Source organism: Paenarthrobacter nitroguajacolicus (assembly GCF_007786235.1).
In the GTDB taxonomy this organism is placed as follows: Bacteria; Actinomycetota; Actinomycetes; order Actinomycetales; family Micrococcaceae; genus Arthrobacter; species Arthrobacter nitroguajacolicus_A.
This window is the reverse complement of sequence record NZ_VNFK01000003.1, coordinates 285,231-341,771: the sequence shown is the minus strand read 5'-3', so window position 1 is coordinate 341,771 and position 56,541 is coordinate 285,231. Positions and strand designations below refer to the sequence as shown.

The 56,541-nt window shown below is 63.8% G+C and carries 50 protein-coding genes, 1 tRNA gene and 1 pseudogene (2 of these 52 running past the window's edge); 26 read left to right on the top strand and 26 right to left on the bottom strand.

From position 1 onward, the window contains the following. A protein-coding gene (locus tag FQP90_RS05580; RefSeq protein WP_144648691.1) for a DUF2264 domain-containing protein crosses the window boundary here: on the top strand, window positions 1-1,869 show its 3' portion. The gene continues 81 nt to the left of window position 1, outside the view; only the last 1,869 of its 1,950 coding nucleotides appear in the window; its start codon lies off the left edge, out of view; it ends in the stop codon at window positions 1,867-1,869. A 50-nt stretch (window positions 1,870-1,919) separates the two neighbouring features. Continuing rightward, window positions 1,920-3,230, top strand: a complete 1,311-nt coding sequence (locus tag FQP90_RS05575; RefSeq protein WP_244296500.1) for an alpha-L-fucosidase — start codon at window positions 1,920-1,922, stop codon at window positions 3,228-3,230. On the opposite strand, the gene rarD is transcribed toward FQP90_RS05575, so the two are convergent. Continuing rightward, window positions 3,231-4,301 carry an EamA family transporter RarD gene (rarD, locus tag FQP90_RS05570; protein WP_144648689.1) on the bottom strand — a complete coding sequence of 357 codons (1,071 nt, stop codon included), beginning with the start codon at window positions 4,299-4,301 and terminating at the stop codon, window positions 3,231-3,233. It abuts the gene before it with no gap. A 118-nt stretch (window positions 4,302-4,419) separates the two neighbouring features. Here rarD and FQP90_RS05565 point away from each other — a divergent pair, with 118 nt between their 5' ends. From FQP90_RS05565 to FQP90_RS05540, 6 genes are all read left to right on the top strand, one after another. Next, on the top strand, window positions 4,420-5,859 hold the full coding sequence (locus FQP90_RS05565) for an FAD-dependent oxidoreductase (protein WP_144648688.1): 1,440 nt from the start codon (window positions 4,420-4,422) through the stop codon (window positions 5,857-5,859). Window positions 5,860-6,004: 145 nt separating this feature from the next. Then, the gene (locus tag FQP90_RS05560) at window positions 6,005-7,354 is read left to right on the top strand and encodes a helix-turn-helix domain-containing protein (protein WP_144648687.1); all 1,350 of its coding nucleotides are present in this window, start codon (window positions 6,005-6,007) and stop codon (window positions 7,352-7,354) included. A 96-nt stretch (window positions 7,355-7,450) separates the two neighbouring features. Next, window positions 7,451-8,974: an acetaldehyde dehydrogenase ExaC gene (gene exaC / locus FQP90_RS05555; RefSeq protein WP_144648686.1), complete on the top strand. Its 1,524-nt coding sequence runs from the start codon at window positions 7,451-7,453 to the stop codon at window positions 8,972-8,974. 95 nt (window positions 8,975-9,069) lie between these two features. After that, window positions 9,070-10,092 (top strand): alcohol dehydrogenase AdhP, encoded by a 1,023-nt coding sequence (adhP, locus tag FQP90_RS05550; RefSeq protein ID WP_208759945.1) that lies wholly within the window; start codon window positions 9,070-9,072, stop codon window positions 10,090-10,092. Beyond that, on the top strand, window positions 10,092-10,520 hold the full coding sequence (locus FQP90_RS05545) for a DUF779 domain-containing protein (protein ID WP_144648685.1): 429 nt from the start codon (window positions 10,092-10,094) through the stop codon (window positions 10,518-10,520). The genes adhP and FQP90_RS05545 overlap by 1 nt, the downstream gene beginning before the upstream one ends. A 166-nt stretch (window positions 10,521-10,686) precedes the next feature. Further along, complete coding sequence (locus FQP90_RS05540; protein WP_144648684.1) at window positions 10,687-12,240, top strand: APC family permease; 1,554 nt, start codon at window positions 10,687-10,689, stop codon at window positions 12,238-12,240. Window positions 12,241-12,374: 134 nt separating this feature from the next. Here the strand turns inward: FQP90_RS05540 and FQP90_RS05535 are convergent, their stop codons facing one another. From FQP90_RS05535 to FQP90_RS05520, 4 genes are all read right to left on the bottom strand, one after another. Then, a complete protein-coding gene (locus FQP90_RS05535; protein ID WP_144648683.1) occupies window positions 12,375-13,010 on the bottom strand; it encodes a DUF2461 domain-containing protein in 636 nt (211 codons plus the stop codon). 129 nt (window positions 13,011-13,139) lie between these two features. Continuing rightward, window positions 13,140-14,624 (bottom strand): catalase, encoded by a 1,485-nt coding sequence (locus FQP90_RS05530; RefSeq protein WP_144648732.1) that lies wholly within the window; start codon window positions 14,622-14,624, stop codon window positions 13,140-13,142. A gap of 7 nt (window positions 14,625-14,631) precedes the next feature. After that, on the bottom strand, window positions 14,632-15,111 hold the full coding sequence (locus FQP90_RS05525) for a Fur family transcriptional regulator (protein ID WP_144648682.1): 480 nt from the start codon (window positions 15,109-15,111) through the stop codon (window positions 14,632-14,634). A gap of 30 nt (window positions 15,112-15,141) precedes the next feature. Further along, window positions 15,142-15,906 (bottom strand): hypothetical protein, encoded by a 765-nt coding sequence (locus FQP90_RS05520; protein ID WP_144648681.1) that lies wholly within the window; start codon window positions 15,904-15,906, stop codon window positions 15,142-15,144. A gap of 79 nt (window positions 15,907-15,985) precedes the next feature. Between FQP90_RS05520 and FQP90_RS05515 the strand changes: the two genes are divergently transcribed. Both FQP90_RS05515 and htpX read left to right on the top strand, forming a co-directional pair. Next, on the top strand, window positions 15,986-17,257 hold the full coding sequence (locus FQP90_RS05515; protein ID WP_144648680.1) for an MFS transporter: 1,272 nt from the start codon (window positions 15,986-15,988) through the stop codon (window positions 17,255-17,257). A 110-nt stretch (window positions 17,258-17,367) separates the two neighbouring features. Then, window positions 17,368-18,237, top strand: a complete 870-nt coding sequence (htpX, locus tag FQP90_RS05510; protein ID WP_090819055.1) for a zinc metalloprotease HtpX — start codon at window positions 17,368-17,370, stop codon at window positions 18,235-18,237. A gap of 71 nt (window positions 18,238-18,308) precedes the next feature. On the opposite strand, the pseudogene FQP90_RS05505 reads toward htpX, so the two are convergent. Next, window positions 18,309-19,097 (bottom strand): annotated as a pseudogene (locus tag FQP90_RS05505) (Dyp-type peroxidase); the annotation flags it as partial. A gap of 13 nt (window positions 19,098-19,110) precedes the next feature. Next, the gene (locus tag FQP90_RS05500) at window positions 19,111-19,602 is read right to left on the bottom strand and encodes a YajQ family cyclic di-GMP-binding protein (RefSeq protein WP_017200185.1); all 492 of its coding nucleotides are present in this window, start codon (window positions 19,600-19,602) and stop codon (window positions 19,111-19,113) included. 182 nt (window positions 19,603-19,784) lie between these two features. Between FQP90_RS05500 and FQP90_RS05495 the strand changes: the two genes are divergently transcribed. Together FQP90_RS05495 and FQP90_RS05490 are read left to right on the top strand one after the other, a co-directional pair. Next, a complete protein-coding gene (locus tag FQP90_RS05495) occupies window positions 19,785-20,051 on the top strand; it encodes a hypothetical protein (RefSeq protein ID WP_144648679.1) in 267 nt (88 codons plus the stop codon). A gap of 128 nt (window positions 20,052-20,179) precedes the next feature. After that, window positions 20,180-20,261: transfer RNA gene (locus FQP90_RS05490), tRNA-Tyr, on the top strand. 145 nt (window positions 20,262-20,406) lie between these two features. Here the strand turns inward: FQP90_RS05490 and FQP90_RS05485 are convergent. Together FQP90_RS05485 and FQP90_RS05480 are read right to left on the bottom strand one after the other, a co-directional pair. Beyond that, on the bottom strand, window positions 20,407-21,165 hold the full coding sequence (locus FQP90_RS05485) for a potassium channel family protein (RefSeq protein ID WP_144648678.1): 759 nt from the start codon (window positions 21,163-21,165) through the stop codon (window positions 20,407-20,409). Between the two features lie 47 nt (window positions 21,166-21,212). After that, a complete protein-coding gene (locus tag FQP90_RS05480; protein ID WP_144648677.1) occupies window positions 21,213-21,434 on the bottom strand; it encodes a hypothetical protein in 222 nt (73 codons plus the stop codon). A gap of 178 nt (window positions 21,435-21,612) precedes the next feature. On the opposite strand from FQP90_RS05480, the gene FQP90_RS05475 reads away from it, so the two are divergent. After that, on the top strand, window positions 21,613-22,158 hold the full coding sequence (locus FQP90_RS05475) for an acyl-CoA thioesterase (protein WP_144648676.1): 546 nt from the start codon (window positions 21,613-21,615) through the stop codon (window positions 22,156-22,158). Here FQP90_RS05475 and FQP90_RS05470 read toward each other — a convergent pair. The 3 genes from FQP90_RS05470 to FQP90_RS05460 are packed head-to-tail and all read right to left on the bottom strand — an operon-like array spanning window position 22,155 to window position 24,614. Beyond that, window positions 22,155-22,955: an ABC transporter permease subunit gene (locus tag FQP90_RS05470; RefSeq protein WP_144648675.1), complete on the bottom strand. Its 801-nt coding sequence runs from the start codon at window positions 22,953-22,955 to the stop codon at window positions 22,155-22,157. The genes FQP90_RS05475 and FQP90_RS05470 overlap by 4 nt on opposite strands. After that, the gene (locus FQP90_RS05465) at window positions 22,948-23,940 is read right to left on the bottom strand and encodes an ABC transporter ATP-binding protein (protein WP_144648674.1); all 993 of its coding nucleotides are present in this window, start codon (window positions 23,938-23,940) and stop codon (window positions 22,948-22,950) included. The genes FQP90_RS05470 and FQP90_RS05465 overlap by 8 nt, the downstream gene beginning before the upstream one ends. Beyond that, on the bottom strand, window positions 23,937-24,614 hold the full coding sequence (locus FQP90_RS05460) for a TetR/AcrR family transcriptional regulator (protein ID WP_144648673.1): 678 nt from the start codon (window positions 24,612-24,614) through the stop codon (window positions 23,937-23,939). Before FQP90_RS05460 ends, FQP90_RS05465 begins: the two co-directional genes overlap by 4 nt. Window positions 24,615-24,786: 172 nt before the next feature. Here FQP90_RS05460 and FQP90_RS05455 point away from each other — a divergent pair, with 172 nt between their 5' ends. Together FQP90_RS05455 and FQP90_RS05450 are read left to right on the top strand one after the other, a co-directional pair. Then, window positions 24,787-26,658, top strand: coding sequence for a GDSL-type esterase/lipase family protein (locus FQP90_RS05455; protein ID WP_144648672.1), 1,872 nt, complete (start codon window positions 24,787-24,789; stop codon window positions 26,656-26,658). A gap of 81 nt (window positions 26,659-26,739) precedes the next feature. After that, a complete protein-coding gene (locus tag FQP90_RS05450; protein WP_144648671.1) occupies window positions 26,740-27,117 on the top strand; it encodes a thioredoxin family protein in 378 nt (125 codons plus the stop codon). 97 nt (window positions 27,118-27,214) lie between these two features. Here the strand turns inward: FQP90_RS05450 and FQP90_RS05445 are convergent, their stop codons facing one another. Beyond that, the gene (locus FQP90_RS05445) at window positions 27,215-27,493 is read right to left on the bottom strand and encodes a putative quinol monooxygenase (protein ID WP_011775682.1); all 279 of its coding nucleotides are present in this window, start codon (window positions 27,491-27,493) and stop codon (window positions 27,215-27,217) included. Between the two features lie 83 nt (window positions 27,494-27,576). On the opposite strand from FQP90_RS05445, the gene FQP90_RS05440 reads away from it, so the two are divergent. Continuing rightward, on the top strand, window positions 27,577-29,253 hold the full coding sequence (locus FQP90_RS05440) for an AMP-binding protein (protein WP_144648670.1): 1,677 nt from the start codon (window positions 27,577-27,579) through the stop codon (window positions 29,251-29,253). Here the strand turns inward: FQP90_RS05440 and FQP90_RS05435 are convergent, their stop codons facing one another. The 3 genes from FQP90_RS05435 to FQP90_RS05425 all read right to left on the bottom strand — a co-directional run bounded on the left by FQP90_RS05435 (window position 29,254) and on the right by FQP90_RS05425 (window position 32,122). Beyond that, window positions 29,254-30,066 carry an ABC transporter permease gene (locus tag FQP90_RS05435; protein WP_144648669.1) on the bottom strand — a complete coding sequence of 271 codons (813 nt, stop codon included), beginning with the start codon at window positions 30,064-30,066 and terminating at the stop codon, window positions 29,254-29,256. Continuing rightward, a complete protein-coding gene (locus FQP90_RS05430) occupies window positions 30,066-31,034 on the bottom strand; it encodes an ATP-binding cassette domain-containing protein (protein ID WP_439898635.1) in 969 nt (322 codons plus the stop codon). The genes FQP90_RS05435 and FQP90_RS05430 overlap by 1 nt, the downstream gene beginning before the upstream one ends. A gap of 113 nt (window positions 31,035-31,147) precedes the next feature. Then, window positions 31,148-32,122 (bottom strand): DNA-3-methyladenine glycosylase family protein, encoded by a 975-nt coding sequence (locus FQP90_RS05425; RefSeq protein WP_144648667.1) that lies wholly within the window; start codon window positions 32,120-32,122, stop codon window positions 31,148-31,150. A gap of 141 nt (window positions 32,123-32,263) precedes the next feature. On the opposite strand from FQP90_RS05425, the gene FQP90_RS05420 reads away from it, so the two are divergent. From FQP90_RS05420 to FQP90_RS05410, 3 genes are all read left to right on the top strand, one after another. Then, window positions 32,264-32,656: a VOC family protein gene (locus FQP90_RS05420; RefSeq protein ID WP_144648666.1), complete on the top strand. Its 393-nt coding sequence runs from the start codon at window positions 32,264-32,266 to the stop codon at window positions 32,654-32,656. An 80-nt stretch (window positions 32,657-32,736) separates the two neighbouring features. Further along, window positions 32,737-34,122 carry a cystathionine beta-synthase gene (locus FQP90_RS05415; RefSeq protein ID WP_144648665.1) on the top strand — a complete coding sequence of 462 codons (1,386 nt, stop codon included), beginning with the start codon at window positions 32,737-32,739 and terminating at the stop codon, window positions 34,120-34,122. Between the two features lie 47 nt (window positions 34,123-34,169). After that, the gene (locus tag FQP90_RS05410; RefSeq protein ID WP_144648664.1) at window positions 34,170-35,333 is read left to right on the top strand and encodes a cystathionine gamma-synthase; all 1,164 of its coding nucleotides are present in this window, start codon (window positions 34,170-34,172) and stop codon (window positions 35,331-35,333) included. A gap of 86 nt (window positions 35,334-35,419) precedes the next feature. Here FQP90_RS05410 and FQP90_RS05405 read toward each other — a convergent pair whose 3' ends face one another. Together FQP90_RS05405 and FQP90_RS23970 are read right to left on the bottom strand one after the other, a co-directional pair. After that, window positions 35,420-37,558, bottom strand: a complete 2,139-nt coding sequence (locus FQP90_RS05405) for a phosphocholine-specific phospholipase C (protein ID WP_144648663.1) — start codon at window positions 37,556-37,558, stop codon at window positions 35,420-35,422. A 116-nt stretch (window positions 37,559-37,674) separates the two neighbouring features. After that, a complete protein-coding gene (locus tag FQP90_RS23970) occupies window positions 37,675-38,292 on the bottom strand; it encodes a hypothetical protein (protein WP_439898634.1) in 618 nt (205 codons plus the stop codon). A 209-nt stretch (window positions 38,293-38,501) separates the two neighbouring features. On the opposite strand from FQP90_RS23970, the gene FQP90_RS05395 reads away from it, so the two are divergent. Then, entirely contained in the window at window positions 38,502-39,035 is a 534-nt protein-coding gene (locus FQP90_RS05395) for a winged helix-turn-helix transcriptional regulator (protein ID WP_144648662.1), read from the top strand. Then, window positions 39,032-40,414 (top strand): MFS transporter, encoded by a 1,383-nt coding sequence (locus FQP90_RS05390; protein WP_144648661.1) that lies wholly within the window; start codon window positions 39,032-39,034, stop codon window positions 40,412-40,414. The genes FQP90_RS05395 and FQP90_RS05390 overlap by 4 nt, the downstream gene beginning before the upstream one ends. A 72-nt stretch (window positions 40,415-40,486) precedes the next feature. Here the strand turns inward: FQP90_RS05390 and FQP90_RS05385 are convergent, their stop codons facing one another. From FQP90_RS05385 to FQP90_RS05370, 4 genes are read right to left on the bottom strand one after another with little or no spacing between them, the layout of a single operon-like run. Next, entirely contained in the window at window positions 40,487-43,570 is a 3,084-nt protein-coding gene (locus FQP90_RS05385) for a glycoside hydrolase family 2 TIM barrel-domain containing protein (protein WP_144648660.1), read from the bottom strand. Next, window positions 43,570-44,484, bottom strand: a complete 915-nt coding sequence (locus FQP90_RS05380) for a carbohydrate ABC transporter permease (RefSeq protein WP_144648659.1) — start codon at window positions 44,482-44,484, stop codon at window positions 43,570-43,572. Before FQP90_RS05380 ends, FQP90_RS05385 begins: the two co-directional genes overlap by 1 nt. Continuing rightward, complete coding sequence (locus FQP90_RS05375; protein ID WP_144648658.1) at window positions 44,481-45,428, bottom strand: carbohydrate ABC transporter permease; 948 nt, start codon at window positions 45,426-45,428, stop codon at window positions 44,481-44,483. Before FQP90_RS05375 ends, FQP90_RS05380 begins: the two co-directional genes overlap by 4 nt. Then, window positions 45,425-46,759 carry an ABC transporter substrate-binding protein gene (locus FQP90_RS05370; protein ID WP_144648657.1) on the bottom strand — a complete coding sequence of 445 codons (1,335 nt, stop codon included), beginning with the start codon at window positions 46,757-46,759 and terminating at the stop codon, window positions 45,425-45,427. Before FQP90_RS05370 ends, FQP90_RS05375 begins: the two co-directional genes overlap by 4 nt. 143 nt (window positions 46,760-46,902) lie before the next feature. On the opposite strand from FQP90_RS05370, the gene FQP90_RS05365 reads away from it, so the two are divergent. Continuing rightward, window positions 46,903-47,517, top strand: a complete 615-nt coding sequence (locus FQP90_RS05365) for a TetR/AcrR family transcriptional regulator (RefSeq protein ID WP_167510410.1) — start codon at window positions 46,903-46,905, stop codon at window positions 47,515-47,517. A 19-nt stretch (window positions 47,518-47,536) separates the two neighbouring features. Here FQP90_RS05365 and FQP90_RS05360 read toward each other — a convergent pair whose 3' ends face one another. Genes FQP90_RS05360 through FQP90_RS05345 form a run of 4 tightly spaced genes read right to left on the bottom strand, consistent with a single transcriptional unit; the run spans window position 47,537 to window position 52,176 of the window. After that, window positions 47,537-48,712, bottom strand: coding sequence for an acyl-CoA dehydrogenase family protein (locus tag FQP90_RS05360; protein WP_144648656.1), 1,176 nt, complete (start codon window positions 48,710-48,712; stop codon window positions 47,537-47,539). 28 nt (window positions 48,713-48,740) lie between these two features. After that, window positions 48,741-50,267, bottom strand: a complete 1,527-nt coding sequence (locus FQP90_RS05355) for an APC family permease (protein ID WP_144648655.1) — start codon at window positions 50,265-50,267, stop codon at window positions 48,741-48,743. After that, window positions 50,264-51,469: a glutathionylspermidine synthase family protein gene (locus tag FQP90_RS05350; RefSeq protein WP_144648654.1), complete on the bottom strand. Its 1,206-nt coding sequence runs from the start codon at window positions 51,467-51,469 to the stop codon at window positions 50,264-50,266. The genes FQP90_RS05355 and FQP90_RS05350 overlap by 4 nt, the downstream gene beginning before the upstream one ends. A gap of 2 nt (window positions 51,470-51,471) precedes the next feature. Continuing rightward, complete coding sequence (locus FQP90_RS05345; protein WP_144648653.1) at window positions 51,472-52,176, bottom strand: Tat pathway signal protein; 705 nt, start codon at window positions 52,174-52,176, stop codon at window positions 51,472-51,474. Between the two features lie 150 nt (window positions 52,177-52,326). Between FQP90_RS05345 and FQP90_RS05340 the strand changes: the two genes are divergently transcribed. The 4 genes from FQP90_RS05340 to FQP90_RS05325 all read left to right on the top strand — a co-directional run. Beyond that, window positions 52,327-53,844, top strand: coding sequence for a sensor histidine kinase (locus FQP90_RS05340; protein WP_144648652.1), 1,518 nt, complete (start codon window positions 52,327-52,329; stop codon window positions 53,842-53,844). Then, complete coding sequence (locus FQP90_RS05335; RefSeq protein WP_144648651.1) at window positions 53,841-54,515, top strand: response regulator; 675 nt, start codon at window positions 53,841-53,843, stop codon at window positions 54,513-54,515. The genes FQP90_RS05340 and FQP90_RS05335 overlap by 4 nt, the downstream gene beginning before the upstream one ends. A gap of 31 nt (window positions 54,516-54,546) precedes the next feature. Continuing rightward, window positions 54,547-55,200: an MOSC domain-containing protein gene (locus tag FQP90_RS05330; RefSeq protein ID WP_144648650.1), complete on the top strand. Its 654-nt coding sequence runs from the start codon at window positions 54,547-54,549 to the stop codon at window positions 55,198-55,200. Window positions 55,201-55,607: 407 nt separating this feature from the next. Continuing rightward, window positions 55,608-56,541 carry the beginning of a DEAD/DEAH box helicase gene (locus tag FQP90_RS05325; protein WP_144648649.1) on the top strand. It continues 1,223 nt past the right edge of the window, so the window shows 934 of its 2,157 coding nt (coding positions 1-934); it begins with the start codon at window positions 55,608-55,610; the stop codon falls past the right edge of the window.

The following is a 56,541-nucleotide window of genomic DNA, read 5'->3' as shown; positions in this document are numbered from 1 at the left end:
GACCACTGGGAGAACACCGCCGATCACTGGCTGGAACACATCCGAAACTACTCCAGCCCGCTCAAGGCCAGCCCCCGCCTGCCGGGCCCGGTGACGCGTGACGGCGAGCGCCGGGAGGGCATGGAGACCATAGGCCGGAGCCTGCTGATGGCGGCGCCGCGTATTGCCGGTGCCCGTGGCCAGGATCGCTTGGGCTTGGCGGCCTGGTACCGGGAGGCGTTGCTGGCCGGAACCGATCCTGAGGGGGCGGAGCGTTGGCCGTTGGGTGTCGCGTGCAAGTCTCCGTTGCTGGGGGTGACCAACTCGATTGTGGAGGCCGCGAACATTGCTTTCGCGCTCCACATTGCCAAGGAGTGGCTGTGGGAGCCCTTGGATGCGGGGGAGAAGAAGCAAGTTGCCGGCTGGTTGCGGCACCATGCCCGGCTCGAGGTGTGGGGCAATAACTGGCAGCTTTTCCCGGCGATGGCGGAGGGTTTCCTGCGTTCGGTGGGCGAGGACGTGTCAGGCTGCACGGGTGCGCGGAATGTGGCCCGGGTGGAGTCCTGGTACCTGGGCGACGGCTGGTACACGGACGGGCCGGAGCACGCCATCGACTATTACAACGCGTGGGCCATCCACCCCTATCTGTGGGCTTGGTACGCTATGACGGGCCGCGAGGACACCCCTGAGGGTCGCCGTCATCTGGAGCGCTTGCGCGAATTCGTGGGTACGCAGAGCCTGATGTTCGCCAGTGATGGGGCAGTGCTGCATGTCGGGCGATCCTTGGCGTACCGCACCGCGGTCCTGGCCGCTTTGTGGTGTGCCGAGATCTCTGGCGTAAACCCGTTGACGCCGGGTGCCACACGTCGACTGGCGTCCGGGGTCCTGGCCAACTTCACCGCGAAGGGCGTTGGCGTTGATGGGCCGCCGAACTTGGGTTGGTATGACGAACATCTGGGCTCCTGCCAGGCGTACAGCGGGTTCGGTTCACCGTATCTGGCAGGCATCGGCTTCCTGGGTTTGGCGCTGCCGCCGGAGCACAGTGTATGGCAGGACGTTGAAGAGCCGCAGCCTACCGATGGCCCGGCCGCAGTTCGGGCCTTGCCTGATGCGGGCTGGACGGTGTCCAGCGATAGCGGCGTGGTCCGCCTGACGAACCACGGCAGCGACCATTGCGGCCTGCCCGTGGGCGGCGGCACGGACCCTGATGATCCGCACTACGCCAAGTTCTCCTATTCCACCCATACAGCGCCGGGGACAGGAGTTGCGTGGGAGGACAACGTGGATGGTCACCTTGCGTTGCTGGGGTCCGACGGCGTGGCGAGCCGGCGCTGTGCCCTCCGCGCCACCCGCACGGACGGACTCGTCAGTGGTTCCGTCCATGTCCCGCAGTTGTACGGGAAGACCTTGCCCGGCACGGCCGTCACTACAGTTTCGGTGGTGGACGGCATCCACGAACTTCGCTGCCATTTGGTCCGTGGCCCGGTGGAGTATTCCGTCCGGGAGGGTGGCCATGCTGTAGCCGGCGCCACACCGGTGGACGTTGGAACGACCGAGAACACCGCGTGGGCCGGCAACGGTGATGTCTACGCCGCCGTGACGGCGGTGCACGGCTGGGAAGAGCCGCGGACCACGCGGTATACGGATGCCAACGCCATGGGCAAGCACTCAGCAGTCCCGAGCCTTGGTGCGGAGCGCAACAGTGAGGAAACCGTCCACGTTGCCCTCCACACGCTGACCCGGGGACAGGCTCTGGTGCCCGACGCGCTCCAGGCGGCTGCCGCCGTCGTGGTTTCCGGTACGGAAGTTTCCGTGTCGTGGGCCAGCGGCACTTCGCAGACTTTTGACCTGCGGACGTTTGTTCCGTGGGACGGGCAGGTGGGAAAGTAATGGAACTCAAATACGGGGCGTCGCGGGAAAAACCTCGTGAGGATGCTGCGATGCAGCGATTCCGCGGCCATCGCGTGGGGCAGTTCATTCACTGGGGTCTTTACGCCCTGCCGGCTGGTCGCTGGGAAGGCAAAGACGTGGAGTTCGCGGCGGAGTTCCTGCCGCGGGTGGCAAAGGTTCCGCAGCAACGCTGGGAGGCGCTCGCCAACGATTTCACGCTGGCGGATTTCGACGCCGAGCGGTGGGCGGACACAGCCGTGGCGCTGGGTGCCCGCTACATGACCATCACCACCAAGCACCACGATGGTTTCTGCCTGTGGCCGAGCGCCCACACGGACTTCCACATGGGTAACACCCCTTCCGGTCGCGATGTCCTGGGCGAACTGGTGGCGGCGTATGAAGCCCGGGGGATTGACGTCAACTTCTACTACTCGGTGCTGGACTGGAGGCACCCGGACTGGCGCTTCACGCTGGAGAACGACGCCGACAACCTGGCTTTCGCCCGCTACCTCGACTTCGCGATGAAACAGTTGGAAGAACTGGCCGAACGCTATCCGAGCGTGAAGGGCTTCTGGTTCGACGGCACGTGGGACGAATCCGTGAAGGCCAACGGGTGGTGGACCTGGGAGGTCGAACGGATGTTGAAAGAACGTCTTCCCGGCGTGGTGGTCAACAGCCGCTTGCGGGCGGACGACCTTGGAGCCAGGCACGTGGACTCCAACGGCTTGCTGATGGGCGACTACGAAAGCGGTTACGAGCGGAGGCTGCCGGAGCCGTGGGACCGCAGCGTGGCTGCCCGCGACTGGGAAGCGTGCATGACCATTCCGCAGGCCAGCTGGGGATACCACCAAGGCCCGTGGGCGCAGTCGACGCTCAAACATCCTTGGGATGTGGTGGACATGATTGCCCACTGCACGTCCTTGGGCGGCAACTTCCTGCTGAACTTCGGCCCCCGAGGCGACGGCTCCATGGCCCCTGCAGAGGTGGAGATAGCCCGCACCGTGGGGGAATGGCTCGCGGTCAACGGCGAAGCAATCTACGGGTGCGGCTACGCCGAGGGCTGGGACTATCCGGGGTGGGGGTATTTCACCCGGGACAGCAGCACGGGAAAGGTGTTCGCGGTAGTGACACGTGCGCCCGCATCCGGGCGGATCCGTTTGGAACTGCCCACAGGCCTGGAACTCGTGGGCCTGCGGTTGTTGGGCTCAGGTGAGTATCCGTTCAAGGGGCTGGCCGACTCTGTATTCGAGGTGGAATTGGGGGGTGCCTCGAATGCCGGACCACGCGTCTTCGCCGTCGAAACCAGTGCCCTTGCCCATCCTGCTTCCGAAAAGGAACCCAACCCGGACGTGCTGGACTAGCTAAGCTCCGGCAGCTGCCAGCCGCGCTTTCTTTTTCAGCACCGAGTTCTTCCTGGTGGTGCGAAGCATGTCGATGGTCAGCAGGATCAGCGCCAGCCACACCACGCAGAAGCCGATCCAGCGGGCCGTCGTCATGGTCTCGTTGAACACCGTCAGCGCCACAATGAACTGAAGGACCGGGGCGAAGTACTGCAGCAGACCGATGGTGGTCATGGGCAGGCGACGGGCCGAAGCGCCGAAGAAGAGCAGCGGCACGGCAGTGATGACACCGGAAGCCACCAGCAGCCAGAAGTGGCCGGCGCCCAGGGTGGTGAGAGTCTGGGCGCCTGTGACGCCCAGGACCACCATGGTGATGCCGGCAAGGGGAGCCAAGACCACGGTCTCGACGCTCAGGCTGGTGAGCGCGTCAACTTTTGGTCCTACGCGCTTCTTCACGAAGCCATACAGGCCGAAGCTGAAGGCCAGGATCAAAGCGATCCAGGGAAGTTGACCGTAGGAAAAAGTCAGCACGCCCACCGCGACGAAGCCAATGCCCACAGCTGCCCACTGCAGGGGACGCAGCTTCTCCTTCAGGACGAAAACGCCCAGGAGCACGGAGACCAAGGGGTTGATGAAGTAGCCCAAGGACGTCTCAACGGCATGGCCCGTGGTGACGCCAAAGGTGTAGGTCAGCCAGTTGATGGCGATCAGTCCCGCAGCCAAGGCAAGGGGACCGAACACAGAACGATCCTTCACCGCGGTCCAGAACGTCTTCCATGCACGGGTGATGGTGATCAGCAGGGCACAGAAGAGCAAGGACCACACGATCCGGTTGGCCACGATCTCGATGGCACTGGCCGGCATCAGGACGAAGAAGTACAGCGGAAGCAGCCCCCACAGGCCGTAAGCGCCGATGCCGAACAGGATCCCCGCCGTCGACTCGCTCCTCACCGGTTTGGCGGAACCGCCGGTGCCTTGACCGCCGCCCCGGGCTGGCGCCGTCGTGGGCTGGTTTGAAGAAGAGCTTGAGATGATCTGATCCGGAGTCGACACATTGTCGCCAACACCATGCCGGCACGCAATATTCCGCAATCTTTGCGAATTTCTGTGACTCCTGCCATATAAGCGGCCGCGCGTAAGGTCGACATCTAGAATTGAAATCTGCGCGCCCCTACAACGGCGTGGCTTACTGCTTTCGGAAGGGCTCACGGTGTCCAACTCAGCCGCAACCACCCCCAAACGTCCGCTTCGTGTCGCCATTGTGGGCGCAGGCCCGGCCGGCGTTTACGCCGCGGACATCCTGACTAAATCCAATGAGGTCAAGGACGGGGACGTCGAGGTCAGCATCGACCTCTTTGAGGCCTACCCGGCGCCCTACGGTTTGATCCGCTACGGCGTGGCGCCCGATCACCCCCGCATCAAGGGGATCGTCAATGCACTGCACAAGGTGCTGGACCGCGGCGACATCCGCTTCCTGGGCAACGTCACCTACGGCAAGGACCTGACCTTGCATGATTTCCGCGCGTTCTACGACGCCGTGATCTTCTCTACCGGTGCCATCAAGGACGCAGACCTCAAGATCCCGGGTATCGAGCTGGAGGGTTCCTTCGGTGGCGCCGACTTTGTTTCCTGGTACGACGGACACCCCGACGTTCCCCGGGACTGGCCCCTGGAGGCCAAGGAAATCGCAGTGATCGGCAATGGCAACGTGGCCCTGGACGTGGCCCGCATGCTGGTCAAGCACCCCGAGGAACTGCTGGTCACGGAGATCCCGGACAACGTTTACGCCGGACTCAAGAAATCCCCCGTCACCGATGTCCATGTGTTCGGGCGGCGCGGTCCTGCCCAAGTGAAATTCACTCCCTTGGAGCTGCGCGAACTGTCCCACTGCAAGGACGTGGACATCGTGCTGTACCCGGAAGACTTCGAGTTCGACGAAGCATCGGATGAAGCCATCAAGACCAACAACCAGATCAAAACCATGGTCAACACCATGACCAACTGGCTGGTGGAAGAGCACGCGGAGTCCGAGCAACCGTCCTCGCGCCGCCTGCACCTGCACTTCCTGCACAGCCCGGTGGAGATCCTGGATTCGCCGGAAACGCCCGGCAAGGTGTCAGGGATCAAGTTCGAGCGCATGCAGTTGGACGGCACAGGCAACGTCAAGGGCACCGGCGAGTTCATCGAATACCCGGTCCAGTCCGTGTACCGCGCCATCGGCTACCACGGTTCGCCGTTGGATGAACTGGAGTACGATTCCCGCCGCGGCGTCATCCCGAACGACGGCGGCCGCGTCCTGGATGCCGACGGCAACCACGTGCCGGGTATCTACGCCACCGGCTGGATCAAGCGTGGACCGGTAGGACTGATCGGCCACACCAAGGGCGATGCCCTGGAGACCATCGGCTTCCTCCTTGAAGACCGGCTCACCCTGCCGCCAGCCGAGAACCCGGACCCGCAGGCCATCATCGACCTCCTCGAAGAACGAGGGGTGGAGTACACCACCTGGGAGGGCTGGAACCGGCTCGATGCCCACGAAGCTTCCCTGGGTGCCTCGTGGTCCGCCGGCGAAGGAAACGGCAACGGTGTGGTCCGCGAGCGCATCAAGGTTGTTCCGCGCGAAGAAATGATCCAGATCTCCCGCGGCTGACCCTTGGAGTTTTTGTACACCTCATGCCCCTATTCGGACGCTTTAGGGTCATCAGCTGTACAAAAACTCCATCTGGCGAATTAGACTCTCTCGTACTGTGCTGCCCACCGCGCGCGGCCCAACGCACAGAATGTCAGGGAGTTCGATGAGGAATCCAATCCATCCGCCCGTTCCAGGAAGCGATGCCGCGGAACTCCTCCAGAAGCGTGCCCTGGCCAGCCATGAACGCCTGGACTCCTTGCGCTTCGGGGTACCGGAGGGCGAGGAGATTTCCGGCCTCCGCCGCCTGGTCCGCGAGTCCTGGCAGCGCTCGGCACGTTTGCAGGCCAACCCGGACGTCGCCGAGGCGCCGCTCGCGATGGACCAGGACGAGCTCGAGGAGTACCGCCGGAGGCACCCCTTGGCTGCGATCATGCCGGTCATCAAGAAACTGCTGGTCCAGCCCAGCCATGACAGCGGACTCCTCGTGGCGGTGGGCGACGACGTTGGCCGGCTTCTGTGGGTGGACGGCGATCCTGTGATGCAGCGGCGGGCAGAAGGCATGATGTTCGTGGCCGGCGCCGACTGGTCCGAAGCCTCCGTGGGCACCAGCGCACCCGGTACCGCCTTGGCCCTTGACCGCAGCATCCAAATCTCAGGCGCTGAACACTTCAAGCGGTCGGTCCATCCGTGGAGCTGTACCGCTGTGCCCTTCCACGATCCCGATTCAGGCGCCGTGCTGGGGGTCGTGGACATCACCGGCACGGAAACTGCCGTAGCGCCGCACACCCTTTCCTTGGTGGAGGCGACAGTGGCGGCAGCACAGGCCCAATTGCGGATCGAACGCCTGCAGCTCGCGGCAGCGGTGCGGGAAAAGCCCCGCCGTCGGAGTCCCGCAGCAACGACCAACCAGGCGCTGTATAGGAACAGCCTTCAGCTTTTGGGACGCGACCAAGCCCTGCTCAGCATCGACGGCCGGACGGTATCCCTGTCCGCGCGGCACAGCGAAATCCTGGCCATCCTCGGCAGCCACCCGGACGGGCTGAGCGCCGAAGACCTGTGCACCCAGCTCTATCCGGGAGACGGGTCCTCAGTGACCCTCCGGGCCGAGATGGTACGGCTTCGCAAGGTCCTCCACGAGCTCAGCCCCGGCGCGGTTCCGGAGTCGCGTCCGTACCGCCTCCCTGTGGAGTTGCTTCCCGATTCCGGCCAGGTGCTTAGCTGCCTGCAGCGCGGTGCCCACCGCATTGCCCTGGAAATCTACAAGGGTGCCGTCCTCCCGCGCTCGGAGGCACCCGGCGTCGTGCAGTTGCGCGAGCGGGTTTCGCACCTGCTGCGCGAAGCGCTGCTCAGCGACGGCAGCGTCGATTCGCTGCTCAAGTACGCGGAGCTGCCTGAGGCGAAGTACGACGTCGACCTCCGCCTTGCCGTGTTGAAGCTGCTGCCGCCGCGCTCACCCAAGCGGGCCGCCGTCGTGGCCGATCTTGAGCGGATCGATACCGAGCTCACCGCGTGAGCTGAATCACATGGTTGCAACGTAGCTGCAACCTCCCCGCTCCTACGCTCGAAGCAATGGCGACAGCCACCGTGATTCGCAGCAAAGGAGCTAGCAATGACTGTTTACGCACAGCCGGGTGCCGAGGGTTCGAAGGTCACTTTCAAGGACCGCTACGAGAACTGGATCGGCGGCGAGTGGGTTGCCCCAGTCAAGGGTGCCTACTTCGAGAACATCACACCGGTGACGGGCAAGGCCTTCTGCGAAGTCGCCCGTGGCACCTCCGAGGACATCGAACTGGCCCTCGACGCCGCCCACAAGGTTGCCCCGTCCTGGGGCAAGACCTCCGCCACCGAGCGCGCAGCCATCCTCAACAAGATCGCCGACAGGATTGACGCCAACCTGGAGCTCCTCGCAGTGGCGGAGACCTGGGACAATGGCAAGCCCGTCCGCGAGACCCTGAACGCAGATATCCCGTTGGCCGCTGACCACTTCCGCTACTTCGCCTCCGCCGTCCGCGCCCAGGAAGGACACCTCTCCCAGCTGGACGAAGACACCACGGCCTACCACTTCAAGGAGCCACTGGGCGTGGTGGGCCAGATCATCCCGTGGAACTTCCCCATCCTCATGGCCGTATGGAAGCTGGCCCCGGCGCTCGCCGCCGGCAACGCCGTGGTCCTGAAGCCGGCTGAGCAGACGCCCACCTCCATCCTTGTCCTGATGGAACTCATCGGCGACCTCCTTCCGGCAGGCGTGGTGAACGTGGTCAACGGCTTCGGCGTTGAAGCCGGCAAACCCCTTGCTTCCAGTTCCCGCATCCGCAAGATCGCCTTCACGGGTGAGACCACCACCGGCCGGCTGATCAGCCAGTACGCCTCCAACAACCTCATTCCCGTCACGTTGGAACTTGGCGGCAAGAGCCCCAACATCTTCTTCGACGACGTCGCCGCCCAGAACGATGCCTTCTACGACAAAGCCCAGGAAGGGTTCACGCTCTTTGCCTTCAACCAAGGCGAAGTCTGCACCTGCCCGTCCCGTGCGCTGGTGCAGGAAGGTATTTACGACTCCTTCATGACCGACGTCGTGGCCCGCACCAACAAGATCATCCAGGGCAACCCGTTGGACACGGATACCCAGGTGGGTGCCCAGGCCTCCAACGACCAATTGGAGAAGATCCTGTCGTACATCGACATCGGAAAGCAGGAGGGTGCCAAGGTGCTCACCGGCGGTGCCCGGGCCGAGCTCTCCGGAGACCTGGCCGGCGGCTACTACGTGCAGCCCACCATCTTCGAAGGCCACAACCGGATGCGGATCTTCCAGGAGGAAATCTTCGGACCGGTGGTGTCCGTGACCAAGTTCAGCGACTACAACGACGCCATTGGCCTTGCCAACGACACGCTGTACGGACTTGGCGCCGGAGTCTGGTCGCGCAACGGAAATGTCGCCTACCGCGCCGGCCGGGAAATCCAGGCCGGTCGCGTGTGGGTCAACAACTACCACGCCTACCCGGCAGGTGCCGCCTTCGGTGGCTACAAGTCCTCAGGTATTGGCCGTGAGAACCACGCCATGATGCTGGACCACTACCAGCAGACCAAGAACCTCCTGGTCAGCTACAACGAGAACAAGCTCGGCTTCTTCTAAGAGTTTTTGTACAGCAGATGCCCTTATGGAGCGGACTTAGGGGCATCAGCTGTACAAAAACTCCCATCATTCGTACAGATCAAAGGAGATCGTCAATGTCCACCACCATGCAAGCAGCTGTAGTCACGGAATTCGGAGCCGACCTCACGGTCAAGGAAGTGGAAAGGCCGACGCCGGGTCCCGGCCAGGCGCTGGTCCGCCTCATCACGTCGGGGGTATGCCATACCGACCTGCACGCTGCTGAAGGCGACTGGCCGGTCAAGCCGACGCCACCGTTCATTCCCGGCCATGAGGGAGTGGGTGAAGTAGTGGCCCTCGGTGAGGGCGTCACGGATGTTGCAGTTGGCGACCTCGTAGGAAATGCCTGGCTGTGGTCGGCCTGCGGTGATTGCCAGTACTGCCGCACAGGCTGGGAAACCCTGTGTGAGTCCCAGCAGAACGGCGGTTACAGCGTTGATGGGTCCTTCGGCGAATACATGCTGGTGGACACGCGCTTCGCCGCGCGCATCCCGGAAGGTTCGGATCCTGTGGAGGTTGCTCCGGTGCTCTGTGCCGGCGTCACGGTCTACAAGGGACTGAAGATGACCGAGGCCCGGCCGGGGCAGTGGGTCACCATCTCTGGCATTGGCGGCCTGGGGCACATTGCCGTCCAGTACGCAGTGGCGATGGGTCTGCGGGTGGCAGCAGTGGACATCGCCGACGACAAACTCGCATTGGCCAAGGAACACGGGGCCGAACTGACGGTCAACGCCTTGCACGAGGATCCAGCCGAGGTCATCCAGCGGGAAACAGGTGGTTGCCACGGCGTGCTGGTCACTGCCGTGCACCCCTCGGCTTTCGGCCAGGCAATCGGCATGGCCCGGCGCGGTGGAACGATCGTCTTCAATGGTTTGCCTCCGGGAGATTTCCCGGCGCCGATCTTCGAGATCGTACTCAAGGGACTCACGGTCAGAGGGTCGATCGTGGGCACCAGGCAGGATCTGGAAGAAGCACTGGAGTTCTACGCCCAGGGAAAGATCAAGCCAACGGTCTCCACCCGGGAACTCTCGGAGGTCAACGCGGTGTTGGACGAGATGAAGCACGCCAAGATCGACGGCCGAGTGGTTCTGAAGTTCTGATGAATCCCAACAGGTCCCAGGACATCCTGGAAGCTTTGGTGACGTTGCCCGGGGAGGACTTCTCCCGAGTGGCGCTCACCGGAGCATCCGTGGAACTGCTCCTCAAACTCTGGGAGCAGCATGGCCCCCTGATGTTCCACCAATCGGGCGGCTGCTGCGACGGCTCGGCGCCCATGTGCTACCCGGCGGGGGAGTTCCTGACAGGAGACTCCGACGTTCTCCTTGGACGGTTCGACCTCGGGCACGGTGGAAATGCCAAGCCATTGGAGTTCTGGATGTCCAAGGAGCAATTCAACTACTGGTCCCACACCCACCTCACCGTGGATGTGGTTCCGGGCAGAGGCAGTGGGTTCTCCGTTGAGTCTCCCGAAGGGAAGCGATTCCTGATCCGATCAACGCTCATGGACTGGGACGTGCCAAGCATTTAGGGTGGGTGGCTGGTGTGATGGGGGTTACGGGCCTTCATCACACCAGTCACACCTGTCACGCGAATTCGGCAGGCGTCTCACTATCTGGGATAAATATGGCCGTCCATTGGCCGGACACTATTCTTGATGAGTCCTATACCACTCCCATCCAGAATGTGGCATTTTTATGAACATTTTCAGGACCAAGTCGATCGAGCAGTCGATCGCTGATGCCGACGAACCCGGTCGCAAGCTCAAGCGCAGCCTGAGCACCTGGGATCTCATGATCATGGGCGTCGCCGTTGCCGTCGGCGCCGGGATCTTCTCGGTAGGCGCCAAGGCTGCCGCAAACTTTGCCGGCCCCGCCGTCACCATTTCCTTCGCCATCGCCGCTGTTACGTGTGCGCTGGCCATCATGTGCTACGCAGAATTCGCCACGGCAATCCCCGTGGCTGGCTCAGCCTACGTGTTCACCTACGCCACCATGGGCGAGGTCCTCGCGTGGATCATCGGCTGGAACCTTATCCTTGAACTTTTCACCGCCGCGGCCGTGATTGCCAAGTACTGGGGCATCTACCTCAGCACGGTCTTTGGCTTGATGGGCGTGGAGATGCCGCCATCGGTCAGTGTCTTCGGCATCGACCTCTACTGGGGCGCCTTCCTGATCGTCGCGATCTTCACCGTGCTGCTGGTGCTGGGGACAAAGTTGTCCGCCCGCGTTGGCAATGTCTTCACTCTGATTAAGATCGGCGTGGTGCTGTTCGTGATTGTTGTTGGCTTCAGCTACGTGAAGTTCTCCAATTACACCCCCTTCATTCCTGCCTCCGAGCCCACCGACTCTGGTGCTGCTGATGTAATGAAGCAGTCGTTCTTCGGCTTCCTGACCGGTGCTGCCCCGGCGCAGTACGGAACGCTCGGCGTCTTCGCTGGTGCTGCACTGGTGTTCTTCGCCTTCATCGGCTTCGACGTGGTGGCCACCTCCGCCGAAGAGGTCAAGAACCCGCAGAAGACCCTTCCGCGCGGCATCTTCGGTGGCCTGGCCCTGGTTACCCTGCTCTATATCCTGGTCTCCCTGGCACTGACCGGAATGGTGTCTTACACGCAACTGGCCGAGGTGAAGAACCCCACCCTGACCACGGCCTTCGAAGCCGTGGGCAATACGGATGCAGCGAAGGTTATTGCCTTCGGCTCCCTGGTTGGCCTGACCACGGTCATCATGGTGCTCCTCATGGGGCTGTCCCGTGTGGTCCTGGCGATGAGCCGAGACGGACTGCTGCCGCGTTCACTCTCCAAGACCAGCGAGAAGCGCTCCACCCCGGCCCGACTGCAAATCATCTGCGGTGCCGCAGTGGCCGTGGTTGCCGGGGTGACCAAGGTGGATCTGCTCGAGGAAATGATCAACATCGGAACGCTGTCCGCGTTCGTAATGGTGAGCCTGGGCATCCTGGTGCTGCGCAAGAAGCGCCCGGACCTCAAGCCTGCCTTCCGGGTGCCCTTCGGCAAGGTGGTTCCCTGGATCTCCGCGGTCCTGTGCTTCTACCTCATGACCAACCTCGCCGTGGAAACCTGGATCTTCTTCGCGATCTGGCTGGTCATCGGTATGGTCATCTACTTCTCCTACGGGCAGCGCCACTCACGGCTCAACGAGAAGTTCGCCGCAGCCAAGGCCTCGGTCAACGGTGCTCCTGAAAGCCGTAAAGCCGAGGGCGACGAGGACGAAGACAGCTACACGAAGGTCTAATGCCTGCAGCAACTGCTTGTCAGACAGCTGCGTCAAAACAGCCATGAGGCGCCCGGAAACCCATCGGTTTCCGGGCGCTTTTGCCTGATCGGGCCAACGCCTGCTCCAGCACCCCCGTTCACCCTCCCACGCCGTCAGGGCGCCGCATGCTCACTTACCCACTCCACCAGCGGCCTCAGTTCCTCCCAGCGGGCAGCGATCTCGTCCTTGGCCGCCGCGCTGGACAGCCAATCCGGCTGGCCCACCTCAACGCCCGCTGACAATGATTTGTGCTTGAGGAGCTCAGCCCGGGGATGGTCTTTGTCGAACCCCCGGGGGACCGTCTTCAGTTTCTCGCCCTCGATGGCGAAGCCCGCTGCAGCCACGGCATCAACAATCCTCTGCAGTTGCTCACCACTCGAGGGGGCATCAACGGCGGCCCGGAATCGTGCCAGTTGGGCCGGAGTGTGGGAATGGTACCCGCCACCGATCAGCAATGTGTCTGCGCTGATCTGGATGTAGAAGCCCACGCCCTCCTGCGTGGCAGCGAAGGCGCCTTGGGCGGTCTTGTACGGTGATTTGTCCTGGGAGAATCGGATGTCCCTGTTGGGACGGAAGATTTTTGCCGGCCCGAATTGTGGTTCCAGCTCTGAGAGGAGGGCGGTGAGCGGCTCCCTGACTTCGGCGTCGTATGTTGCTTTATGCTCCAGCCACCACTCGCGGTTGTTGTTCTCCTCAAGATCTTCGTAAAAGCGGAACGCGGCTGCCTGAATGCCTTTGAATGTGTCCATGGAAGGATCCTATGGACCTGAATATCTGCCCAGCCATAGGTGTACGACCCTATGTGGAAAACAAAAAGAACACCCCGCCGCGGAGAATCCGCAGCGGGGTGTTCTGCTAGTGCAGTAACGCGACGACGCTTAGAGCTTGTTGGCTGCTTCGGCGTCGGAGGTGGTCTGGCCGGCGCCGAGGTTGGCGCGCAGCTTGGCACCGAGTTCGGCGTCAACGTTGGTCCAGTACTGGATGGCGCGTTCCTTGATGTCGGCGTTCTTCACGCCGCCAACAGCACCGGTGATGGTTTCGAGCAGGCGGGCCTTGGCGCCGTCGTCGTAAACCTCGCGGTACAGGGCACCGGCCTGGACGAAGTCGCTGTCCTCGGAGTGCAGGGTGTGGGCAGCGAGGGTGAGCTCACCGTCGTTCTCCCAGCCACCGGCAGGGGAAGTGGGCTCAACAGCAGCCGGGCCACCAACGGAGTTCGGTGCGTACACCGGGGTGCTGGGGGCGTTGAACAGGTAACGTCCCTGGCCATCCTGGCTGTAGTTGTTCACCTGGTTCTTCGGCTGGTTCACCGGGATCTGGGCGTGGTTTGTGCCCACGCGGTAACGGTGTGCGTCGGCGTAGGAGAAGATGCGGGCCTGCAGCATCTTGTCCGGGGAAGCGGCGATGCCCGGTACGAAGTTCGACGGCGCGAAGGTGGCCTGCTCGATCTGCGCGAAGTAGTTCTCCGGGTTCTTGTTCAGCTCCATGGTGCCCACGTGGATCAGCGGGTAGTCAGCGTGCGGCCACACCTTGGTGAGGTCGAACGGGTTGAAGCGGTACGTCTTGGCGTCCTCGTAAGGCATGACCTGGACGTGCAGTTCCCAGGAGGGGAAGTTACCGGCTTCGATGTTCTCGGAGAGGTCGCGGATGTAGAAGTCTGCATCCGAACCGGCCAGCTGTTCTGCCTGGTCGGAGGTCATGGAGTTCACGCCCTGGTTGGACTTGAAGTGGTACTTGACCCAGAAACGCTCGCCGGCGGCGTTGATCCACTGGTAGGTGTGCGAGCCGTAGCCCTGCATTTCACGCCAGGAAGCCGGGAGGCCGCGGTCACCCATGAGCCAGGTGACCTGGTGGGCGGACTCGGGGGAGAGGGTCCAGAAGTCCCACTGCATGTCAGCGTCACGCAGGTGGGTGCCCGGGAGGCGCTTCTGGGAGTGGATGAAGTCCGGGAACTTGATGCCGTCGCGGATGAAGAAGACGGGGGTGTTGTTGCCCACGAGGTCGTAGTTGCCCTCGGAAGTGTAGAACTTCACAGCGAAACCACGGGGGTCGCGCCAGGTGTCGGGGGAGCCGTTCTCGCCGGCGACGGAGGAGAAACGGATCAGCATGTCGGTCTCGGTACCCGGCTGCAGGAAAGCTGCCTTGGTGTACGCGGAGACGTCCGACGTGGTCTTGAAGGTACCGAATGCGCCGCCACCCTTGGCGTGTACTACACGCTCCGGGACACGCTCACGGTTGAACTGTGCGAGCTTTTCCACCAGGTAGTGGTCGGTCAGGATGATGGCACCGTCAGCGCCGACGGACTTCGAGTGTGCGTCGGAAGTGACAGGGGCGCCCGACTGTGTGGTCGAGATGTTCGCGGTCATCATTCTCCTATTTCTTGGTTACGGAAGGTTGGACGGGAAGCTGTTGTTTGGACTGGCAGTCCTGGCAGATGCCTTGGTACAGGACGTCTGCGATCTGGATGGTCATGGGCTTGGAATCATCGTTCCAATGCGGCGTTAGGCACGGTGCGTGCCCTACGGCGCAGTCCACATCTTCCACGCGCCCGCAGCTGATGCAGACGGCGTGGTGGTGGTTGTCGCCCACCCGTGTTTCGTAGAGCGCGGGGGAGTGCGGCGGTTCGAACCGTCGCAGCATCTGAAGGTCCGTGAGATCACTCAGAACCACATAGACGGACTGCGCCGTCAGTTCAGGAAGTTCCTCGCGGGCAGCGGCAAGGATGCCTTCTGCGGGGGAATGCGGATGGTGCTGGACCGCGGCGAGTACTGCCAGCCGCTGCTTGGTCACACGCCGGCCATGGGCATGCAGGGCGGCGGCCCATGCTTCCTGCTCGGCTGTGTGATCGGTCATGCATTCATTGAAACACTTATTTTGAGGAGTTCACAATAAGGCAAGGCTAACTTCGGGTGAACGGAGCAAGCCCTCCATCGGATTCACCGTCTCAGCGGCCGATCGCCCCAGCGCGTGCACCCTAAGCGGGGTGCCCGGCGCCTCGGATTCGACGGCAACGCAACTGAAGCCACTGTGCCCCGGAGCCAACGGAAGACCACTCAAAGCCGTTCCCATCGCCAGGAGTTCGGAGGGCCGAACGTCCCGGATTGATGCGGCACCGCTGGCGGGCTGGATCACGCTATGGTGCTTTCCCACGGCCAGGGTCCGGACCAGCGGCGCAGGCTCGACGGCGGCACCGGCCTGGTCATCGGACGTCACCATCGCGTCCGGCACGCCACGCCGAAGCGATTGACGGATCGCATCATCATCAGCCGCAAGGTCGCGCGCAGGCTCCCCAACGCGGCGGTGGGCCGGCAGCGACAACTGGAGTCCCGGCGTCGTGGCTTCACCGTCCCAACGAGCGAAGAGGTGGAACGTGGGCGTCGACGATTCGGCGACGGGCTCGCCGATAGCCCCGCCCAACGGGTGCCAGCGGTGGGCGAACAGCACGGCAGAGCGGGTTGACCCTAAAACGTCGTGGAGTGCGCCGCGCACCAGGTTGTGACAGAAGAGCCAGTCGGCCGCCGAAGGGTGGGCGAATTCCGTGGAGGGGTCCGACAGCCTGATGAGGACATGCCCCGCGGTCAGGGGAGTGCGTGGCCTGGCGATCTCCCAAAAGGCCGAACGGTACAGCAATCGTCGAGACATCACCATGTCAACTCCTTCCCCCGGGTGAGCCTACCAAGCAGGGTGGTGTGACGGGAGGCTGCGGTGATGCCAATAGGGTTGGACGGTGGCGAAACTACTGGCAGACATCACTCCACTGAGGGAGAGTCCCGCATTCCGTCGGCTCTGGTTGGGGGCATCAGTAGCTGCCATCGGAACCCAACTGACACTGGTGGCTGTCAGCCTGGAGGTCTACCGGCTCACGCAGGAGAGTTTCTACGTGGGGTTGCTGGGGATCTTCGCACTTGTTCCGTTGGTAGTGGCGGGACTCTACGGCGGATCGATTTCCGATGCCTACGATCGCCGGAAAGTGGCCATCATCGCCTCGCTGGTCCTCTGGGCCACCACGGCGGCCTTGGCGTTGCAGGCATGGCTGGAGATCGGGAACATCTGGGTCCTGTACGCGTTGGTAGCGATTCAAAGCGGCGCGCAGGGCATTAATGGACCCGCCCGCAGTGCCATCATTCCGCTGCTGGTCCGCAAGGACCTGCTGCCGGCCGCCAATGCCCTGAGCATGCTGACGTTCGGCCTGTCGATGACCGTGGGTCCCCTGTTGGCGGGCGTGCTCGTGGCCACCATTGGCTTCGGCTGGACCTACACCATCGACGTCATCAGTTTCACGTTCGCGCTATGGGGCCTCTTCAGGCTTCCGCCGCTGCCACCGTCCAAGGACGCCGTGAGGCCGGGACTCCGCTCCGTGGTGGAAGGGTTCCGGTTCCTTGGCACCCGTCCCAACGTGCGCATGACCTTCATCATTGACCTCATCGCCATGATCTGCGCCCAACCCCGCGCCCTGATGCCGGCTATCGGTGCGGTCATGATCGGCGGAGGTGAAACGACAGTGGGTGTGCTGCTCGCATCCACGGCAGTTGGCGCCTTCCTGGCCGGCCTCTTCTCCGGACCCCTGGGACGCGTGCGCAAGCAAGGCAGCGCCGTGGTCTGGTCCGTTGTCGGGTGGGGCGCCTCGATCGCCGGTTTCGGACTGGTGGTGCTGCTTGCCGGGGATACCGGCCGGGACGGAGTCACGCTCTGGTTGGTCCCTGCCGCCCTATGCTGCGCCCTGGCTGGGATTTCCGACTCCATCAGCGCCGTCTTCCGCACCACCATCCTCCAAGCGGCCACACCGGACCACCTGCGTGGGCGGCTCCAAGGCGTCTTCATCGTGGTGGTCGCGGGAGGTCCGCGCGTGGGGGACATGCTGGCCGGCGGTGTCACACAGTTCCTCAGCGAAGGCGGCGTGCTGCTCCTCGGCGGGCTCCTGTGCATCGTCCTGGCAGGGCTCGCCTCCCGCCTCCAACCGGGCTTCATCGCGTACGATGCGAAGCATCCGGTGCCCTAGCTTTGCCGGCCACGCCGCCACCGTCCGCCAACGACGGAACATGGCGGCCGGCGTCGGCGTTAATCCGAACAGAAGCCCCGCAAGAGCCGACGAAAGCGACAAGAACAACCGTGCATAAACACAACAATGGACTCAAGACCGCGGCACTTTTCGGTGTGCTGTGGGCGGTGTTGTTGGGTTTGGGCGCCATCATCGCCGCTGGGACCCGCAGCACCACGCCCATCTGGATCATGGCGTTGATCGGCGTCGGAACCACTGCCTACGGCTACTGGAACAGCGACAAGATCGCCATCAGGTCCATGGCTGCCTATCCGGTGACCGAGGCGCAGGCACCGCAGCTCTACCAGATCGTCCGGGAGCTGTCCGTCCGCGCCAACAAGCCCATGCCTCGCATCTACCTCTCGCCCACTATGACGCCCAACGCCTTTGCCACCGGCCGCAACCCCAAGAACGCTGCCGTCTGCTGCACGGAAGGAATTCTGCACCTACTCGACGCACGCGAACTCCGGGGTGTCCTGGGGCATGAACTGATGCACGTGTACAACCGCGACATCCTCACCTCCTCCGTGGCTGCTGCCGTGGCCGGTGTCATTACCTCCGTGGGGCAGATGTTGCTCATTTTCGGCAGCGGGGACAGGCGAAATGCCAACCCCCTGGCCACCATTGCCATGGCCCTGTTGGCTCCGTTTGCGGCCTCTCTGATTCAGATGGCCATCTCGCGAACCCGTGAATACGACGCCGACGAGGACGGCGCCGAGCTGACCGGTGACCCCTTGGCGCTCGCCTCTGCCCTGCGCAAGATCGAGTCGGGCGTCAGCCAGCTGCCGCTCCCGCAGGATCAAAAGCTGGTCAACGCCTCACACCTGATGATCGCCAACCCCTTCCGCGGCGGAGGCATGCGGCGCATGTTCTCCACGCACCCGCCCATGAAGGAGCGGATCAGCCGACTGGAGCGAATGGCCGGGCGCCCACTGTCGTAGCGGCTCAACACGTCGTGAACCCGCTGTTCCGTTGTTGGCCGACAACGGAACAGCGGGTTCACAACGGCGGGGGCGCCCGAGCCCACCCACACGTGTTCGTCCAGCAGCGTGTTGTCCTCGACCTTGAGGTTGTTGGTGCCGTCCTTGAAACCGAAGAGGTTCCTGGGCGTCACCTGCGCCCGGGACGTGGATGACGTTCGGCCAAAGCCCAGCTGCGACCAGCGGACCCGGACCTTTCCGAACCCGATCCTGGCGAGGTTGCGGATGGCATGGACGGCCACTTGGGGATCGTCCGCGCATGCCTGGATCACCAGGTCCCCGCCTGTCCGACCCGGTTGAAGATCGTCGCCAGGGAAATGCGGGAGGTCGATCAAAGCCTCGGGCCTGCGGCCGTCCAGCCCAAAGCGGGCCGTGCCGTCCTTCTCGAACAGCCCTGGACCGAAACCGAACGTCAGGGTCAGTTTGGCAGCGGGAAGATCCAAGGCCTCGCCAGTATCTTCCGGCGGTGCATCGTAGGGACCATCGACGGCGCCGGTCTTTCCCATGGGGATGCCGGTTGTCATGGCCTCGGCCGCGGCAGTCCAGTCCTTGAGGAGCTTGATGAGCTCCTTGCGGTCCTCGGTGGTCACGTCGAACGCAGCCATGTGCAGACGGTCCTGGGCTGGAGTGGTGATACCTGCCTGGTGATTGCCAAAGAAGGGGACTGCTGCATCCGCCGCGGTGGTGTCCGCAGCAGAAGCAGTCGCAGCCGTCAGGGCATCACGGCCCAGGAATCCGGCGGCCAGCCCGGCGACGGCTCCGGGCAGCAAGAAAGCCGGGATGCGCGCCCTGTCACGGGCGCACACCCCGGCTTTCCGAATGGTGCCGGGCTACCTAGCTGCGGAAGTTCACGAACTGCAGGTCGGCCTCTTCGAACTTCTTGAGGATGTTCATGGTTTCCTGGAGGTCGTCGCGGGACTTGGAGGTCACGCGGAGTTCGTCGCCCTGGATCTGGGACTTGACGGACTTGGGAGCCTCGTCGCGGATGATCTTGTTGATCTTCTTGGCGATGTCCTGGGCAATGCCCTCCTTGATGGTGCACTCCAGGCGGAATTCCTTGCCCGAGGGGAAGGGCTCGCCCTGGTCCAGGGACTTCAGCGAGATGCCGCGCTTGATGAGCTTGGACTGGAAGACATCCAGGACAGCGAGGACGCGGTCCTCGGAGTTGGCCTTCATGAGGATCTTTTCTCCGCTGAAGTCGATCTCCGCGCCGACGCCCTTGAAGTCGTATCGCTGTGCGATTTCCTTCTGGGACTGGTTGAGCGCGTTGGCGACCTCTTGCTTGTCTACCTTGCTGACGACGTCGAATGTGGATTCGCCTGCCATGACTCTCCTTAGGTTGGGGGCCCTGTGAGGGCGGGTTGGTCTGGCATCCAGCCTAGTACGGAAGCCGCTGCTTGGGACGGTGGAGGGCTTTCACAGTTCGCTCACAGCACACGCAGGGTTGGAACTGAGGCTACCGGTTGAGAGTTGTACCAGTTGGAAGAACGTATCGTCGGAGGATCAGCATGAGCAGCAAGGCCGTCCAGTCCATCAGCAAGTCCGCCTCGGCAGCAGCCGGTTCGATTGGCACGGCAGCCGTGGCAGCTGCAAGCGCCGTCGCTGCGGCGGCCGTGGCTGCGTCGATCGTACTGAGCCCGGTTCCCGATGCCACGTCCCGAATGGACGGCGTGCATGCTGACCTTCTTCGCGCCGTGCAACTCAACCAGATCACCGCCGAGCAGGCAGAGAAGTTTGAAGCGAAACTGGCCGGCCGGATCCTCGGGGAAGCCTGAAACACGCGGAAATCCGGGGTGTCTGCTCCCGATTAGATTCTTCGCTGAAACTTCTGTAAGGTTGTCTCTGCCTTCGGTTACCGGATCGAAAAGAAACGGTCTCCGGAAGTGATCTTCTTTTGAAGTTCGGCAGATTACCCGAGCGGCCAAAGGGGGCTGACTGTAAATCAGCTGGCAACGCCTACGGGGGTTCGAATCCCTCATCTGCCACCCAAGGAAAATCCCCGGAACCACTGGTTCCGGGGATTTTTTGTGCCCAAAGGGTTCCGCTGGGGCCGAGGGGTGTGCGGCTACCACCCACTGTGATTCCGCAATCCGGGAGTCGCGCCGCAAACCACGGCCCGGGCCACCCCGCTCAGCGGCTCTCCGAGATTTTCCGGAGTTCCGCGATTTCGAGCCGCAGGGCAGCGATTTCCGTCACCAGGTCAGCCACCTCCGCACGCACAGGTTCCTCGGCGGCGGCTGCTTTCTCTCCGGCGGCCGCTGCGACGCCTTCGGCGTTCTCCTCGATTCGCTGAACGAGCCACGAAGCGATGGACGCCGTCACGATACCGAGGACGGCGATGCCACTCATCATGAGGGCTGCGGCGACGATCCTGCCGATGGGAGTCACTGGGTAGAGGTCTCCGTAGCCAACGGTAGTGATGGTGGTGACAGCCCACCAGGCAGCGTCACCGAAGGTCAGGATCTTGGCGTCAGGTGCGTTCTGCTCTACGTCCAGCACGGCGAGCGCGCCGATGAGGATGAGCATGGCCGCCGCGCCAGCAACGTAGGTGGCCACCCGTCCGCGGAGGGTTTCACCAACGGTGCGCTGCAGGACGGACAGGAGGGTCACCAGCCGCAGCAGCCGGAGTGGCCTGAAAAAGGGGAGCACCACGATCAGGAGTTCGTGGAGGTTCCACAGGAACCATCGCATCCGGTCTTCGGCCAGCCAGAGGTTCACGAAGTAGTCAAGCGCGAAGATGCCCCAGGTGATCCACAGGATTACCTCGAAGGGGATGGCCGCGGCCCCATCGACGCGACCGATAACCTGCCAGGCGTAGGCGGTGAGGAAAATCAGTGCCGTGGCCATGAGGGGCCACTCGACCAGGTCCCGGTATCGCGCTTGTGTCATACGGGAATACTAGCCACCGTGGGCAGTTGCTCCCGGGATCAACCCCATCAGGCTGCGGGGGTCTCCAGCCAGTAACCATCCAAGTGGTGAATCAGCTGTCGCCCCAGCCCGCCCTTGAGCTGGATCCATAAGGTGCTGCGATCATCGGTCATGCCGTCGATGGTTCCCTCAATGCGGTTGCCGCGGGCATCCTGGAGGACGACGTCCTGGTGACGGGAGAGTTCAGGCCAGACTTCGCCGTGCGGCCTGGTGGTTTGCAGCGTGCTCAAAGGGGTCCCCCTTGTGTTCTTAGATCATGACGAGTTCCAGATATTGTGCACGTCTTTCATGAACCGGCGGTAAACGTTAGTGCAATCGTTGGACATACAGCGGGCCATGGTCTAGGACTTGGTCCACCATCCGGTCCGCATATTCCCAGCAAAGTTACCGGCGGGTAACATTGCTGGCATGCATCTGCTTCTTCGCACCCTCATGCTGCTGTTCACCTCCTCCAAGCGTTCGCCGCTGGGCGTTTGGGAAGAGTCGTCCCTGCCCCTGCGCGTACTGCCCACCGATATCGACATTGCCATGCACGTGAACAACGGCATGTACTTCTCCCTGATGGACCTGGGACGTTTCGACCTCATGGTCCGCAGCGGGATCTGGGCCAGAATGCGCAAACGGGGTTGGAGCCCGGTAGCGGCAGGGGAGACCATAGCTTTCCGCAAGTCCCTGCAGTTGTGGCAGCGCTACACCATCGAGACGCGGATCATTGGGCTGGACACCAAGGCCATCTACTTTGAACAGCGCATGGTGGTGGACGGCGAGATCTACGCCCGCGCCCACATCGCCACGCGACTGGTCAGCAAGGGCAAACCCGTGACGCAGGAAGAAATCATCGCAGAATTCGGGGCACCCCCAGCAGACCTTGTACTGCCGGAGTGGATCCACGAGTGGCGCGAAAACAATGCCCTTCCCGGAGCGCGTCGCCCCGCCCCGCACGTCTGGAGCTAGACCCCCACGTCGCGTCGTTGCAGTGCCACCGCACCCAGGGCGATGAGTGCTGCCGAAATTCCGTAGAGTCCGGCAGCAGCACCCCAGTCGGCGCCGTTGGCCACCGGTGAGTTGCCATAAGCCCAGTGGTAAGGCGAAAGGTTCAGCAGCCACTCGACGTCGGGACTCTGCCGCCCCACAGCATTGAACACGTAGCCCAGGACAGCGACGGCGGCACCGGCCGCGACCGCGTAGACCTTTCGTCCGGTCAGCGCGCCGGCGCACAGGGCAGCAGTGCCGCTCAGCAGGGCCAAGGCAGCGAACAGCAGGACCGCTCCGACAAGATGCCCGACGTCGATGCCCAGTTCCGCTGGACCGTTCAGCAGGAGCACCAAGACGAAGACGAGCACTGAGAGAAAAGCGACCCGGACAATGATCGCCAAGGCACGCTCCACCACCACTTGCACCCGCGTCACGCTGTGGGCGAGCGTTAGTTCCAGCAGCCCTGATTCCTCGTCTCCGCCCACGGCAGCGGCACCCCATCCCACTGAGGCCATGGACATCAGGAGGAAGCCGACCAAACCGAACAGCGTGGCCTGCGTGTAGCCGGGCCCTGTGGCGATCTGGTCGTAGTTCAGGGCCTTGGTCATTTCCGGGGGCAAAGCGTTGATCAGGTCCTGCATTTGCGAGTTTCCGCCGATGGACGGATACAACGGCAAATAGAGCATGATGGCTGCTGTCAGTCCCAAGGCCCACGCAAGCGTGGAACGCCACGAATCCGTCAGGGCCTTGATGAAAAGTGGCAGGATCCTAGGCACGGTGGGCTCCTTCCGAGTGGGCGGCCCGTCGCTGGCTGCCATTGGCCGGTTGGTCTGGGGTGCTGCCTGTGTAGAGCGTCAGCACAGCCTCCTCCAGGTCCGGTTCCTCGAGGACCAGGTCCGTGAGGTCCAGTCGCGCCAGTGCCTGGACCAGCGGTTGCACCTTGCCCGAAAGAGTTGCCGTGGCTTCCACGGTGCCCGTAGCGTGACCGTCAGCCGGCAGTTCCCGTACCGCCACGTTGGCGACTCCCGGCACCCTGGCCAGCAGTGCGCCGACGTCGTTCGCTGCTGTTCCGGTGCTGTTGAAGCGAAGCTGCCGGACGGCCGCCGTCCTGAGCTTCTCCACGGTGGAAACGGTGATGATCTCGCCGTCGCGGAGAATCGCGACGGCGTCGGCGGCCTGCTGGACTTCGCTGAGTACATGCGAGCTGAGGAACACCGTAGCGCCATGGTCCACCGCCTCGCGGACCATGGAATGGAACACCTGCTGCACCAAGGGATCCAGTCCGCTGGTGGGCTCGTCCAGCACCAGGAGTTCGGGGCGGTGCATGAACGCCTGCAGGAGTCCCAGCTTTTGTTTGTTGCCCTTGGAGAGCTTGCGGGTTTGCCGGTCCAGGTCCAGGTTGAGCCGCTCGGCCAGCTCATTGACGTGGCGCGGCTCAACGGGGCCGCTGATGGCGGCGAAGTGTTCCAGCATGCGACGGCCGGTGGTCCTGTTCTCCAGTTGGACCTCGCCGGGAAGGTAGCCGATCCTGCGGCGCAGTGCGGTTCCTGCCCGCTGCGGGTTCTGGCCAAGGACTGAGATTGTTCCTGCACTGGGCCGGATGATGTCCAGGAGGCAGCGCATGGTGGTGGTCTTGCCCGCGCCGTTCGGCCCGATGACTCCGAACACCGTTCCGCGTTCAACCGCGAAGTCGACTCCGTGAAGGACTTCCCGGGTTCCGAACTTCTTGCGCAAACCCTCGACGACGATTGCCTGGGTCACGGGGCATGCTCCCTTCCTGCGTTGGTAGTGGTCTCAAGGAGGACGTCGCGGGCCGCATCAAGGAACCGCGAGTCTGTGTAAAAGCCGTTGGTATAGATGTCGAGGGCCGGCAGCGTCAGCTGCCGCAACAGGTCCGGCCCGATGCCATGGGGCTCCGGCGATTCGGTGCCCAGGGCCCGGGAGAGGTGTCTGCCCAGCATGAGCATGGACAGGCTGTTGGACGCGATGACCACGGCCGTGGCGCGGAGGTCCTGGACCTCGCGGATTGCGCCGGCCTCGATTCCCGCCCGGATGATGTCCTGGGTCTGCCTGACCACGGCGTCGAAGAAGGCGTCGCCGGCTTGGGACTCATCACCCAAGGACCGGCGAATGTAGGCGATCTCGTCGGAGTATTGGTCGGGATGGTTCAGATAGTCCTGGATCAACTCCCGTGTGGAGCCGGGATCGGTTTTCTCACGGCCCTGGGTGGCTGTCTGGGACAGGACGTGCTCATCGCAGGCTTCGCGTAGCGCCGCCTTGCTGCCGAAATGGTGGATGACCAATCCGGGACTGACTCCGGCAGCGGAAGCGACGGCGCGGACTGTGGCGCGGGAGAAGCCATCGCGGCCGAAAAGTCCGATGGCGGCGTCGCGGATGCGGGCCCGAGTGGTTAAATCGTCTGCGCCTGAACGCATGTTTAATAGGCTAAACACCCGTTCAGTCCACATCAAGAGTGCCGGATATAACGATGTGGCACGCATTGGTTGCGTCGCGCTGCGCGGAGCCCTGAAGTCGAAGATACTGGCTTCACTGTTTTCATGTGGGGGAGCAGTTTGGGGTACGCCCGTAGTTTGAGGGGTTTGAGAAGTGAGAAGTGCAACGTCGGCGTTAAAACGCTGGTTCTTCGGGTCAGTGGCAGCGGTGATGCTTGTTCCGGGTTCCTTGGGAACGTCGCCCCTGGGAATGGCGTCCCCTGCACAGGCCACCCCTCATTTCGCAGCACCCCTGGCTGTTCAGGCCCAGACGTCAACGCCGCCCCTCACGGGTGCCATCGGCAACTTATACAACACCAGTGCATGGGCACGCAGTGTGCTGCTGCAGCCAACTGCCGCGGAAGAATGCACAGGCAGCGGAAGCACAAGCGGCTGCGTGCAGCGGTTCGCAGGCGGCGACATCGCGTGGTCGGCCCGCACCGGAGCCCGTGTGGTGGTCAACGGGCCGGTCCGGACGTCGTGGCGCAACGCCGGCGGTCCCGCCGGCTTCCACGGGTACCCCACTACCCATACCGTTACGGGACTCCGCAATGGCGGTTCCAAGCAATCCTTCGAACGCGGAGCCATCACGTATTCCCCGGCTACCGGCGCCCGGGGTACCAGTGGATCCATCCACCTGGCGTGGGGCCGCGCCGGCTTTGAAGGCGGCTTCCTTGGCTACCCTGTCACCGGCGAAAGCACAGGACTGCGCGACGGCGGCGCCTGGCAAGCCTTCGAACGCGGCTTCGTGGTGTGGTCGCCCGCCACCGGTGCGCATCCCTCCATGGGCGCCATCCGGGAACGGTGGCGACAATCCGGGATGGAAGAGGGTGAGCTCGGCTATCCGTCCACGGACGAAGCTACAGGACTGCGCAGCGGTGGCTCGTCCCAGCAGTACCAACGGGGCACCATCATCTGGTCACCCTCCACCGGGGCACGTGCCCTGACGGGGGCCATCCGCAGTTACTGGTCTTCAACGGGGGCCCAAAACGGCGCCCTTGGGTATCCGGTCAGCGAGGAACACCGGCAAAACAATTTCGTCTACCAGCTCTTCCAGGGCGGGACCGTCTACTGGTCCGCAGCCACCGGTGCGCACTCCACCACGCACGGGGATGTCCACAACCGCTATGTGTCGCTGGGCGGGGCCGCCGGGCAATTGGGGTTGCCGCTTACGGACAAGCTTCCGCGGGCCGGCGGCTTGGTCCAGCAGTTCACCAACGGCTGGCTCGTGTGGGGGCCGTCCACTGGAGCCCGGATTGTGGGACACCCCACCTACAAGGTGTGGTCCGTCAATCCGGGCGAATTTGGCTGGCCGGTCAAGGACACCTGGTCGGATTCCAGGGGAGCCCACGTGGCCTTCCAGAAACTGGAAACCATCTGGAGCGATGCCACGCAGGAGCTCTACTCTGCCGAAGCGGTTGATGCCTCTACCGTGGTTTTCCTTGGTGACTCGCAACTGGATATGGATTCATGGGGCGAGCAGGGTGCCCGCGCAGCCGGCTACCCCCGTCAAGTGGTCCGCAGCATAGGCGGCATCGGCTACGTCTCGGGAAGTCCGGCCGTTGGTGGAAGCTCGGCGACGGATGCTGTAGTGCTGGACCGTATCCTCCTTCCGCAGGGCAATCCCGGACTGGTAGTGGTCACACTGGGCGGAAACGACGCCCGCATCATGGCCACCGACGCCGCCATCCTGTCCCAGGCCAACCGGCTCTGGGACGAATTGCGCCGGAAGTATCCGCGCAGCACCATCCTCATCAACGGAGTCCTTTCACGGTACGACGCCAGCCACGCCCAGCGCCGTTGGGTGGATGGCCTGGTAACCCGGGAAGCCGCAGTCCGTGGCTTGCCGCGCATCTCGATGTCCGGCACAGCCACCATCGCCGGCGCGGCGGGTAACTACCTCGATGACGCCCACATGAACCAGACCGGGCACAACAAGGTGGCGCCGCTCTACGCGTCCGCGATCAAGTACGTCCTGGGCAAGTAGCCGTTTATTCCCGGTGACGCGGGAAGCGAACAGGCCACCCTTCCACGGGACATCGCAAGCAGCGTCGCGTACCGTGGAACCATGGCTACAGTTGACATCACTGGAGAACAGTTCGCATCGACCATTGAGGACAATGACATTGTCCTGGTGGATTTCTGGGCTGCCTGGTGCAGCCCGTGCCGCCAGTTCGCCCCCACCTACGGGGCAGCTTCGGAGAAGCACTCCGACGTTGTCTTCGCGAAGGTGGACACCGAGGCAGAGCAGCAGCTCGCCGCCGAAGCCGGCATCACGTCCATCCCCACGCTCATGGCCTTCCGCGAAAAGGTCCTCGTCTTCTCGCAGCCGGGCGCCCTCAACGGCCCGCAGCTTGAGCAGGTCATCGAGGCCGTGAAGGGCTTGGACATGGAAGAGGTCCACGCCCACGTTGCCAAGGCCCGTGCCGAGGCACAGGAAAACTAGATCCCACTCGGCGAAATCGCCGGAACGCACCGAGGTCGCCGGAAAATTCCGGCGACCTCGGTGCTTTAACGCGTTCTCGCAGTGTTGAGGCGTTTTCCTAGAGACGTTCCAGCTTGACGGGCTCGGCCAGCAGCGCGCTGAGGGACTCGTTCAGGTCCTGGACGGCAATGCCCTTGGAGTGCTTCTCGAGCAGTTCCTCGGATTCCCAGCGCTCCGTGAGGACGAGCTTTTCCTCGGTGGCTTCGGTCAGTTCGTAGCGGATGCAGCCGGGCTCGTTGACGACCTCATCGATCGCGATTTCCAAAGCGAGCTTCACGCGGAAAAACTCGCCTTCGTTGGGGATGAACGTGGCCTGCAGGTCAATGGGTGCACTCATGGCTCCAACCCTACCGGCAGGACACGGCGCCGCTGGAGGTGGTTACGGTTCTGTTGCGCGCAGTCCCTTGGTAGCGTTCCGTCATGTTGTCCTACACTGCCGGAGACACTGACGTCCCGCTGCTCGAAGAGACCATCGGCGCCAATTTTGAGCGGATCGCCGCCCGGTTCCCGTTACGCGACGCACTGATTGAAGCGGCGCCCACCCCCGGCGGAGACGCCCGCCGCTGGAGCTACGAAAAACTGAACGACGACGTCAATCGCCTCGCCCGCGCATTGCTCGCCTTGGGCCTGGACAAGGGCGAACGGATCGGCATCTGGAGTCCCAACTGTGCCGAGTGGACCATCCTCCAATACGCCACCGCAAAGATCGGTGCGGTGCTGGTGAACGTGAATCCGGCCTACCGCAGCCACGAGCTGGAATTCGTGGTGAAACAGAACGGCATGCGGATGCTGGTGACCGCGCCGTCGGACAAGAACAGCGACTACGTCGGCATGGCCAGGGAAGCTGCTGGTATTTGTCCCGGACTCAAGGAAGTGGTTTTCCTTCCCGGCGAGCCGGCAACTGGACTCACCGCTGGCGTCCCCGAAGCCGGCCACGAACTAACGTACGCCGAGCTCCTGACCCGGGCGGACGGCGTCGGGCCTTCGGCGGTGCGCGACCGTATGGCCCAACTGGACCCGCACGACCCCATCAACCTGCAGTACACCTCAGGCACCACGGGCTTCCCGAAGGGAGCCACCCTGACGCACCACAACATCCTTAACAACGGGCACTCGATCGGCCGGCTGCTGGGCTATACCGAGCATGATCGCGTGGTTATTCCGGTGCCGTTCTACCACTGCTTTGGCATGGTGATCGGAAATCTGAACGCGCTGAGTTTCGGTGCCGCCACCATCATTCCGGGCCGGGGATTCAACCCTTCGGCTGCGTTGGAAGCCGTGCAGGACTTCGGCGGGACCTCGCTGTACGGCGTGCCCACCATGTTCATCGCTGAGCTGGCCTTGGAGGACTTTGCATCCTACGACCTGTCGACGTTGAGGACCGGGGTCATGGCCGGCTCCCTGTGTCCCATCGAGGTCATGCGCCGCGTCATCGAAGAGATGCACATGGTGGATGTGGCCATTTGCTACGGCATGACCGAGACCTCGCCGGTGTCCACCATGACGCGCGCCGGGGACACTTTGGGGCAGAGGACCAGCACAGTGGGCCGGACCATGCCGCACTTGCAGAGCCGGATCGTGGACCCAGGGACCGGGGAAGTGGTGGAGCGCGGCGTCATCGGAGAGCTCTGCACCCGCGGTTACGCAGTGATGCAGGGTTATTGGGGTCAGCCGGACAAGACCGCGGAGGCGATCGATGCCGAAGGCTGGATGCACACCGGAGACCTCGCCCGCATGGACCAGGACGGCTACCTGGTGATCGAGGGCCGCATCAAGGACATGGTGATCCGCGGCGGCGAGAACATCTACCCCCGCGAGATCGAAGAGTTCCTGTACCTCCATCCGGCGATCCAGGATGTCCAGGTGATCGGAGTGCCGGACGAGAAATACGGCGAGGAGCTCATGGCCTGCATCATCCTCAAACCCGGTGCGGACACCATCACCGTGGAGGACATTGCCGAATACTGCCGGGGCAAGCTGGCCCATTACAAGATTCCGCGCTACATCGATGTCCGTGAAAGTTTTCCCATGACGGTGTCCGGCAAGGTCCGGAAGGTGGACATGAGGCAGGAGGCGGTGTCCCGCCTTCATCTGTAGTTAGTTGGTGTTCCGGCTGATGGTCCGGATTCCCACCACAAGCCCGACGGCGGCAGTCACCACTGCGGCCACGAGTCCCCATGCTGTGTCCATGCCAATGCGTCCGGCGAACAACTCCCGCTCGGCGTTGACAAGGTACGTCAGGGGGTTGAACAGGCTGGCCACCTTCATCCACCCTGGACCGGCTTCGATGGGCAACATGATGCCGGAGAGGATCATCAGCGGGAACAGCAGGGTTTGCTGCACGCCCCAGAAGATCCATTCCTTGTTTTGCGAGACCAGGGCCAAAGCGTAGGACAGCGCGCCCAGCCCGATGCCGAAGATGCCCAGGATGACCAACCCCAGGAGCACATGCAGCGGATGGAACACGAAGCCGAACGGGATGCACACCACGGAGATCAACAGGCCCTGCACCACCAGGGGAGCCCACTCCTTCAGTGCACGGCCAATCATGAGCGATGAACGGGACAGCGGGGTGGCCAGGATCCGCTCGTAGGAACCCGTCATCAGTTCGTATTGCAGGTTGGAACCGGTCATCGACGTGCCGAACAGCGCGATCATCACCACCACGCCAGGCAGGAACCACTGCAGCGTTGACTGGCCGCCGAACGCCGGAGCACCCACCGCCGAGCCCAGCAAAGGACCGAACAATCCGAGGAATACCAACGGTTGGATGAGGGAGAAAATCAGCGAGAACGGGTCCCGTAATGGCAGCAGCATCTCGCGCCAGAACACGAACCACGTGTCCGTCACAAGGCTCCGGGGCCCGCGTTGTTGGATGGCCACACCCGGGGTTACGGCTTGCTCGATCATCAGACTTCAGCTCCTTCCCGCAGGCTGCGGCCGGTCAGTTCCAGGAAAACGTCGTCCAGCGTTGGCGGTTTGAGTTCCAGAGACTGGGCGGGAGCACCGGCGTCGTGCATTTCCTTCAGCAGTCCCGGTGCGAGTTGGGCGCCCTGCGCCAACCGAAGGCGGAATCGGACCACGCCGTCGTAGGCGTTCTCCTGGATGTCGCCCTCGGCGGCAGCCCGTCCCAGCAGGCCACGTACCTCGGACGCTGAGCCCGCGGCAACCTCCACGGCGAGGAGATCCCCGGCGAGGTTCGCTTTGAGCCGGGAGGCGGTGTCGTCCGCGATGATGGTGCCGTGGTCGATCACGATCACGCGTTCGGACATGGAGTCGGCCTCGTCCATGTAATGCGTGGTCAGCACGATGGTGGTCCCGTGTTCTTCACGCATCCGCATGATGTGCTCACAGAGGTTGGCGCGGTTTTGGGGATCCATGCCAGTGGACGGTTCATCCAGGAACAGCAAACCGGGGGAGTGCATCAACCCCAGGGCCACATCCATGCGCCGCCGCTGCCCACCGGAGAGCTTGATGACCGTCCGCTTGGCGAGGTCGCCCAGGTCCAGGGAGGCCATGAGAGTCTCTGCCCGCGCCTTGGCCTCGCTGGTGTTCATTCCGTAGAACCGGCCCTGCATGATGAGTTCGTCGATCACCCGGTAGCTGTGCCCGCCGCCGTTGCCCTGGCCGATGTACCCGATGCGGGCACGGACGCCGGCCGGATCCTTCTCTACATCGACTCCTGCCACCGTGGCCGAGCCCGACGTCGGTCTCAGCAAGGTGGTGAGCATGCGCAGCGTGGTGGACTTGCCGGCACCGTTAGGCCCCAGGAACGCGACGAGTTCGCCAGGGGCGACGTCGATGTCCACGCCCTTGACGGCTTCCACCGTTTCCTTCTTCACGGTGAACGTCTTGGTGAGTTTTTTGGTGTGGATCACGGTCACTCGAAGGACTCCATGGGCGGCTGGGGATGGCTGCTACGCGCCACGCTATACCCGGCAGTGGAGGGCAGTCCATGCCCTTGCGGACAGCTCCCGTCCGCGATGAAAACTCAGTGTCCGCGGTGATCCTGGACGGTCATCCTGGGCCCAAACGTGGGTTTGCGGAAGCCGCTCAAATACAGCATCCGTACCAGCCGCTGCCGTTGCCCACGCCATGGTTCCAGGAGGTGGAGCATGCCGGCGTCGTCGGTCTTTTCACCTGTCAGGGCATACCCCACATATGCCGCCAGATGATAGTCGCCCACGGAGATCGAGTCCGGGCAGCCATGCGTCCGTTGGACCACCTCCGCCGCGGACCAGATCCCAATGCCGGGAATGGTCTGCAGCTTGGCGGCGGCCTGAGCAGAGTCAAGGCCTGCCAGGCGTTCAAGCGCGACGGCGGACTGCAGCGCCCGCATAACGGTGGCCGAACGCTGTGGTCCCACTCCCGCCTTGTGCCACTCCCATGACGGAATGGCCAGCCACTGCCGGGCCGTGGGAGGAACAAGGAGGCCCGGGGGAGCCGACGCGCCGGGGGCCTTACTGCCGAAGCGATACATCAAGTATCGGTAGCCACGCCTGGCTTCCAGGGTGGTGACCTTTTGCTCCAAGATGGTGGGCACCAGGGAGTCAACCACCCGCCCCGTGGAAGGCAGCCGCACCGCCAGGTTCCGGCGTCGTGCTTCCGTGACCAGGCGCGGGAGCGTGGCATGGAAGGCGGGTTCATCAAAGCTGGACCAATCGTCGTCGGCTCCCAGCAGCCTGGGAACACCGGCCACGGCATCCTGCGCTCCGGGACCCCAAGCTTGGGCATCCACAAAGGAATCGGCCCCCACGCCACCTGCGGAAAGCCTCATGGTCACCGGTCCGGAGGCGGTGGTGAAGGCCATCCAGAAACCGCTGGAGTGCGACGCGAAGGACGGATCCGCGTTGCCGCGCATGAGCGGAAACATGGTCTGGTCCAGGCGGAAGGAGCTGCCAGGATGCCACCGAACGGCCGCATCTGCCGCAGCCGCCACAAGGGGCGGGGCGTCTGCGATGGTCATGCATTTATGGTCCCATGCCCGGCTGACAATCGTGCCCTGGAAGCCCTTACGGCCCGGTACCTCCACCGCTAGACTCCCTGATGTGGCGTGGGTGGCCGCGCCATATCTCAGGAACAAATCCAGGAAGCAAGGAGCGCCATCATGGCCGCAATAGTGCATTTCGAGATTCCTACGGACGACAAAGACCGGGCCAACACCTTCTATGAAAGTGCCTTCGGGTGGAACCTGAGCCCCATGCAGGGGATGGACTACACCATCGCCCTCACCGCCCCTTCCGACGAACAAACCGGCACCCCCAAGGAACCAGGGGCCATCAACGGAGCGCTGTTCCCACGTACCGACGCCCTGAAGACCCCCATCCTCACCATCGATGTGGAAGATATTGACGCCGCGCTGGGACAGATCGAGTCTGCCGGTGGCAGCGTGGTCCAGGCCAAGGACGCCGTACCCACCATGGGCTGGTACGCCTACTTCAAGGACACCGAGGGCAACGTTCTGGGTGTGTGGCAGAACGACACCTCCGCGGGCACCTAGGCCGCAGGCCCCTTCCTGGCTTGGCCCGGGCACCGGCGCCGGGTCAAGCCCTACTGCGGGCAGGCGGTAACTTTGTACCTATGAAGTACGCCCAGTCAGTGTTGGACCTCATCGGCAATACGCCGCTCATCAAGCTCAACCACGTAACGGACGGGATCAAAGCCACCGTCCTCGTGAAGCTCGAATACGTCAATCCCGGCGGTTCCATCAAGGACCGGATCGCCGTGAAGATGATTGAAGACGCGGAAAAGGACGGCCGGCTCAAGCCAGGCGGAACCATCGTTGAGCCGACATCAGGCAACACCGGCGTGGGACTGGCACTCGTGGCCCAGCAAAAGGGCTACAAGTGCGTTTTCGTCGTGCCGGACAAGGTGGGCGAGGACAAGCGCGCGGTGCTGAAGGCCTACGGCGCCGACGTTGTGGTGACCCCCACCGCTGTCGCGCCTGACAGCCCCCAGAGTTACTACGGCGTCTCCGACCGCCTCGTCAACGAGATCCCGGGCGCCTTCAAACCGGACCAGTTCTCCAACCCCGCCGCCCCCGGCAGCCACTTCGAATCCACGGGCCCGGAAATCTGGCGCGATACCGACGGCCGCGTCACGCACGTGGTCATCGGCGCCGGAACCGGCGGCACCATTACCGGCACAGGACGCTTCCTCAAGCAGGTCTCGGCGGACCGTGCGGAGTCCGACGGCGGCCCGGTCAAGATCATCGGCGCGGACCCGGCAGGCTCGGTCTACTCGGGCGGGACCGGCCGGCCCTACTTCGTGGAGGGCGTGGGCGAGGACATGTGGCCCGCCAACTACGATCCATCTGTGCCGGACGATGTCATCGCTGTTTCCGACGCCGACTCCTTCTCCATGACCCGCCGCCTGGCACGCGAAGAGGGCCTCTTGGTGGGCGGTTCCTCCGGCATGGCCGTGGTGGCCGCACTGCAGGTAGCAAAGGACCTGGACGAGTCCGCCGTGGTGGTGGTGATCCTTCCGGATTCCGGCCGCGGCTACCTGGCCAAGATCTTCAACGACCAGTGGATGCGTTCCTACGGCTTCCTTTCCGGCGGCGAAGAGTCCTCCGTTGGCGAGGTCCTCAAGTCCAAGACCGGCGAAATGCCGGACCTGGTCCACATCCACCCCAACGAGTCCGTCCGCGACGTCATCAACATCATGAACGAGTTCGGTGTGTCCCACATCCCCGTCCTCTCACAGGAGCCTCCCGTGGTGATGGGCGAGGTCCTTGGAGCCGTGGACGAGCGCAGCCTCACCACCAAACTGTTCCGCGGCGAAGCGAAGCTCACGGACAAGATCGCCGAACACATGGGTGAGCGCTTGCCCGTGATCGGCTCACTGGAAACCATTTCCGCCGCGCGTGAGCTGCTGTCCGACGTCGATACCGTCATGGTGACCTTCGTGGGAGCACCCGTGGGAATCCTGACCCGCCACGACCTCCTTGCCTACCTGAGCAACTAGGCGCCTTGCGCCTGATCCACCCGTTGAACGAACACAGAGGAGCATCCATGTCTGCCACCAACAACGCCGGGTTCAACACGCGCGCCGTCCACGCCGGGCAAGCCTTCGAGCCGCGGACCGGTGCCGTGGTGCCGCCGCTGCACTTCAGCTCCACCTATGCGCAGGACGGGATCGGCAACCTGCGTTCCGGCTACGAGTACGGCCGTGGCGGCAACCCCACCCGTGACGCCCTGCAGGAACAACTGGCGGCCCTTGAGGGTGGAACGGCTGCGTTCTCCTTCGGCTCGGGCCTGGCTGCCGAGGATTCCCTGATTCGTGCGATCGCCCGCCCCGGAGACCACATCGTCCTGGGTAACGACGCCTACGGTGGCACCTACCGACTGATCAACCGCGTGCTCGGCGACTGGGGCATCGGCAACACGCCTGTGGACATGGCCGACCTCGACGCCGTAGCGGCCGCCGTAGCCGCGAACAAGACCCGGCTGGTGTGGGTGGAGACGCCGTCCAACCCGATGATGAAGATCACCGACATCGAGGCGCTCGCCGCTGTAGCGCACGACGCCGGTGCCCTCCTGGTGGTGGACAACACCTTCGCGTCTCCCTACTTGCAGACGCCGCTCGCCTTGGGTGCCGACGTCGTGGTCCACTCGACAACCAAGTACATTGGCGGGCATTCCGACGTTGTGGGCGGCGCAATTGTGGTCAAGGACGCCGGGCTCGCAGAGAAAATCGGGTTCATCCAGTTCGCCGTGGGCGCCGTCTCCGGCCCGATGGATGCCTTCCTGACCACCCGTGGCTTGAAGACCTTGGGAGTCCGCATGGACCGCCACAGCGAGAATGGCCAAGCCGTGGCTGAATGGCTGCTGCAGCGCCCCGAAGTTGAGGCTGTGCTGTACCCGGGCCTCCCGGACCACCCCGGCCACGACCTCGCTGCCAAGCAGATGAAGAAGTTCGGCGGCATGGTGTCCGTGCAGTTCAAGGGTGGCGAGGCTGCAGCTCGGACGGTCGCCGAATCCACCTCGGTGTTCACGCTCGCGGAATCCCTGGGCGGCATCGAATCCCTGATGAACTATCCCTCCGAGATGACGCACGCTTCGGTGAAAGGCACCGAGCTGGCTGTCCCGGTCAACCTCCTGCGCCTTTCCTGCGGCATTGAAGAAGCCGAGGACCTGATCGCCGACCTGGAGCAGGCCTTCGCCAAGATCAGCTAGGACCCACTCATCCGGCTCTTGCTCGCACACCACACCGTTCCGCGGCGATGGAGGCGAACAAGAGCCGGATTTCCTGTGGTGTCCGGCTAGCCGGAGATACCCTCGTTGCCGTCTTCTTCACGGCCGGTCAGGCGGCGGCGGAACGTCGCGTCTTCGGCTGCAGTGATTTCCAGGTCGTACCAGCCGTTCAGGGTCTCCCAGCCGATTTTCTTCTTGTGTCCCGGCTTCAGCTTCACGGTTTCCTTGCCGTCTGCATACTGCAGCGACTCCAGCGTCAGTGTCACTGTCCCGGTGCCGTTGTTGCGCACCTCCAGCTCCACTGCCTTCTTGCCGCGGCGACCGTTCACGGTGACGTCGACGCCGGACGCCGCGCCCGCCGTCGTGCCTTTCAGTTCGTACTGGTACCGGTTGGGGCCGGTGACCACTACGTCGAACGTACCGGAGGCGAGGGGGAGGTCCACGCTCAGGCTGCCGAGGACATCCAGGTGCCGCGGTTCGGTCACTTCGCCTGCGTAGCCATACACGGTGAAGTGCGTGGAACGTGTGCCGATGTTGCCCAACGTGAGGGCGATCTTGCCGGGCTGGGCCATGGCAGAGACCTGCGGCCGGTAAGGGAGCGCGCGGGCCGGGCGGCTGCCGTCCTCCTGGATCGGAGCCACCTGGACCGCCGGGGGATTCGGGCGCCAGCGGCTGATCTTTGCCGGAACAGCGGCAGGGTGGTCGAGCGTTGGCGGAGTACCGGGCGTTTGGAAGTTGAAGACGCCGGTCAGGTCACCGCAAACTTCGCGGCGCCACGGCGAGATGTTGGGTTCCTCCACGCCCGTCCAACGCTCCAGGAAGCGGAGCACCGAGGTGTGGTCGAAGACTTCGGAGCTGACGTAGCCGCCCACCGTCCACGGCGAAACCACGGTCATGGGCACGCGCGGGCCAAGGCCGATGGGGCGTGCCGTGGTCCAGTCGGTTGACTCGCCGGATGCCGGGCGCGGCTGGACGGGCGGCGGCACGTGGTCGAAGTAGCCGTCGTTTTCGTCGAAGTTCAGGAAGATCGCGGTGCTGTCCCAGGTCTCCGGGTTGCTGGCCACGGTGTCCAGGAGGCGGTAGACGAAGTTCGCGCTGCCCACAGGGGTGGAGGCTCCGGGGTGTTCCGAATCGGCCGCGGACGGAACCAGCCAGCTGACGCGGGGGAGGGTTCCGTCGACGATGTCCGCGCTGAGGCGTTCCAAGAGCGTGTTGGGCCGCCCGCGCCACATGGCTTTGTCGAAGAGTGTCCGCTCGGCGTCCGTGAGGGTGGCGCGGCCTTTCTCCAGTTGGGCAAGGAGGCGGTCCTGTTCAGCGGCGGACTTGCCCTTGATCGTGTCGTAGAACTCCTCGGTGGTTCGGTAGTTTCCCTCGACGGAGGCGAGCATTTTGCGGCCAATCGCCTTGAAGGTTTGGAAATATTCCACGGCGTTGTCGGTGAAGTTGTCCCAATCCTGGTAGATCTTCCACGAGACCCCTGACTGTTCCAGGCGCTCGGGATAGGTGGTCCAGTCGTAGCCGCCGTGATCATAGCCGTAGGCCGCATTGGTCACCGCACGTTTGGGGCTGCCGGGCTCGTTCCCCGTGGTGCCACTCCAGAGGTAGTTGCGGTTGGGGTTGGTGGAACCGTTGACGGAGCAGTGGTAGGCATCGCAGATGGTGAAGGTGTCCGCGAGTTCGTACTGCAGCGGGATGTCCTGACGCTCGTAGAACGTCATGGTGGACGCGCTCTTGGCGGGAATCCACTTGTCGCACCAGCCGTTGTTCCATGCCGTCGTAGTGCCTGTGAAGGAATGGTCCAGATCGCCGAGGTACTGGATGTCGGAGCCCGGCCTGCCGGCGAGTTCGGCTGCCTTGCGCAGGGAGAACGGAAGCACGCTCTCCCCGGTGGCGCGGGGCTGCTCAAACATGGACTTTCCGTTGGGCAGTCGTGTCACGGATTTATCGCCATATCCGCGGACACCGCGCAGCGATCCAAAGTAATGGTCGAAGGAACGGTTCTCCTGCATCAGCACAATCACGTGCTTGATGGACTGCAGGCTTCCGGGCGGCACCGGCTTGGCCATCGCTGCCTGGACGGAGGGAGGCAGGAGGGAACCGGTTGCCGCCAGCGCCGTCGCTGCGGCTGCGGTGCCGAGGAAGCCGCGGCGGGAGAGCCCGCTGGAATTGGTTGAACGATTAACCGTCTCAGGGGTGTTCGAGGACATTCAGAGTGCCTTTCGTGGTCAGAGTTGACCGGGCAAGCGTAGGCACCCCGAGTGAACTACCGATGAAACCGGGGCAAACCAAGGGGGTGTGTCGCGCAGATCACATGTGGACTTTGTTAGCTAAGGGCTATCACCAGCATCTGGCTGGTGCCGGGAATGCAGGTCTGCAACACCGCTTTGGGGAAGCCGCCAAAGACTTCCGAGACGTGGCTGGTGGTGCCACCCAGGGGAACCTGCCCGCGAGCCGAAACAGTGTAGGTTCCGTAACCGGCCAGGGTCACCGTTTGGCCCACGGCAATGCTCGAGAACCTTGCCCAACCGCCGCAGAAGTCGTGCTCGGTGATGAACAAGGAGAAGGCATCCGTGGGCGTGTAGTGGACCGGGCCAATGCAGGCATCCACCAGATCCTGCCCCCCGGATCCGGCAACGGGGATGGTCCATGCTGCCGGCTCGTGTTTCAGTTCGGCGGGTGGCACTTGCACTGCGGGCGCCGCCACTGGACGTACGACGGCGGGCGTTGCCAGCCGCTCGAACGCGACGGCGTGGAGGGCGGGGGAAGAATCTGCGGGCATTGTCGTTGCCGCGCCCGGGAAGGGCGGGGTCAGCGCGATTGCCGCGACCATGGCACCTGCCGCCACCAGCGCCCTGAAAGAGATGCCCGGGGCTGGCCTTGGGTATCGAAGGGGAGGTTCTGTTGGTGCGGTTTGTGGTTGTGGGTCGCCCTGCAGAGTCATGGGAACTCCAAGCGGGAGTGGATCCGCTATGGAAGCCGGAACGGATATTCGAAAATCCCCAGACACTTCGATTGTAGGAACTACTTGGCCGTTGGGAAGCCAGAGGGGATACTCGACTTTGGCGCGGCGCTACTTGGATTTGCTGCCGTGCCGAAAGGGGCATCGGCAGCATCGTAGCTTTCTTTAGAAAAGTCAGGTATTTTTGGCGCATGCCTCTTCGTTCCGACTGGTCCGCACGCACGTGCAGCCTCGCCCGCGGCCTGGATGTCCTTGGCGATCCCTGGGGAAGCCTTGTCCTGCGGGAGATCTTCTTCGGGAACGGCCGTTATGAAGCCATGAAGCAGCGCCTGGAAGTGGCGGACAACGTCCTCAGCAAGCGGCTTGGCTGGCTCCTCGAAGCCGGTCTCCTGGCCCAGCGCCCCTATCGGGATGGGGCACGTACCCGGCAGGAGTACGTCCTGACTCCCAAGGGGGAGGACGCGTTGCCGGTGCTCAACGCCATCATCATTTGGGCGGAGAAGCACTTGGACGCTCCCAACGAGGTCTCCCATATGAAGGTCATCCATACAGACTGCGGCGAGGCCACGATGTCCGCCGACACCTGCACCCACTGCGGCACCCGGCTCACCGCCGCCAACACGAGCTGGCACAGCTTCAAACGCAGCGACCATCCACTGCCACTCGCCGTCGCACCCCTTGAAAACCGCACCCCGGCTTCCCCCGAAACGGAGATCCCCGTATGACCGCTCCCGACGTCACAGGAACGCCGCCCGGCACCACGGGCGGTCCCACCGGGAAACGACGGCGACTGCACCCAGCGTGGATTGTTGCGGCAGTGGCCTTCCTTGCCTTGGTGGGGGCAGCCGGTTTCCGTGCGGCCCCCGGCGTGCTGATGGTCCCGCTGCAGCAGGAATTCGGCTGGTCCACCACGGTGTTGTCCCTGGCGGTCAGCATCAACCTGGTCCTGTTCGGCTTGACGGCGCCGTTCGCGGCAGCTTTGATGGAACGCTTCGGAATCCGCAAGGTCACGGCTCTTGCTTTGTGCCTTATCGGCCTGGGTTCGGCCCTCACCGTGTTGGTGAACCAGTCATGGCAGATCCTCCTCACCTGGGGGCTGCTGATCGGGCTCGGTACGGGATCCATGGCCCTCGTCTTCGCTGCGACCATCGCCAACACGTGGTTCGCGAAGAGCCGCGGACTGGTGATCGGCATCCTGACCGCGGGCAGTGCCGCCGGCCAGTTGGTGTTCCTGCCCTTTATCGCCGCCCTCGCCCAAAATCCCGGCTGGCGGGGCGCGTCGCTGCTCATCGCCGCGGGTGCGCTCGCGGTGGTCCCGCTGGTGCTGCGCTGGCTGCGGAACTCACCGGCCGACGTCGGAGTGTTGCCTTACGGTGCTGAAACACCGAAAACGCAAGCACCCGGCGCCGGAATCCCCACGACGACAGCCAGCGAGCCCGCCGCGGTGGTTGCCGCGCCCGGCTCAGGGGATTCCCCCAACGCGGCCGTCCGTGCCGTGCAAGTCCTCAGGCGTGCCATGAGAGTCCGTACATTCTGGGCTTTGGCGGCCGGCTTCGCGATTTGTGGTGCCACCACCAACGGGCTCATCGGCACGCACTTCATTCCGTCTGCACACGATCACGGCATGCCGGAAACCACGGCGGCAGGTTTGTTGGCCGTCGTCGGGATTTTCGACATCGTGGGGACCATCGCCTCCGGCTGGCTGACCGACCGGTTCAACCCTAAAGTCCTGTTGGCCGTGTACTACCAGTTCCGTGGGATAGGCCTGCTGGTGCTGCCGCTGCTGCTGGGTTCCTCCGTGGAACCGAGCATGATCATCTTCGTGGTGGTCTACGGGCTGGACTGGGTGGCCACTGTGCCGCCCACCGCGGCGATCTGCCGCTCAGTGTTCGGCGCGGACGGCTCAGTGGTGTTCGGCTGGGTTTTCGCCGCCCACCAGCTCGGAGCAGCTGCTGCCGCCCTCGCTGCAGGCTTCATTCGTGACGCCACCGGGCACTACAACTACGCCTGGCTGGGCGCGGCTGCCATGTGCACCGTGGCTGCGGTCATCAGCGCCACCATCCGCAAGGACGCGGTGAAAAAGGAACCCATCGCTGTTACCTGACGGTGTTGCGGGGCCCGCTCTGCGCTCCATTCTCCGCTGGACGTGCGCAGAGCAGGCCCCGCAATGGGGGTACTAGCCCGTTTCGGTGATCCGGAAGGTCAGCGACCGGGCTTCGGGCCGCAAGGCGTAATCCGGCCAGACGTCCGGTCCGCATGCCCTGGAACCTAGGCCGTGCTGTGCCGCGTCCAGGTACAGGTAGCTGCCTTGGCTCGCCGGCAGCTCATGCGGGTGTGCGGCCGCCGAGATCTCCTGGGCCGTATGCCGCGAAAGCGTGAAGCCCGGCAAGCGGCCACGGGAGTCGGGGATGGCATTGAGCTGCAACCACGGAGTGCCGGAGTTCTGCAGGGCCAAGGACCGGACAGCACTGCGGTGACCTGATTCCTGCGGCTTGGCGTAAGGCACCGCGAGTTCGTCAATGCCCGCCGAGTATCGGCCCACCAGCGTCGCGTGCATGCTGTCCGGGTAGGACTCCCGCGGCCCGGCGCCGAACCATGAGGCACCATCCACGGATCCGGGCAGGTCGAATCGGACGCCGACGCGTGGCCAGATGATGTCCCAGCCGGCGCTCGGAAGAATGTCCAGGCGAAGCCACAGCTCGCCGTCGGACAGCTGCCAGTTTTCCTCCACGGAGACCCAGCGGGCAGCGTCGGCTGCGGAGTAGCGGGTCTGGATGACGACACCGGATTCGCTGGCCGTGACTTTCTCCACCCGGCCCGTGAGCCTGTCCAGGCCAGCGGCGCGCCAGACGGTTTCCATGGAAGGAGCGGGAACGCCGTCGCCGTTGTTGAGCCACGGATCGGCGAGGTCGTAGCTGCCACGGCCCGCGCCGGCGTCGTTATCCGTGGGGGCGCGCCACAACTCCAGGCGCGGACCGGAAACCGGCAATCCCGCCAAAGCGACGAGCCGGCCTTCCTCGAAGCGGGCAGGGCCCAGCGAAACGCTCCCCTCCCCACCGTCGGCCCCGCCAACCGACGCCAGCGGGCGCGGTGCGGCCAGGTGAGGACGGGCCCCGGTCAGTTCCAGCTGAGCGGCCGAGATCACGTGCCCGGCCTCAGCCCAGGCTGTGTCCTTACGAAGGGCGGCCTCCACCGTCAGCCAATACTCGCCGGATGCCAAGGGCGCGAAGTCCGGCAACTCGATCCGCGTCGTAGTGCCTGCGGCCAGTGGGGTGCCCACTGAGGTGGCGACGTCGAGCTCGCCGGAAGCGTTCGCCACGCCGTCCACCTCGGTGCGCCAGCGCAGCACGATATCCGAGGAATCGGCCGTGTGCCGCAGGTTGGCGACAGAAACGAAGCGGCGCGTGCCGTCGTCGTGCGTTTCGGTGGAGAAGCCCAAACGGATAGGTGCGACGATCTGCTTGTACTCAAAGAGGCCCGGGCTGGGCGTGGAGTCGGACAGGACCATGCCGTCCATCACGAAGTTCCCGTCGTGCACTACCTCGCCGAAGTCACCGCCGTAGGCAAAGAACTCCGTACCATCGGCCGTGGTGGTGCGGATGCCGTGGTCCCGCCATTCCCACACGAACCCGCCGTGCAGCCTCGGGTAGCGGTCCACGAGGTCCTCGTATTGGTCGATCGCGCCCGGGCCGTTGCCCATCGCGTGGACGTACTCGCACAAGATGAACGGTTTGGTACGCTGCCGCGCCGACTCCGCAGCGGAGCAGCCGAGCAGAAGGGAACCGGAATCATCGCGCCCGATCGCCTCCGTTTCCGGCACCGACGAGTACATCCGCGAGTACACATCCGTATAGGCGCCGGTGTAGTCACCCTCGTAATGGACCGGCCGGCCGGTATCCCGGGCGTGGGTCCACGCGGACATCGCGGCGAGGTTGGAACCGGTGCCGGACTCGTTGCCCAGCGACCACATGACAATGGACGGGTGGTTCTTGTCCCGCTCCACCGTGCGCTCCATGCGGTCCACATACGCCTCGCGCCAGGCGGGGTCGTCGCTGGGGTTGCCCACCCAGCCGTGCCGTTCGAAACCGTGGGTCTCAAGGTCGCATTCCAGGATCACCCAGAAGCCCAGTTCGTCAGCGATGTCCAGTAAACGGGGGTGCGGCGGGTAGTGGCTGGTGCGGATCGCGTTGACGTTGAACTGCTTCATCAGGGCCAGGTCCGCGCGGGCGAACTCCTCATTGAAGACGCGGCCCCGGTCCGGGTGCGTCTCATGCCGATTCACGCCATGGAACACCACTCGCCGGCCGTTCACCAGGAACTGATCGCCCCGGATCTCCACGGTGCGGAAGCCCAACCGCAGCGAAACGGTCTCGCCTTCGCTGGCCACCGTCGCGTTGTAGAGACGCGGAACCTCCGCGGACCAAGGCTCGACGGCGGGAATCGCCACCGGTGCGACGTCGGCAGGGGAGTCCCATACGACGTCGACCTCCAGTTCCGGGACGGACAGGCGAACGGGGAAGGCGGACTCGTCTGCGGTAATCTCCGGGTCAATGACGCCGGAGCCGGCCGAGAAGGACGTCCGCAACCAGACGTCGTCGATGCCCTTCCTGGGGCGTGCCTGAAGTGTCACGTCGCGGAAGATTCCGGGCATCCACCACTGGTCCTGGTCCTCGATGTAGCTGGACGCGGACCACTGGTGGACACGTACGGCTATGACGTTCAGGCCCTCGCGGACGGTGTGGGTGATGTCGAATTCCTGAGCCAGGCGGCTACCTGCACCCGCACCGACCTCGGTTCCGTTGAGCCACACCTTGTACCGGGACTCGACGCCGTCGAAACGCAGTACTGTCTTGTCTGCCGTGTCCCAATCCGCCGGGAGTTCGAACGTCCGGCGATAGTCGCCGGTAGGGTTTTCGTCCGGGACATGCGGTGCGTCGGTGGGGAACGGGAACTGGACATTGGTGTAGATGGGCCGCCCGTAGGCTCCGTCGCCCTCCAACACCCAGTGCGCAGGAACCGGGATCCTGTCCCAGCCGGAATCGTCCAAGGCCTCCTCGGCAACACCCTCAACTGCTTCGCCCGCCGGGAGAACACCGCGTCCACCCGGAGTGCCGGGAGCGCCTGCCAGGAAACGGAAACGCCACTGCCCGTTCAGCGAAAGCGTGGGAGCGTCCGTGTGCAGCCACGAGCGGGCCGGAAGCCTCTTGCCTGTTCCCGGACCGCGGTCGGTGATGTAGCTGGCGATCAATGACGTGGTCACTACTTAACGGCTCCTTCTGTGAGTCCACCGCGCCAGAAGCGCTGCAGGACAATCATGGCGATGCTGAGCGGAATGATGGAGAGCAATACTCCGCCCGTGGTCAGTTCGTAGAATTCGGGCAAGCGGTCCACCTGGCTGAGCCAATTGTTCAGTCCCAGGGTGATGGGGTAGAGCTCGGAGTCGGAGAGCATGACCAGCGGCAGGAAGTAGTTGTTCCAGATGCCTACCAGTTGGAACAGGAACACGGTGACCAGGGCCGGGGTCAGAACCTTGAGCCCGATGGTGTGGAAAATGCGGAGTTCGCCCGCGCCGTCGATCCTGGCGGCCTCGATCAGCGAGGTGTCCACGGTGGCCTGCGCGTAGATCCTGCACAGGAACAGCCCGAACGGCGACACCAACGAGGGCAGCAGCACACTCCAGTACGTGTTGGCCAGGCCCATCTGGCTGAACAGGAGGAACAACGGAAGCGCCGTCGCTGTACCGGGAACCAGCACGCCGCCGAGGATGGTGCCGAACACCAGGTTGCGTCCCTTGAACTCGTACTTGGCCAAGGCGTAGCCGCCTGCTGCCGCAAAGTACGTGGCCAGGAGCGCACCGATGCCGGCGTAGATGGCCGAGTTCAGGAACCAGCGGCCAAAGATCCCGTTGTCGTAGCTGACAACACGGCCGATGTTCTCCCACAAGGAGAAGGTAGGAGCGAACCAGAAGCCGTTGGTGGAGAAGAGGTCCGCCGTGGACTTCGTGGAGGCAACGAAGACCCAGTACACGGGAATCAGGAAGTAGAGGGCCACCACCACCAAAAGGGCGGTGACGATGATCGTGGACGACCGCCGTCGTCCGGCTGATCGGTCTGGACCCGCGGACCGGGCCCTGGCAGCGGGCGTGACGGGTGGCTTGGTAGCGGTTGCGGTCATGATGACTTCCTGTTGGTGAGTGCGAGGAAGGCGAACGAAAGGGCGAACGCGGCCACGGCAATGATGACCGACTGGGCGGCAGCGACGTTGTAGTCGTTGTAGGCAAATGCCGTGGTGTAAGCGCTGAGGTTGGGCGTGTACTGGCTGTCAATGGCAGGGGCTACGGTCTTGAGGACCTGGGCCTCCGCGAACAACTGCAGCGTTCCGATAATCGAAAACACCGTGGTGAGCATGAGTGCCGGGCGGATCAGGGGGAGCTGGATGCTCCGGGCCACGCGCCACGTCGACGCACCGTCCACCTTGGCGGCCTCGTAAAGTTCCACCGGAATGGCCTTGAGTTGCGCCACGATAATCAGCATGTTGTAGCCCGTGTAGCTCCACGTGACGATGTTGGCGATGGACCACAGCACGCTGTTGGCACCCAGGAAGTCCGGGGTGAGGCCCACGATCTTGGCCACGTCGAACAGTGGGCTGAGGCCGGGCACATACAGGAAGGACCACAGGATGGTGGCGATGACGCCGGGGACACCGTAGGGCATGAAGTAGGCGGCGCGGAAGAATCCGGGCCACTTGGCAGAAGCCGATTCCAACATCAGTGCCAAGACCGTGCATAGGACGATCATGACGGGCACCTGGACGATGCCGAACAACAGCATCCGGCCGATCGAGGCTACGAAGCTGCCGTCTGCCAGAGCCTGCGCGTAGTTGCTGAACCCAGCGAATTCGCTGGTCACGCCGGCCTCGCCGAAGAGTCCGCTCCTGGTCACTTTGGTGAAGCTGGACAGGATGGCTACAACAATTGGCAGCAGGAACGTGAGGACGAACAACCCCAGGAACGGCGCCAGCAAGAGCCAAGGCGCACGTGCTGCTGCGCCAGTGCGCTTGCTGCGCCGGGGTACGTCGGCAGGACGCCTTGCGGCGGGTGCTGTACGAGTGGTCGTCATGCCGTTTCCTTCCGGATGGTGAGGCCCTTGTTCTTGAAAACGGTGATGATCTGCTGCTCGGAAGCCGCGATGGAGTCCACCAAGGAGGTCCCGAAGGCTTTCTTGCGGAAACCGTCGCTCAGGATGTTGAAGGACTGCTGGGTCACCGGCCACCAGGACCAGTCAGGGTTCTGCTGTTGGGCTGCCGGGACGAAGACGTCCTGGTTGTAGTCCTGGCCGCCGAAGAAGGCCGAAGGTTGTTGCCGGTCCGTTCCAATGAAATCGGGATTCGGGGACCACCCGATGCCGCTGTTCTTGATCTCGGCGTCGATGCCTTCTTGTGAGGTTGTCAGCCAGACGGCGAACTCCACCGCTTCCTTGGGGTGCTTGCTGTTGGCAAGCACGGCCGCGGTGGAACCACCCAGGTAGCTGGACCCGAACCCGGTGCCGCCCCATGTGGGCATGGGGGCAACGCGCCACTTACCTTCGGAACCACTGACGCCCTCCACCAGTGCATCGCCCCAGCTGCCGGTGACGGTGGAGGCGATGCCGCCCTTGCCTGCCGCAGCGAACCAGCCCGGCGAGAAGGCGCCGTACGCAGTGGTGACGAGGTCGTCGTCGATCGCTTTGTCGAAGAAGCGCGCGGTGTTCAGCGTCGCGTCGTCGGTCATGTTGATGACCCAGCCATTCTCCTCTGGACGAAGCCAGGCAGCTCCTGCTTGACCAGCGAAGGAGGCGAAGGGCGAGGCGTCGCTGATGGGGAAGCAATCAAGGTACGTGTCCACGGAACGGAGCTCGCGGGCCAGTTCCGCCCATTCGTCCCAGGTTGTGGGGCTGGTTCCGCCCACCTTGTCCAGGATGGCTGGCTGGTAGAACATGGCCATGGGTCCGGAGTCCTGGGGTAATCCGTAGACGCCGCCCGTGTAGCTGACCTGCTTCCACAGAGTGGGGTCGTAGAGGTGCGCATGGTCGTTGGCTCCGTAGCGGGAGACGTCCACCAGCCCGTTGACCAGCATGAACTCCGGAATGGAACGGAGCTCCACCTGCGCCAGGTCCGGTCCACCGCCGGCTGCCAGGGCCGAGTACAGCTTCTGGTATCCACCTGCGTTGCCGCCCGGGATCCACACGACGTCCACCTGAACGTTCGGATTCTGTGCATTCCAGATGTCGGCGACATTCTGGAAGTCCTTCAGCCATGCCCAATACGTGAGCCGCACTGGACCGGTGGCGGCGGGGATGGTGGGTGCAGCGTTGACGGATTGGGTTCCCGGCGTCGCGCAGCCGGACAGCAGTCCCATGGCTGCCGTGCCCAGGCCTGCGCCCAGAAGTTGTCTTCGAGTGAAACGGGTCATGAGCCTTCACCTCTTCGTGTCAGGTTGACGCTGCCGGCACTCGGAGAGCGGCCCCGGCACGTCGATTGTGATCACGGTAACAGATAATTCGAGTGCTTACTCGAATTTCGAGTGAGGTCAGTACCCGCGTACACTGGCTAGCCATGACCACAAAGGACGTGGCCCGCGCAGGGAAGCGCGGGCCCTACGCGAAATCCGAGGAACGGCGCCAAACAATTCTGGACGCTGCGCATGCGGTGTTCGCTGCCCGTGGCTACCGCGGGGGATCGCTGCAGGACGTTGCGGACCGTGCAGGGATGAGCCAAACAAGCTTGCTGCACTACTTCCCGTCAAAGCGCGACCTCCTGATGTCGGTCCTGGAACGCCGCGACGAGATCACCAGTGGCGCCTTCCCTGACGACATGGAAGAGGGCTTGGCGGATTCCGTCATCCGGACGGCCCTCTATAACGAGGGCATTCCAGGAGTGATCGAGCTTTACACGGTCCTCTGCGCCGAATCGGTCACGGATGAGCACCCTGGCCGGGACTACTTCACCGAGCGCTATGAGCGGTTGCGCGCAAGCTACGGTCGACGGTTCGCGGAATTGGCAGCTGTTGGCCGGCTGCGCCCGGGCGTTGATCCGGACGAGGCCGCGATGTCCCTGGTTGCCTTGTGGGACGGGCTTCAGACGCAATGGTTGTTGGCCCCCGACGACGTGGACGTTGCCGAGCGCCTTCGCGGCTACTTGAAACTCGTGATCGTCCCGGAGTCCAACTAGGGACAGCCGGTTGGGTGGGTTAGCCCCGGAATGCGCCGATGCCAGTGATGTGCTGGCCCAGGATCAGCGTGTGGACTTCGTCGGTGCCTTCATACGTCCGGACGGATTCCAGGTTGTTGGCATGCCGGAGGGGTGAGTAGTCCAGTGTGACGCCGTTACCGCCCAGAATGGTGCGGGCTTCCCTGGCAATCTTGATGGCTTCCCGGACATTGTTCAGCTTGCCCATCGAGATCTGCTGCGGGTGCAGCTGCCCGGCGTCCTTCAACCGGCCCAGGTGGAGGGCCAGCATGGTGCCTTTCTGGATCTCCAGGAGCATGTTCACCAACTTCTCCTGCGTGAGCTGATAGCCGGCCAGGGGTCGCCCGAACTGCAAACGGTCACCGGCGTAGGAAAGTGCGGCCTCGTAGGAGTCGCGGGCGGCCCCCATGGCGCCCCAAGCGATGCCATAGCGGGCCTCGTTCAAGCAGGAGAACGGCCCTTTGAGTCCCAGGGCACCCGGGAGGAGTGCCTCCGGACCCAGCCTCACGTCGTCGAACGTTACATCGCACTGGATGGAGGCACGCATGGAGAGCTTCGGTCCGATCGGCGTGGCGGTCACGCCGGTTGTTCCTGCGGGAACCAGGAAGCCGCGGATCCCGTCGTCCGTCTTTGCCCACACCACCATCACGTCGGCAATGGAAGCAAGGCCGATCCAGCGTTTGGCGCCGTCAAGGACCCAGCCGTCGGCTGTCTCGCGGGCGACCGTGGTCATGGACGACGGGTCCGATCCCGCCGTTGGCTCCGTCAGGGCGAAACAGCCGATCAGCTCGCCGGCCGCCATTCGGGGCAGCCATTGTTCCTTTTGGGCTTCCGAACCCCACTTGTGAATGGCGGTCATGGCCAGGGAACCCTGCACCGAAACGAAGGTGCGGATCCCAGAGTCGCCGGCCTCCAGTTCCATGGCGGCCAGACCATATTCGACGGCGGTGCGCCCCGGGCAGCCGTAACCCTCCAGATGCATGCCAAGGACGCCGAGTTCACCCAGTTCGGGAGCGATCTCCCGGGGGAATTTGGCGTCCTCGTACCAGCGGGCGATGTTCGGACGGATCCGTTGTGCGGTGTAGTCACGGACCGTGTGGCGGAGGGCAAGCTCGTCCGCGGACAGCAGGGAATCCAGGGCCAGGACGTCGGAGGTGTTCGTCGTTGAATCGCTCATTCCAGCATCCTAGGCGGACAAGCCTGAGTTACTCGCCGCGGACTATCCCGGCCTCTTTCCGTTCGCCGGTGAAGTACCCGCGTGTGGACGGTGCGAAGCGGCAGACGATCGCCAGCACCACACCCAAGGCCAACAGCAGGACACCGCTGACGAACGCACCGCCGATTCCGAAGATCTGCGTATCCCCATAGGCCGGGTCCCACATTTGGACCGCCGAGATGAAGAATGCAGCGGTCAAGGACACCGCGCCCAGGAACGGCAGGATGCCCCGGAACCACAGGTTGCGGGCGGAGTCCCGGAGCGTGGAGCGGAAGAACCAGACGCAGGAGAACCCGGTGAGGGCGTAGTAGAACGCGATGAACAGGCTGATGGCGCTGATGGAGTCGGACAACAGGTTTTCGCTGAGGAAACTCATCGCTACGTAGTACACCACGGCCACGGCTCCCATGACCTGCGTGGAGAAGCCCGGCGTCTGGAAGCGTTCGTGCACCTTGCCGAAGCGGGCGGGCAGGGCGCCGTTGACACCCATGGACAGCGTTCCGCGCGCGGTCGGCAGGATGGTGGTCTGCGTGGAGGACAGCACGGATGCCAGCACCGCCACAATGATCAACCAGCCCCACGGACCCAAAACAACGTCCTTCATGGCCAGGAAAACGTCGTCCTGGTTGGCTTCATTGCCCAGGCCGATGCCATCGGTCCCGATCGTGGCGTACATCATGACCAGCAGTGCCACTGACACGTAGATCGCCACAAGCACTGATGCGGAGATGACTGCGCCACGGCCCGGCGTCTTGGTGGGATTCTCGGTTTCCTCGTTGAGCGCCAGGCACGTGTCCCAGCCCCAGTAGATAAAGAGCGCCAGCAAGACACCGTGAACCACGGCACCGGGGTCGGCAAAGGCACCCGCGGGATTGAACCACTCGAAATCGAAGGCCTGGCCCTCGGGTGCTCCTCCGGCGATCCGGACAATGATGGCCACCGCGAAAATACCCAGCGAAATGTATTGGATATACGTCAGGGTGCGCTGGACGTGCTCCCCGAGTCTGATGCCGCGGTTGTTCACGTACGTCATGAACGCGATGAACAGCACGCCCGTGGCGGTCACCAGCCACTTGTTCTCCGCCAGGGAACCATCGCCCACCAGCAGCCAGAGGTACTTGCCGGCAATTTGCGCCAGGTTGGCCAGCACCACGATGCCGGCAAGGGCAACCCCCCAGCCGCCAAGCCAGCCCGCCCACGGACCGAATGCCCTGCGCGCCCAGAAGAACGTGGTGCCGCAGTCCGGCATGGCGCTGTTCAGCTCCCGGAAAGCGTAGGCGATGAAGAGCACGGGGATGAAGCCAAGGATCAGGATCAGGGGAGTGTAGTTGCCGTTCACGGCAACAATGAGTCCCAGCGTGGCCGCCAGCGAATAGACAGGGGCGGTGGACGCAAGGCCCAGCATGACGGAGTCTCCCAGGTCCAGGATTCCGGCGTGGAGGCCCTTGGAAGGTACGACGGCGGTACGGTCGCCGCCCGCTGAGCCGCCACCCGGCGTCGAGGTTTCAGTACTCATAGTGCGGCTCCATAGGAAGTAGCAGGGGGCGCCACGGGCGCCGGGGAGTCGATGGTGTTGGGGACGAAACGGCAGAAGTAGTCCGTGATGGGGCCGTCCGATTCGCGGATGCCGCAGCCAACGGACTCGCCATCTACCACCCACAGACCCAGGACGGGATGGTTGCCGTCAAAATCGGGGAGGGAGTGGTACTGCTGGAAGCACCAGCCTTCACGGCCATAACCACCGGGCTGCTGGATTTCGATGCCGGGGGCATGGATGCGGATGTTGTCGCCCTCGCGTCCGTGCAGCGGTTTGGCCACCCATTCCTTGAGCGGCCCTGGGTCGCCGAGGTAGGCAGGCAGTAGGTTCGGGTGGTCCGGGTAGAGGTGCCACAGCGCAGCCAGGAGGGCTTTGTTGGACAGCAGCATCTTCCAGGCCGGCTCCACCCAGCGGGGGTTGTGTGCCCGCTGCAGGAGTCGTTGCCCGAATGGCTCCTTCATCATGAGCTCCCATGGGTACAGCTTGAACATGGTGCTGATCATGAAGTTGTCCAGGTCCACGAAGCGGTTCAGGTTCGGGTCCCAGCCAATGTCAGACATATTGATGCCTATGGTGGTCCATCCGCCTTGGCTGGCGACATCCCGCATGTATGCGGCCGTCATCCAGTCCTCGCCGGATTCCTCTGCCTCGGAGTGCGCCACATGCAAGGTGCTCATGCCGGTCCGGAACTGCAGTTTCTTCCACTGCCGGATCAAGGCTTCGTGGATGCCGTTCCACTGGTCCTTCTCCGGAAAGACGTCCTGCAGCCAGAACCACTGCGCCACGGAAGCTTCGATCAGCCCGGTGGGAGTATCGGCGTTGTACTCCAGCATCTTGGCCGGACCACCCTTGCCGTCATAGATGAAGTCGAAGCGGCCGTAGATATCCATGTCCGCGGCCAGGAGCGACTCGCCGGCGAGTTCCAGCGCCTGCTGGCCGATCCCGATATCGCCCATGGCGCCCGTGGCCAGGTACTTTGCTGCCTCCAAGCACATGAGGTGCATGTCCTCGGCGGTCTTTTCGAGGGTTTCCACCTCGTCCATGGTGAATTCGTAATACGCCGATTCGTTCCAGTATTCGATCTTGCGGCCGTCGGGCATGGTGGTGGTGGAGAAAACCAGGCCCTGTTCTTCGATCTTTTGCTTCCAGTCCGGCCTGGGCGCGGAGTGCAGTCGACGCACGCCTAGCCTCCCGAGCTTCCGCCGCTTTTGGAACTGCTGCCAAAGCCGCCCCGGCTGACCGTGCCGCCCTTGGTGCTGTATCCCGTGGACGACTTGGCCCCCGCAGGCACATTCTTGGTGTAGCTGGGGTAGGAGCTGCGGTTCTGCCCCACGGCAGGCACGCTGGCCCCCCTGGAGTAGAAGTACCAGGCGTAGACGGCTGAACTGCGGCCGGCCGAGCTGCTGTTGTCGCACTGGTTGTCGTCGACGCGTTCGCCGGTTTCCTCGTTGAAACAAACCTGGGCGTAGTCAGCCTCCTGCTCGTTGCTGGCCACGATGGCGGTAATGGTTCCAGCCAGCAGGGCAGTGACGCCCAAACCCACCACCACCGTGCGGCGCTGCGAACGCTTCTTCTTCTTTGCGGCCGCAGCAGCGTCGCGTTCGCGCTCCTTGGCAAAGGGGTCCACCACGGGCAGGGGCTGGCCGGGAGATGGCGTGGCGGGGGTGTCCTGGCGGGAGGCAGCCGGGCGCTTCTTGCCCTGCTTCCTGTCTTGTTGATTTCCCTCCGGGCTGCCTTCTACAGGCGTGAACAGCTCAGGGTGGAGTTCCGGCTTGGGCACCTGCCAAGGTGGGGGCTTGGGCGGATTGTTGGCCGCACCAAAGTCGCCGTTGTTGTCCCTGCCGCTGCCGTTGGTGCCGGACGCGTCAGGGCTGTCTTTCGGGCCCATGTGTATCCCCCTGGATAGACCGTAGATGTGTCCGGCGCCACGCCGGACCAGAATGCTCAGAGCAAGCCTAGTCGCTGTGCGGGGTACAGGCACGGGTGGCAGGCCAAATGGGGAGAACTGCCCACCCTGGGAACATGCAAGGATGTAGCCATGGCGGCCCCTGAGACACACAGCAACGGCGACGACGGCGTGTTGCTGCGGCTTCCGCCGGTTCGGGGCATCGGCCAAGGCCGTGTGATCACCGGCCTGGTTTTGGCACTCGCGCTGCCACCCGTCGTCGAAGTTTTGGTCACCGTCCTCAATTTCCGCAACTTCGCCATGATCATGCTCCTGCAGTTGGCCGTTGCGGTAGCCGTTGCCGCCATCGGTGGCCTGTGGCCTGCTGTGGTCGCCGCCGTCCTGGGCAGCTTCCTCCTGAACTACTTTTCTGCGGACCCGATTGGTTCCCTGTCCATCGCAGACCCCACCACGTTGTTCACCCTGGTGGTGTTCCTTGCCGTGGCTTGCGGAGTTGCGCTCGCAGTGGGCCTTGCCAGCCGCCGGGCCCAGGAAGCGGCACGATCCGGGGCCGAGGCAACGGCCCTCAGCGAGCTGGCGCTGCGAATCCTGAGCTCCGACGGAAGCCTGGAATCGTTCCTTGAAAAGGTCCGAAGCAATCTGGGCATGGAAGCGGTGACGTTGCTGGGCACCACGAACCCCGCTGCGGCAGCCCCCGGAACACAACCGGAATGGCGCGCCCTTGCCAGCGCTGGCCCCAATCCGCCGGTGACCCATGCAGCCGCAGACCATGCCGCCGTCGTCGACCCCCACTACACGCTGTTGCTTCGCGGCGGTCCGCTGACCGCGCAACACCAGCGCCTGCTGGCTGCGTTTGGTGCCTTTGTGGTGGCCGTGCGGGAGCGGCAGCAACTGGTGAAGAGCAGGCGCGACAATGTACGGCTGGCCGAGGGCAACAAGATGCGGACATCCATCCTGCGCGCTGTCTCGCATGACCTGCGCACGCCGTTGGCCGGCATCAAGCTCGCCGTCAGCAGCCTGCGCCAGGAGGACGTGAACTTTCCACCCGACGTCGAGCGGGAATTGCTGGAGACCATCGAGGACTATGCGGACCGTTTGGATCATCTGGTGGACAACCTCCTGGACATGTCCCGCATCACGGCCGACGCCGTCAATCCGTTGCTGGCAGGAATTGTGTGGGCCGATGTGCTGCCCCAAGCTTTGCGTGGTGTTCCCGTGGACCGGCTGCGGAACGAACTGCCGCCCAACCTTCCGCCGGTTCAAGCCGACGCCGGCATGCTGGAACGCGTGGTGGCCAACATCGTGGAGAACGCCGTGAAGTACGCGCCCGACTCGGATGTTGTCCTGACCGCCCGGGCCGGAGCCGGCATCACCTTGGGCGACCGGCCCGCCAGCGAACTGCGGATCGTGGACCACGGCCGGGGAATGGGACACGAAGAAGTCCTCACCATGTTCCAGCCCTTCCAGCGCTTCGGGGATTCTCCGTCGCCCGCAGGTGGAGGCAGCACTGGCGGCGGGATTGGCTTGGGCCTGGCCGTTGCAAAGGGATTCAGCGAAGCCATGGGAGGCAGGCTCGCAGCGGAGCCGACGCCGGGCGGCGGCTTGACCATGGTGGTCACCTTGCCGCTGTGGACAGGTGACCCGGAATGACGCTGGTACTCATTGTCGAGGACGAAGCCCGTATTGCCCGAGCCATGCAGGTCACCCTTCAGGCCCATGGATACCAGGCCCTGACGGTGGGAAACGGTGCCGACGCCCTGAACGCGGCCGCGAAGCAACCCGTCAACATCGTGGTCCTGGACCTGGGGCTGCCGGACATGGACGGAGTGGAGATCATCCGCCGCATCCGCGGCTGGAGCAGCATGCCCATCATCGTTTTGTCGGCCCGGCACGCGTCGGAGGACAAGGTGGAAGCGCTCGACGCCGGTGCGGACGACTACGTGACCAAGCCTTTCGGTTTGGATGAGCTGCTTGCGCGGCTGCGGGTTGCCTCGCGTCGCGTTGTCACCGAGACCGAAGAACCCACGCTGGCGACTGCGGACTTCATGGTGGACCTGGCCGGGAAGAAGATCGTGAAGGACGGCTCGGAAGTCCGGCTGACGCCTACGGAATGGAACATCCTGGAGTTGTTGGTCCGCAACAAGGGCAAGCTGGTCAGCCAGCAGCAGATCCTGACCCAGGTTTGGGGACAGGCCTATGCCAAGGAAACCCAGTACCTGCGCGTGTACATAGCCCAGCTGCGGCGAAAGCTGGAGCGGGATCCGGCCGAGCCCCGGCATCTGCATACGGAAGCGGGGATGGGCTACCGGTTCGATCCTTAGCCCGGGCTGTGGTGATCCGTAGACTGTAGCCATGAACACCGCATCCCTCCTTGCCGTCTGCCGTGTCCACCAGTTGTTGCCTGATCCTGGCAGCGTCGGCGTCACTGCCATTGACAAGCGTCCCGTCGAGGGCCCGGTCAAGGTTCACAAGCTCGGAATCCATGGCGATGTGCAGGCCAGCCGGATTGATCACGGTGGGGAAGACCAGGCCGTGTACGCGTACTCGCAGGCGGACGCTGACTACTGGTCCGGCGAGCTGCAGCGCGAGGTTCCGGCGGGTCTCTTCGGAGAGAACCTGCGCGTGGCCGGCATTGAAACCACGCATGCGGTCATCGGGGAGCGGTGGAAGATCGGCCTGGACGTGGAGCTGGAGGTCACGTCCCCGCGTGTTCCTTGTGCAACGTTCCAGCGGGTGCTGGGGGAGCCGCAGTGGGTAAAGCGTTTCACGCAGGCTGGCCGTGTTGGCACCTACCTCAGGGTGATCAAGACGGGCACCATCTCCGCGGGTGACCATATCCACCGCACGTTCGTGCCCAAGCACGGAATCACCGTGGGCCAGTGGTTCAGCGAGCCCACCCCGGAACTGGCCCAGGTTCTGCTGGACGCCGAGGCTGACGGAGAGATCCGCCTGCAGGATGAGTACCACTCGAAGTTTGAAAAGCTCCTCCGGCGAAACGGGCTCTAGGAGTCCCGGAAACCCCTCAGTACCCCCTCAGAGACAAGTGTGAACAAGCTCACCCGGCCATCTTGGTCCCTGAAGTCGCGGTGACTGCGGTCCGTACCTTACACTTGAAATATCCCCCACTCCGGAAATCCCTTTATCCTGCCCAATTCTTGAGGCAGGACTGGTAAGTGTTGGGGCCCGCAAATGTGTGCGGGCATTTTCATAGGGAGAGCCGGCTAAAGAAAACGCTGTACAGACTGCTGGGATAGCAGCCAAGAGATGCAGCGGGAAGTCCTGCCATGGGATTGCGATAGCGCCGGACTTCTTGCGAAAGCAGGGCACCTATTTCCCTGTCTCTTCGCGACGAGTACTGCGGCCAAGCCCAACCGGGCCGCGCCGACTGCCCTATGGATGAGGAATTTCCCCCTATGACCGAAAATCTCAACGAAACCTTCGACGCCCAGACCGCTGACTCCGCTGTTGCAGCCGAGGCCACCGCACCCGCCGAAGCTGAAGCACCGGCCGCTGCCGCTGCCCCCGTCGAGACTGTTGCAGCTGAGACTGCAGCCCCCACCTTCACCGAAGCTCCTGCCCCCAAGGCGGAAGAAGAGGAAGAAGAAGGCGTCCGCTTCGTCGATCTTGGCATCGACGGCCGCGTTCTGGCCGCCCTGCAGGACGTCGGCTACGAAAAGCCGTCTCCCATCCAGGCTGCCACCATCCCCCTGCTGCTCGAAGGCCGCGACGTCGTTGGCCTGGCCCAGACCGGTACCGGCAAGACCGCAGCATTCGCTGTTCCGGCCCTGTCCCGCCTGGCTGAGCTCCACGACCTCAACGGCCCGTCCCGCAAGACCCAGGCCTTGGTCCTGGCTCCGACGCGTGAACTGGCCCTCCAGGTTGCCGAGGCCTTCACCTCATACGCCAAGCACATCGACGACTTCACCGTCCTCCCGGTCTATGGTGGCTCGGCCTACGGCCCGCAGCTCGCCGGCCTGCGCCGCGGTGCACAGGTTGTTGTCGGTACCCCCGGCCGCGTGATCGACCACATCGCCAAGGGTTCCCTGGACCTGTCCGAACTCCAGTACCTGGTACTGGACGAAGCTGACGAGATGCTGCGCATGGGCTTCGCCGATGACGTGGAGCAGATCTTCCAGCAGACCCCGGAGACCCGCCAGGTTGCACTGTTCTCTGCCACCATGCCGGGCCAGATCCGGCGCATGTCCAAGCAGTACCTGAACAACCCTGCTGAAATCTCGGTGAAGTCCAAGACCACCACCGGTGCCAACACCAAGCAGCGTTACCTTCAGGTCATGGGCCCGCACAAGCTGGACGCCCTGACCCGCATCCTCGAGGTTGAAGAGTTCG

What these genes read in the sequence shown, in the direction of transcription:
- FQP90_RS05370 (WP_144648657.1), bottom strand. Translation starts at nt 46,759, where the DNA reads ATGACCCGTTTCACTCGAAGACAACTTCTGGGCGCAGGCCTGGGCACG.
- FQP90_RS05420 (WP_144648666.1), top strand. Translation starts at nt 32,264, where the DNA reads ATGGCCGCAATAGTGCATTTCGAGATTCCTACGGACGACAAAGACCGG.
- FQP90_RS05375 (WP_144648658.1), bottom strand. Translation starts at nt 45,428, where the DNA reads ATGACGACCACTCGTACAGCACCCGCCGCAAGGCGTCCTGCCGACGTA.
- FQP90_RS05560 (WP_144648687.1), top strand. Translation starts at nt 6,005, where the DNA reads ATGAGGAATCCAATCCATCCGCCCGTTCCAGGAAGCGATGCCGCGGAA.
- FQP90_RS05415 (WP_144648665.1), top strand. Translation starts at nt 32,737, where the DNA reads ATGAAGTACGCCCAGTCAGTGTTGGACCTCATCGGCAATACGCCGCTC.
- FQP90_RS05380 (WP_144648659.1), bottom strand. Translation starts at nt 44,484, where the DNA reads ATGACCGCAACCGCTACCAAGCCACCCGTCACGCCCGCTGCCAGGGCC.
- FQP90_RS05440 (WP_144648670.1), top strand. Translation starts at nt 27,577, where the DNA reads ATGTTGTCCTACACTGCCGGAGACACTGACGTCCCGCTGCTCGAAGAG.
- exaC (WP_144648686.1), top strand. Translation starts at nt 7,451, where the DNA reads ATGACTGTTTACGCACAGCCGGGTGCCGAGGGTTCGAAGGTCACTTTC.
- FQP90_RS05450 (WP_144648671.1), top strand. Translation starts at nt 26,740, where the DNA reads ATGGCTACAGTTGACATCACTGGAGAACAGTTCGCATCGACCATTGAG.
- FQP90_RS05355 (WP_144648655.1), bottom strand. Translation starts at nt 50,267, where the DNA reads ATGAGTACTGAAACCTCGACGCCGGGTGGCGGCTCAGCGGGCGGCGAC.
- FQP90_RS05520 (WP_144648681.1), bottom strand. Translation starts at nt 15,906, where the DNA reads ATGGTGATGTCTCGACGATTGCTGTACCGTTCGGCCTTTTGGGAGATC.
- FQP90_RS05545 (WP_144648685.1), top strand. Translation starts at nt 10,092, where the DNA reads ATGAATCCCAACAGGTCCCAGGACATCCTGGAAGCTTTGGTGACGTTG.
- adhP (WP_208759945.1), top strand. Translation starts at nt 9,070, where the DNA reads ATGTCCACCACCATGCAAGCAGCTGTAGTCACGGAATTCGGAGCCGAC.
- FQP90_RS05530 (WP_144648732.1), bottom strand. Translation starts at nt 14,624, where the DNA reads ATGACCGCGAACATCTCGACCACACAGTCGGGCGCCCCTGTCACTTCC.
- FQP90_RS05425 (WP_144648667.1), bottom strand. Translation starts at nt 32,122, where the DNA reads ATGACCATCGCAGACGCCCCGCCCCTTGTGGCGGCTGCGGCAGATGCG.
- FQP90_RS05445 (WP_011775682.1), bottom strand. Translation starts at nt 27,493, where the DNA reads ATGAGTGCACCCATTGACCTGCAGGCCACGTTCATCCCCAACGAAGGC.
- FQP90_RS05535 (WP_144648683.1), bottom strand. Translation starts at nt 13,010, where the DNA reads ATGGACACATTCAAAGGCATTCAGGCAGCCGCGTTCCGCTTTTACGAA.
- FQP90_RS05340 (WP_144648652.1), top strand. Translation starts at nt 52,327, where the DNA reads ATGGCGGCCCCTGAGACACACAGCAACGGCGACGACGGCGTGTTGCTG.
- FQP90_RS05500 (WP_017200185.1), bottom strand. Translation starts at nt 19,602, where the DNA reads ATGGCAGGCGAATCCACATTCGACGTCGTCAGCAAGGTAGACAAGCAA.
- FQP90_RS05435 (WP_144648669.1), bottom strand. Translation starts at nt 30,066, where the DNA reads ATGATCGAGCAAGCCGTAACCCCGGGTGTGGCCATCCAACAACGCGGG.
- FQP90_RS05330 (WP_144648650.1), top strand. Translation starts at nt 54,547, where the DNA reads ATGAACACCGCATCCCTCCTTGCCGTCTGCCGTGTCCACCAGTTGTTG.
- FQP90_RS05475 (WP_144648676.1), top strand. Translation starts at nt 21,613, where the DNA reads ATGCATCTGCTTCTTCGCACCCTCATGCTGCTGTTCACCTCCTCCAAG.
- FQP90_RS05335 (WP_144648651.1), top strand. Translation starts at nt 53,841, where the DNA reads ATGACGCTGGTACTCATTGTCGAGGACGAAGCCCGTATTGCCCGAGCC.
- FQP90_RS23970 (WP_439898634.1), bottom strand. Translation starts at nt 38,292, where the DNA reads ATGACTCTGCAGGGCGACCCACAACCACAAACCGCACCAACAGAACCT.
- FQP90_RS05540 (WP_144648684.1), top strand. Translation starts at nt 10,687, where the DNA reads ATGAACATTTTCAGGACCAAGTCGATCGAGCAGTCGATCGCTGATGCC.
- FQP90_RS05410 (WP_144648664.1), top strand. Translation starts at nt 34,170, where the DNA reads ATGTCTGCCACCAACAACGCCGGGTTCAACACGCGCGCCGTCCACGCC.
- FQP90_RS05495 (WP_144648679.1), top strand. Translation starts at nt 19,785, where the DNA reads ATGAGCAGCAAGGCCGTCCAGTCCATCAGCAAGTCCGCCTCGGCAGCA.
- FQP90_RS05485 (WP_144648678.1), bottom strand. Translation starts at nt 21,165, where the DNA reads ATGACACAAGCGCGATACCGGGACCTGGTCGAGTGGCCCCTCATGGCC.
- FQP90_RS05395 (WP_144648662.1), top strand. Translation starts at nt 38,502, where the DNA reads ATGCCTCTTCGTTCCGACTGGTCCGCACGCACGTGCAGCCTCGCCCGC.
- FQP90_RS05390 (WP_144648661.1), top strand. Translation starts at nt 39,032, where the DNA reads ATGACCGCTCCCGACGTCACAGGAACGCCGCCCGGCACCACGGGCGGT.
- FQP90_RS05365 (WP_167510410.1), top strand. Translation starts at nt 46,903, where the DNA reads ATGACCACAAAGGACGTGGCCCGCGCAGGGAAGCGCGGGCCCTACGCG.
- FQP90_RS05575 (WP_244296500.1), top strand. Translation starts at nt 1,920, where the DNA reads ATGCAGCGATTCCGCGGCCATCGCGTGGGGCAGTTCATTCACTGGGGT.
- FQP90_RS05460 (WP_144648673.1), bottom strand. Translation starts at nt 24,614, where the DNA reads ATGCGTTCAGGCGCAGACGATTTAACCACTCGGGCCCGCATCCGCGAC.
- FQP90_RS05405 (WP_144648663.1), bottom strand. Translation starts at nt 37,558, where the DNA reads ATGTCCTCGAACACCCCTGAGACGGTTAATCGTTCAACCAATTCCAGC.
- FQP90_RS05360 (WP_144648656.1), bottom strand. Translation starts at nt 48,712, where the DNA reads ATGAGCGATTCAACGACGAACACCTCCGACGTCCTGGCCCTGGATTCC.
- FQP90_RS05525 (WP_144648682.1), bottom strand. Translation starts at nt 15,111, where the DNA reads ATGACCGATCACACAGCCGAGCAGGAAGCATGGGCCGCCGCCCTGCAT.
- FQP90_RS05345 (WP_144648653.1), bottom strand. Translation starts at nt 52,176, where the DNA reads ATGGGCCCGAAAGACAGCCCTGACGCGTCCGGCACCAACGGCAGCGGC.